Annotated in this window: 51 protein-coding genes and 1 pseudogene (1 of these 52 running past the window's edge); 31 read left to right on the forward strand and 21 right to left on the reverse strand. The window is 42.3% G+C overall.

What is annotated here, in order from left to right; translation table 11 throughout:
- The 4 genes and pseudogenes from IEV36_RS16850 to IEV36_RS16865 form a co-directional block, all read left to right on the forward strand.
- Positions 1–5,356, forward strand: a 5,356-nt coding sequence (locus IEV36_RS16850) for a YadA-like family protein (protein WP_188393555.1), incomplete at its 5' end; no start/stop codon positions are given.
- Positions 5,357–5,428: 72 nt separating this feature from the next.
- Positions 5,429–5,821, forward strand: a pseudogene (locus tag IEV36_RS16855) (outer membrane protein assembly factor BamE); the annotation flags it as partial.
- 296 nt (positions 5,822–6,117) lie between these two features.
- On the forward strand, positions 6,118–6,843 hold the full coding sequence (locus IEV36_RS16860) for a helix-turn-helix domain-containing protein (RefSeq protein WP_004774577.1): 726 nt from the start codon (positions 6,118–6,120) through the stop codon (positions 6,841–6,843).
- A 20-nt stretch (positions 6,844–6,863) separates the two neighbouring features.
- Positions 6,864–7,757 carry a LysR family transcriptional regulator gene (locus tag IEV36_RS16865; RefSeq protein ID WP_005255172.1) on the forward strand — a complete coding sequence of 298 codons (894 nt, stop codon included), beginning with the start codon at positions 6,864–6,866 and terminating at the stop codon, positions 7,755–7,757.
- Positions 7,758–7,937: 180 nt separating this feature from the next.
- On the opposite strand, the gene IEV36_RS16870 is transcribed toward IEV36_RS16865, so the two are convergent.
- The 4 genes from IEV36_RS16870 to IEV36_RS16885 form a co-directional block, all read right to left on the reverse strand.
- Complete coding sequence (locus IEV36_RS16870) at positions 7,938–8,324, reverse strand: carboxymuconolactone decarboxylase family protein (protein ID WP_005255170.1); 387 nt, start codon at positions 8,322–8,324, stop codon at positions 7,938–7,940.
- A gap of 266 nt (positions 8,325–8,590) precedes the next feature.
- Complete coding sequence (locus tag IEV36_RS16875) at positions 8,591–9,082, reverse strand: flavin reductase (protein WP_005255168.1); 492 nt, start codon at positions 9,080–9,082, stop codon at positions 8,591–8,593.
- 86 nt (positions 9,083–9,168) lie between these two features.
- The gene (locus tag IEV36_RS16880) at positions 9,169–10,197 is read right to left on the reverse strand and encodes a methionine synthase (RefSeq protein WP_005255165.1); all 1,029 of its coding nucleotides are present in this window, start codon (positions 10,195–10,197) and stop codon (positions 9,169–9,171) included.
- 36 nt (positions 10,198–10,233) lie between these two features.
- Positions 10,234–11,202: a DUF1852 domain-containing protein gene (locus IEV36_RS16885; RefSeq protein WP_005255163.1), complete on the reverse strand. Its 969-nt coding sequence runs from the start codon at positions 11,200–11,202 to the stop codon at positions 10,234–10,236.
- 407 nt (positions 11,203–11,609) lie between these two features.
- Here IEV36_RS16885 and IEV36_RS16890 point away from each other — a divergent pair, with 407 nt between their 5' ends.
- A complete protein-coding gene (locus tag IEV36_RS16890; RefSeq protein ID WP_005255161.1) occupies positions 11,610–13,019 on the forward strand; it encodes a methylenetetrahydrofolate reductase C-terminal domain-containing protein in 1,410 nt (469 codons plus the stop codon).
- 16 nt (positions 13,020–13,035) lie between these two features.
- Here the strand turns inward: IEV36_RS16890 and IEV36_RS16895 are convergent, their stop codons facing one another.
- Positions 13,036–13,728: an alpha/beta fold hydrolase gene (locus tag IEV36_RS16895; protein WP_005255159.1), complete on the reverse strand. Its 693-nt coding sequence runs from the start codon at positions 13,726–13,728 to the stop codon at positions 13,036–13,038.
- Between the two features lie 122 nt (positions 13,729–13,850).
- Positions 13,851–14,084, reverse strand: coding sequence for a hypothetical protein (locus IEV36_RS16900; protein WP_005255156.1), 234 nt, complete (start codon positions 14,082–14,084; stop codon positions 13,851–13,853).
- Between the two features lie 273 nt (positions 14,085–14,357).
- Between IEV36_RS16900 and IEV36_RS16905 the strand changes: the two genes are divergently transcribed.
- From IEV36_RS16905 to acnA, 5 genes are all read left to right on the forward strand, one after another.
- A complete protein-coding gene (locus tag IEV36_RS16905; protein WP_005255155.1) occupies positions 14,358–15,947 on the forward strand; it encodes a peptide chain release factor 3 in 1,590 nt (529 codons plus the stop codon).
- Between the two features lie 69 nt (positions 15,948–16,016).
- Positions 16,017–16,841 (forward strand): hypothetical protein, encoded by an 825-nt coding sequence (locus tag IEV36_RS16910; RefSeq protein WP_171067960.1) that lies wholly within the window; start codon positions 16,017–16,019, stop codon positions 16,839–16,841.
- A gap of 119 nt (positions 16,842–16,960) precedes the next feature.
- Positions 16,961–17,869: an RsiV family protein gene (locus tag IEV36_RS16915; RefSeq protein WP_005255152.1), complete on the forward strand. Its 909-nt coding sequence runs from the start codon at positions 16,961–16,963 to the stop codon at positions 17,867–17,869.
- 6 nt (positions 17,870–17,875) lie between these two features.
- Positions 17,876–18,694 (forward strand): TatD family hydrolase, encoded by an 819-nt coding sequence (locus IEV36_RS16920; RefSeq protein ID WP_005255151.1) that lies wholly within the window; start codon positions 17,876–17,878, stop codon positions 18,692–18,694.
- A 113-nt stretch (positions 18,695–18,807) separates the two neighbouring features.
- Positions 18,808–21,564: an aconitate hydratase AcnA gene (gene acnA / locus IEV36_RS16925; protein WP_005255150.1), complete on the forward strand. Its 2,757-nt coding sequence runs from the start codon at positions 18,808–18,810 to the stop codon at positions 21,562–21,564.
- Positions 21,565–21,612: 48 nt separating this feature from the next.
- On the opposite strand, the gene IEV36_RS16930 is transcribed toward acnA, so the two are convergent.
- Entirely contained in the window at positions 21,613–22,374 is a 762-nt protein-coding gene (locus tag IEV36_RS16930; protein ID WP_005255147.1) for a DUF4261 domain-containing protein, read from the reverse strand.
- Between the two features lie 275 nt (positions 22,375–22,649).
- Here IEV36_RS16930 and IEV36_RS16935 point away from each other — a divergent pair, with 275 nt between their 5' ends.
- Both IEV36_RS16935 and IEV36_RS16940 read left to right on the forward strand, forming a co-directional pair.
- A complete protein-coding gene (locus IEV36_RS16935; protein ID WP_032863721.1) occupies positions 22,650–23,843 on the forward strand; it encodes an MFS transporter in 1,194 nt (397 codons plus the stop codon).
- Positions 23,844–23,904: 61 nt separating this feature from the next.
- Positions 23,905–24,669 (forward strand): tRNA threonylcarbamoyladenosine dehydratase, encoded by a 765-nt coding sequence (locus IEV36_RS16940; protein ID WP_004774601.1) that lies wholly within the window; start codon positions 23,905–23,907, stop codon positions 24,667–24,669.
- A gap of 13 nt (positions 24,670–24,682) precedes the next feature.
- Here IEV36_RS16940 and IEV36_RS16945 read toward each other — a convergent pair whose 3' ends face one another.
- From IEV36_RS16945 to IEV36_RS16960, 4 genes are all read right to left on the reverse strand, one after another.
- A complete protein-coding gene (locus IEV36_RS16945; RefSeq protein WP_004774602.1) occupies positions 24,683–25,162 on the reverse strand; it encodes a CHAP domain-containing protein in 480 nt (159 codons plus the stop codon).
- Between the two features lie 261 nt (positions 25,163–25,423).
- Complete coding sequence (gene dusA, locus IEV36_RS16950; RefSeq protein WP_005255142.1) at positions 25,424–26,428, reverse strand: tRNA dihydrouridine(20/20a) synthase DusA; 1,005 nt, start codon at positions 26,426–26,428, stop codon at positions 25,424–25,426.
- A 113-nt stretch (positions 26,429–26,541) separates the two neighbouring features.
- Positions 26,542–27,738, reverse strand: coding sequence for an MFS transporter (locus IEV36_RS16955; protein ID WP_005255140.1), 1,197 nt, complete (start codon positions 27,736–27,738; stop codon positions 26,542–26,544).
- An 18-nt stretch (positions 27,739–27,756) separates the two neighbouring features.
- Positions 27,757–28,176 carry a RidA family protein gene (locus IEV36_RS16960; protein ID WP_005255139.1) on the reverse strand — a complete coding sequence of 140 codons (420 nt, stop codon included), beginning with the start codon at positions 28,174–28,176 and terminating at the stop codon, positions 27,757–27,759.
- 68 nt (positions 28,177–28,244) lie between these two features.
- Here IEV36_RS16960 and soxR point away from each other — a divergent pair, with 68 nt between their 5' ends.
- The 4 genes from soxR to IEV36_RS16980 all read left to right on the forward strand — a co-directional run bounded on the left by soxR (position 28,245) and on the right by IEV36_RS16980 (position 32,358).
- Positions 28,245–28,739, forward strand: a complete 495-nt coding sequence (gene soxR, locus IEV36_RS16965; RefSeq protein WP_155757674.1) for a redox-sensitive transcriptional activator SoxR — start codon at positions 28,245–28,247, stop codon at positions 28,737–28,739.
- Positions 28,740–29,437: 698 nt separating this feature from the next.
- Positions 29,438–30,565, forward strand: coding sequence for a Re/Si-specific NAD(P)(+) transhydrogenase subunit alpha (locus IEV36_RS16970; protein WP_004774655.1), 1,128 nt, complete (start codon positions 29,438–29,440; stop codon positions 30,563–30,565).
- A gap of 11 nt (positions 30,566–30,576) precedes the next feature.
- Positions 30,577–30,900, forward strand: coding sequence for a proton-translocating transhydrogenase family protein (locus IEV36_RS16975; protein WP_004774657.1), 324 nt, complete (start codon positions 30,577–30,579; stop codon positions 30,898–30,900).
- A 3-nt stretch (positions 30,901–30,903) separates the two neighbouring features.
- The gene (locus tag IEV36_RS16980; protein WP_004774659.1) at positions 30,904–32,358 is read left to right on the forward strand and encodes an NAD(P)(+) transhydrogenase (Re/Si-specific) subunit beta; all 1,455 of its coding nucleotides are present in this window, start codon (positions 30,904–30,906) and stop codon (positions 32,356–32,358) included.
- A gap of 64 nt (positions 32,359–32,422) precedes the next feature.
- On the opposite strand, the gene IEV36_RS16985 is transcribed toward IEV36_RS16980, so the two are convergent.
- Together IEV36_RS16985 and IEV36_RS16990 are read right to left on the reverse strand one after the other, a co-directional pair.
- A complete protein-coding gene (locus tag IEV36_RS16985; RefSeq protein WP_005255137.1) occupies positions 32,423–33,244 on the reverse strand; it encodes an SDR family NAD(P)-dependent oxidoreductase in 822 nt (273 codons plus the stop codon).
- A 181-nt stretch (positions 33,245–33,425) separates the two neighbouring features.
- Positions 33,426–34,046 carry an NUDIX hydrolase gene (locus IEV36_RS16990; protein ID WP_005255134.1) on the reverse strand — a complete coding sequence of 207 codons (621 nt, stop codon included), beginning with the start codon at positions 34,044–34,046 and terminating at the stop codon, positions 33,426–33,428.
- A 348-nt stretch (positions 34,047–34,394) separates the two neighbouring features.
- Between IEV36_RS16990 and IEV36_RS16995 the strand changes: the two genes are divergently transcribed.
- Positions 34,395–35,666 (forward strand): hypothetical protein, encoded by a 1,272-nt coding sequence (locus tag IEV36_RS16995; RefSeq protein ID WP_005255133.1) that lies wholly within the window; start codon positions 34,395–34,397, stop codon positions 35,664–35,666.
- A gap of 41 nt (positions 35,667–35,707) precedes the next feature.
- On the opposite strand, the gene rsfS is transcribed toward IEV36_RS16995, so the two are convergent.
- The 5 genes from rsfS to IEV36_RS17020 all read right to left on the reverse strand — a co-directional run bounded on the left by rsfS (position 35,708) and on the right by IEV36_RS17020 (position 41,575).
- Entirely contained in the window at positions 35,708–36,106 is a 399-nt protein-coding gene (gene rsfS, locus IEV36_RS17000) for a ribosome silencing factor (RefSeq protein ID WP_004774663.1), read from the reverse strand.
- Between the two features lie 81 nt (positions 36,107–36,187).
- Positions 36,188–36,982 (reverse strand): hydroxypyruvate isomerase family protein, encoded by a 795-nt coding sequence (locus IEV36_RS17005; RefSeq protein WP_004774665.1) that lies wholly within the window; start codon positions 36,980–36,982, stop codon positions 36,188–36,190.
- A 30-nt stretch (positions 36,983–37,012) separates the two neighbouring features.
- Complete coding sequence (locus IEV36_RS17010; protein WP_005255130.1) at positions 37,013–37,879, reverse strand: NAD(P)-dependent oxidoreductase; 867 nt, start codon at positions 37,877–37,879, stop codon at positions 37,013–37,015.
- 21 nt (positions 37,880–37,900) lie between these two features.
- Entirely contained in the window at positions 37,901–38,689 is a 789-nt protein-coding gene (locus tag IEV36_RS17015; protein WP_005255129.1) for a crotonase/enoyl-CoA hydratase family protein, read from the reverse strand.
- A 75-nt stretch (positions 38,690–38,764) separates the two neighbouring features.
- Positions 38,765–41,575 (reverse strand): GacS-like sensor histidine kinase, encoded by a 2,811-nt coding sequence (locus tag IEV36_RS17020; protein ID WP_005255127.1) that lies wholly within the window; start codon positions 41,573–41,575, stop codon positions 38,765–38,767.
- Between the two features lie 149 nt (positions 41,576–41,724).
- Here IEV36_RS17020 and cysM point away from each other — a divergent pair, with 149 nt between their 5' ends.
- From cysM to IEV36_RS17040, 4 genes are all read left to right on the forward strand, one after another.
- Positions 41,725–42,654: a cysteine synthase CysM gene (gene cysM / locus IEV36_RS17025; RefSeq protein WP_004774672.1), complete on the forward strand. Its 930-nt coding sequence runs from the start codon at positions 41,725–41,727 to the stop codon at positions 42,652–42,654.
- A gap of 78 nt (positions 42,655–42,732) precedes the next feature.
- On the forward strand, positions 42,733–43,554 hold the full coding sequence (locus tag IEV36_RS17030; RefSeq protein ID WP_004774674.1) for a 3'-5' exonuclease: 822 nt from the start codon (positions 42,733–42,735) through the stop codon (positions 43,552–43,554).
- A 9-nt stretch (positions 43,555–43,563) separates the two neighbouring features.
- Entirely contained in the window at positions 43,564–44,973 is a 1,410-nt protein-coding gene (rlmD, locus tag IEV36_RS17035; RefSeq protein WP_005255125.1) for a 23S rRNA (uracil(1939)-C(5))-methyltransferase RlmD, read from the forward strand.
- Positions 44,974–45,004: 31 nt separating this feature from the next.
- On the forward strand, positions 45,005–47,308 hold the full coding sequence (locus tag IEV36_RS17040; RefSeq protein ID WP_004774676.1) for a RelA/SpoT family protein: 2,304 nt from the start codon (positions 45,005–45,007) through the stop codon (positions 47,306–47,308).
- A gap of 98 nt (positions 47,309–47,406) precedes the next feature.
- Here the strand turns inward: IEV36_RS17040 and IEV36_RS17045 are convergent, their stop codons facing one another.
- Positions 47,407–47,841, reverse strand: a complete 435-nt coding sequence (locus tag IEV36_RS17045; RefSeq protein ID WP_005255118.1) for a hypothetical protein — start codon at positions 47,839–47,841, stop codon at positions 47,407–47,409.
- A 241-nt stretch (positions 47,842–48,082) separates the two neighbouring features.
- Positions 48,083–48,859, reverse strand: coding sequence for an SDR family oxidoreductase (locus IEV36_RS17050; RefSeq protein WP_005255115.1), 777 nt, complete (start codon positions 48,857–48,859; stop codon positions 48,083–48,085).
- 100 nt (positions 48,860–48,959) lie between these two features.
- Between IEV36_RS17050 and mazG the strand changes: the two genes are divergently transcribed.
- The 9 genes from mazG to yjgA all read left to right on the forward strand — a co-directional run bounded on the left by mazG (position 48,960) and on the right by yjgA (position 55,615).
- Entirely contained in the window at positions 48,960–49,766 is an 807-nt protein-coding gene (gene mazG, locus IEV36_RS17055) for a nucleoside triphosphate pyrophosphohydrolase (protein WP_005255113.1), read from the forward strand.
- Complete coding sequence (locus IEV36_RS17060) at positions 49,735–50,163, forward strand: ComEA family DNA-binding protein (protein ID WP_005255111.1); 429 nt, start codon at positions 49,735–49,737, stop codon at positions 50,161–50,163. The genes mazG and IEV36_RS17060 overlap by 32 nt, the downstream gene beginning before the upstream one ends.
- A gap of 140 nt (positions 50,164–50,303) precedes the next feature.
- A complete protein-coding gene (pcnB, locus tag IEV36_RS17065; RefSeq protein ID WP_005255102.1) occupies positions 50,304–51,758 on the forward strand; it encodes a polynucleotide adenylyltransferase PcnB in 1,455 nt (484 codons plus the stop codon).
- A complete protein-coding gene (gene folK, locus IEV36_RS17070) occupies positions 51,755–52,243 on the forward strand; it encodes a 2-amino-4-hydroxy-6-hydroxymethyldihydropteridine diphosphokinase (RefSeq protein WP_005255100.1) in 489 nt (162 codons plus the stop codon). The genes pcnB and folK overlap by 4 nt, the downstream gene beginning before the upstream one ends.
- Before the next feature lie 39 nt (positions 52,244–52,282).
- Positions 52,283–53,092 (forward strand): 3-methyl-2-oxobutanoate hydroxymethyltransferase, encoded by an 810-nt coding sequence (gene panB / locus IEV36_RS17075; protein WP_004774685.1) that lies wholly within the window; start codon positions 52,283–52,285, stop codon positions 53,090–53,092.
- A 3-nt stretch (positions 53,093–53,095) separates the two neighbouring features.
- The gene (gene panC / locus IEV36_RS17080) at positions 53,096–53,941 is read left to right on the forward strand and encodes a pantoate--beta-alanine ligase (RefSeq protein WP_005255098.1); all 846 of its coding nucleotides are present in this window, start codon (positions 53,096–53,098) and stop codon (positions 53,939–53,941) included.
- 20 nt (positions 53,942–53,961) lie between these two features.
- Complete coding sequence (rapZ, locus tag IEV36_RS17085) at positions 53,962–54,813, forward strand: RNase adapter RapZ (protein ID WP_004774690.1); 852 nt, start codon at positions 53,962–53,964, stop codon at positions 54,811–54,813.
- A complete protein-coding gene (locus IEV36_RS17090; RefSeq protein WP_004774692.1) occupies positions 54,810–55,079 on the forward strand; it encodes an HPr family phosphocarrier protein in 270 nt (89 codons plus the stop codon). Before rapZ ends, IEV36_RS17090 begins: the two co-directional genes overlap by 4 nt.
- Positions 55,080–55,081: 2 nt before the next feature.
- Positions 55,082–55,615: a ribosome biogenesis factor YjgA gene (yjgA, locus tag IEV36_RS17095; protein ID WP_004774694.1), complete on the forward strand. Its 534-nt coding sequence runs from the start codon at positions 55,082–55,084 to the stop codon at positions 55,613–55,615.
- Between the two features lie 55 nt (positions 55,616–55,670).
- On the opposite strand, the gene IEV36_RS17100 is transcribed toward yjgA, so the two are convergent.
- The gene (locus IEV36_RS17100; RefSeq protein WP_005255095.1) at positions 55,671–57,314 is read right to left on the reverse strand and encodes an acyl-CoA synthetase; all 1,644 of its coding nucleotides are present in this window, start codon (positions 57,312–57,314) and stop codon (positions 55,671–55,673) included.
- A 264-nt stretch (positions 57,315–57,578) separates the two neighbouring features.
- On the opposite strand from IEV36_RS17100, the gene thrS reads away from it, so the two are divergent.
- Positions 57,579–57,671, forward strand: the 5' end (the start) of a protein-coding gene (gene thrS, locus IEV36_RS17105) for a threonine--tRNA ligase (protein ID WP_004774698.1). It continues 1,830 nt past the right edge of the window; 93 of the gene's 1,923 nt are visible here — the first part of the coding sequence; its start codon is at positions 57,579–57,581; its stop codon lies off the right edge, out of view.

Consider the following 57,671-nt stretch of genomic DNA (forward strand, 5'->3'; position numbering starts at 1 on the left):
TGACATTGGCACAGCAGATGGCGAAGAAAATCTACAGGTTGCGAAAGAAGGCAATGACATCAAGTACAGCCTGAACCGTGACCTAAAAGTGGATAGCGTGACTGCTGGCGATACGGTCATCAATAACGAAGGACTAACCATTGCGGGTGGTCCAAGTGTCACTAAGTCTGGTATCGATGCAGGCGGTAATAAAATTACCAATGTTGCAGAAGGAACTGAAGGCACAGATGCGGTTAATAAAGACCAGTTAGACCAAGTTGTCGCAGATAATGATGCTCGTAATAGTAAGTTAGGTGAAAGTACTGCGAATGCATTAGGTGGCGGCTCAACTTATGATCCAGAAACTGGCGCTATTTCAAATCCGAATTACAGCGTAAATGGCAATGATGTCAACAATGTAGGTGATGCCATTGCTGAACTGGATAAAGGTTGGACCTTACAGACCAATGGTGAAAATGCAGCAGCAGTCAAAGCTGGCGATACCGTTGATATTGGTACAGTCGACGGTGAAGAAAATCTACAAGTCGCGAAAGATGGTAATGACATTAAATACAGCCTGAACCGTGACTTGAAAGTGGATAGTGTGACTGCTGGCGATACTGTCATTAACAATGAAGGACTGACCATTGTAGGTGGTCCAAGTATCACCAAAGATGGCATTGATGCAGCTGGCAATAAAATTACCAATGTTGCGGCAGGAACAGAGGGCACAGATGCGGTTAATAAAGATCAGCTTGATCAGGTAGTCGCTGGTAATGATAACCGTACCAGTAAATTGGGCGAAAGTACGGCCAGCGGTTTAGGCGGAGGTTCAACCTATGATCCAGTTACTGGCGCCATTTCGAGTCCGACCTATACGGTGAATGGTAGTGATGTCAATAATGTGGGGGATGCGATCACCGCATTAGACAAAGGCTGGACATTACAAAGCAATGGTGAAAATGCTGGTGCAGTGAAAGCAGGAGATCCTGTTGACATTGGTACAGTAGATGGCGAAGAAAACTTACAAGTCGCGAAAGACGGTAATGATATTAAATACAGTCTGAACCGTGATTTGAAAGTAGATAGCGTCACTGCAGGCGATACCCGTCTGGATAATAGTGGTGTCGAGGTTAAAGATGCTGTTGGCAACTCAACCACAATGGTGGCTGGTGGAACCATTGTTAAAGATGCTCAAGGCAATAGCACGGCAACGACAGCTGCGGGTACGACTATCAAAGATGTTCAAGGCAATAGTACGATTCTGAATGGTACAGGTCTGGCATTTACAGATGCATCAGGTGCACCAGTTGGGCCAAGTGTGAGCCGTACAGGTATTGATGCGGGTGGTGAGAAAATTACCAATGTCGCTGAGGGCGAAGTCGCTGCCGACTCGAAAGAGGCGATCAACGGTAGTCAGTTACACGCGCAAGGCGAAGGTGTGAAAGACATTATCGGTGGTGACACTGCTTATGATCCAGAGACTGGTCGCTATACCAATCCAAACATTGGTGGCACAGGCAAAGATAACCTGAATGATGCCATCGGTGCGGTTGGCGAAGCTGCAACCAAGGCGAAAACTACAGTGACTGAAGGTGACAACATGGTTGTCACTGAATCAACCAATGCCGATGGCAGTACCAACTATGAAGTTGCAACTGCACGTGATGTGAACTTTGACTCGGTGCAAGTTGGTGACGTGAACATTGATGGTGCGACAGGTAAAATCAGTGGTGTGACTGCGGGTACGGTGAGTGCCGATTCAACTGAAGCGATCAACGGCAGTCAGCTCCATGCCCAAGGCGAAGGTGTGAAGAACATCATTGGTGGTGACACTGCCTATGATCCAGAAACTGGTCGCTATACCAATCCAAACATTGGTGGTACGGGCAAGGACAACCTGAATGATGCCATTGGCGCTGTTGGCGAAGCTGCAACCAAGGCAAAAACTACGGTGACTGAAGGTGACAATATTGTTGTGACTGAATCAACTAATGCTGATGGTAGTACCAACTATGAGGTTGCAACAGCACGTGATGTGAACTTTGACTCGGTGCAAGTTGGTGACGTGAACATTGATAGTGCAACAGGTAAAATCAGTGGTGTGACTGCGGGTACGGTGAGTTCAGATTCAACTGAAGCGATTAACGGTAGTCAGTTATACGCTCAAGGCGAAGGCGTGAAGAACATTATCGGTGGTGACACTGCCTATGATCCAGAAACTGGTCGTTATACCAACCCGAATATCGGTGGCACGGGCAAAGACAATCTGAATGATGCGATTGGTGCTGTTGGCGAAGCTGCGAAAGCTGCCAAAACCACAGTGACTGAAGGCGATAACATCGTTGTCAGCGAAACGAAGAATGCTGATGGCAGTACCAATTATGAAGTTGCGACTGCACGCGATGTGAACTTTGATTCGGTGAAAGTCGGTGGCGTGAGCATTGATGGCACAACAGGCAAAATCAGTGGTGTTGCAGCAGGTGATGTGAATCCTGATTCAACGGATGCCATCAATGGTAGCCAATTGGCAGGTACAGCACAAAGCGTATCAGATGCCTTGGGTGGTGGTTCAACTGTCAATCCAGACGGTACAGTTAGTGCGCCAAATTACAATGTGAATGGTAATAACGTCAATAATGTCGGTGATGCATTAGCTGAGCTGGATAAAGGTTGGACATTGCAAACCAATGGTGCCAATGCAGGTGCTGTGAAAGCGGGCGATACCGTTGATATCGGTACAGCAGATGGCGAAGAAAACTTACAGGTCAGCAAAGAAGGCAATGACATCAAGTACAGCCTGAACCGTGATCTGAAAGTAGACAGCGTCACTGCTGGTGATACGGTCATCAACAACGAAGGACTAACCATTGCGGGTGGTCCTAGTGTTACTCGGTCTGGTATTGATGCGGGTAATAACAAAATTACCAATGTTGCCGAAGGCACAGATGGTACAGATGCCGTTAATAAAGGTCAATTAGATCAAGTTGCTCAAGCATCTGATGATAAGTTGAATCATTTAGGTGAAAGCACAGCTGATGGTTTAGGGGGAGGTGCAACCTTCGATCCAAGAACTGGTGCAATTTCAAATCCGACTTATACCGTGAATGGCACTGATGTGAACAATGTCGGCGATGCGATTACCGCATTAGACAAAGGCTGGACACTACAAAGCAATGGTGAAAATGCAGCTGCGGTGAAAGCGGGTGACACCGTTGATATCGGTACAGCAGATGGCGAGGAAAACCTACAGGTCAGCAAAGAAGGCAATGACATCAAGTACAGCCTGAACCGTGACCTGAAAGTGGACAGCGTGACTGCGGGCGATACCGTCATCAACACAGATGGATTGACCATTGCAGGTGGTCCAAGCGTGACCAAAGAGGGCATTGATGCAGGCGGTAAAAAACTCACCAATGTTGCCCCAGGTACGGTGAGCCCAGACTCAACCGATGCCATCAACGGCAGCCAGCTTCATGCTCAAGGCGAAGGTGTGAAAAACATCATTGGTGGTAACACCACCTATGATCCGAACACCGGCAAATACACCAATCCAAATCTTGGTGGTACAGGCAAAGACAACATCAATGATGCCATTGGCGCAGTGGGCGATGCAGCGAAAGCGGCGAAAACCACAGTGACCGAAGGTGACAACATCGTTGTCAGCGAAACCAAAAATGCCGATGGCAGCACCAACTATGAAGTTGCTACTGCCAAAGACGTGAAGTTCGACAGCGTGACCTCAACCGATGACGAAGGCAACGAAACCGTACTCACTGCCAAAGGCACCCAAGTCAAAGATGGCGAAGGTAATGAAGCAGAATACGGAGCGAAAGGCATCACCCTGCAAGACAAAGACGGTAATGGTACTGTTCTGAACCAAGGTGGCCTCAGCTTCGTTGATCCAATGGGCAACAACATCGGACCAAGCATTACCGCAGGCGGCATTAATGCAGGCAATACCGTAATTGGTGGCGTCGCAGCAGGACGAGTTGCCGCGGATTCCCAAGACGCGATTAACGGTAGTCAGCTCAGAGGCGTATCGGACAGCGTTGCAAACTCAATTGGTGGCAATACCACAGTCAATGATGACGGTACGATCAACACCAGCAATGTGGGTAACACAGGCAAAGACAACGTCCATGATGCGATTGACTCAGTCCGCGATGCAGCAGAAAAAGCCAAATCAACGGTGAGTGAAGGCAAAAACATTGTGGTGAAAGAAAGCAAGAATGCGGATGGCAGTACGGACTACGAAGTATCAACCTCACCAGATATGGAAGTGGACAGTGTGACTGCTGGCGATACCCGAGTAGATGGAGATGGCTTACACATCGAAGGTGGCCCAAGTGTGACCAAAGACGGCATCGATGCAGGTGACAAGAAAATCACAGGTGTTGAAGACGGAACGATTGCAGAAGGCTCGAAAGATGCCATCAACGGCGGTCAGGTCAAAGACATCACGGATAGCGTTCGCGATGCGATTGGAGGCAACACCACCGTCAATGAAGACGGCACGATCAACACCAAAGATGTCGGTGGAACAGGTCATGACAACATCAACGATGCAATCGCTTCTGTTAAGAACGAGGCCAAAGGTGCGAAATCAACGGTGAGCAAAGGTGATGATAACGTCAAGGTGACAGCACGTAAGAACGATGATGGCAGCACAGACTACGAAGTTGGTTTAGAAGACAAGATCAAGGTGAAAGAAGTTGAAGCTGATCAAGTCAATGCTGGACAGGTTAATGTCAAAGGAGACAACGGTTCAACGACGATCACAGGAGACGGTGTGAGCGTTACAGGTCCGAACGGAGAAAAAGGCCCGAGCATGACAACCGATGGCATTAATGCTGGCGGTAAGAAAGTGAAAGGTGTTGCAGACGGACGGATTGAGAAAGGCTCACAAGAAGCGATCAATGGTGGCCAGTTACATCAATCCTATGAAGATGTTGGTGCTGCGTTGGGAGGTGGAGCAGGTTATGACCCAGAGAAAGGCTGGAAAGGACCGAGCTACAACGTTGCAGGTGGCAGTTATAACAATGTTGGTGATGCGTTGGGTGCGATTGATGACCGTGTGACGAACTTGAGTGATCAAATGCAACAGGCTTTCTACGATACCAACCAACGTATTGATGATGTTAAAAAGCATGCCAATGCTGGTATTGCGGCAGCAATGGCGTTGGAAGCAGCACCTTATCTTGCGGGTAAATATACCTATGCAGTGGGCGCGGCTTATCACGGTGGAGAAAATGCAGTTGGTGTCACGCTGCGTAAGACAGCCGATAATGGACGTTGGTCTCTTTCAGGTGGTGTTGCAGCCGCATCGCAAGGTGATCCAAGTTTCCGTGTTGGCTTAAGTGGTTCATTTGATTAATCCTAAATTTATCTATGAAGGAGAGCCGTCAGGTTCTCCTTTCTTCCCAACAATAAAGAAGTGAGAACAGATATGAATAAGATTCAAACTTTAATGATGATTGCACTTGCGGGCATTGCATTTAATAGTCAGGCAAATACGGAAGCTCAAGCAGGATTAGAACAATCTCAGGAAATCACTTTCCCAGAAATAAACAAGAGTTATCTGAAACAGGTAAAACGTTATGAATATAACGACGTTGCCCGTTTAGATGTCGGACTGAATAAGGATCAGCTTCGCCATCTGCTTGGAAATCCGCATTTTAATGAAGGATTGTTTGCTGTTAAAACATGGAATTACGTGCTGGATATTCGTGTACCGAATACACAGGATTATAAACGGTGTGAATTACGTATTGATTTTAATAAAGAATATATTGCTGAACGTCTATCTTGGAAAGAAGATGGGTGTCAGGGATTGATAAGTTAGAATTTTTAATTCAGTTGAATACATTGCTTATGGTTTATTGAAACAAGACAGGCCAATAAGATTGCGCTTTTATATCAATAAGCCATAAGTGTTGAGGATTTATTTTAATAAGAATCTGAATTATATAAATTAAATATATTTATCATCGTTTTGTTCTACATGAAAGTGAATGTACAGTTCATTATATTTTTATTTAATTTTCCTAAAATGTTTGTTCTGTTGTTCTAAACTGTTTAAGATCGATTTTAAAAGTCTGTTACGCTTTAGTAAGAGATGAAAATGAGATAAATAATATGTTTCATACTTTTTCACATAGTGAAAAAAATATAAAGCTGCATATTATTGAAATTGGAAATAAAGAGCTAAAACATGCAGTTATCTTTTTTCTGTTAGAGGTAGAGACCTTTTTTTCTATAATTAATAAATTATCTTTAGATTATTTTAGAGTGGTATTGATCTATCGATGTGATGTATTAAGTCGGGAGTTTTTACTTAAGGAATTTGAAAAAAGCATTAAATATTTACTTGATCATCTCAATATGGAAAGTACGCATTGTATTCTAGAGTCAGGTCTTGATGATATTTATAAAACTTCATTGTGCTCAAGGCAGATATTTGATTTTACTACGGTTTGTAAAACCTTTGATGAGTTCAGTATCGAGGATTTTTTTAGATTATATCCACGAGGACACAAAGACTCTGTTGGTTTTATTGAAAAGGTAAATGAACAAATCAATGAGACATTGTCAGAAGGAGAGCCTTATCTTTTCAAAGTTGCAAAAAAAATGAGATTAACACCACGAGTGTTATCTAAAAAAATAATCACTGAAGGCGAGGAATTTAAAGCGCTCGTCAAACAAAAAAGATATGAAAAAGCATTAATTTTACTGCAAGATAAAGATGTGAGCCTATCTGATATCGCGTATACGTTAGGTTACACAGAGCACAGCGCATTTACACGTGCTTTTAGGGGTTGGACAGGGTGCTCACCTGGCCAATTTAGAAAGTATTTCAGGTAACTATTGTGAGGTGTATAAATTTGGATATTAGGGATCTAAAAGCTTTTATATACGTTGTTGATAATCAATCAATAACGATTGCTTCAGAGAAGTTAGGCGTGAAGCAATCAACAGTCACCAAGCGCATTTATAATGTTGAAGGAAAAGTAAAAGGTGCGCTACTAAATAGAAAAACGCGCCCCCTGCAGTTGACACGGTTAGGGGAAAAAGTTTACTTCAAAGGATGCTTTATCTTAAAGCAATTAGAATTACTCAAAAGTTTTCACTATGAAAACAATGAAATTTTTGAAAAAGTAGTAAAGATTGGAATACCACAAACACTGATTGATGATTTATTGGATACCGTTATCTATGAATCGAAACAGGTGACTCATCTTTCTGAAATTGATATTTCGAGTGGTTGGGGACGTAGTCTGGTTCAACAAATTCACGAGGGTGAAATTGATCTGGCTGCATTGATGATTCCATCAAACCTCGAGCTTCCGGAAAATATAAATTTCTCAAAGATTGGAACACTTCCTTTTGTGATTGTGGGTAAAAAAGGAGAAGCTTATAAATATAATAGTTTGGAAAAATGTAGTAAAAAAGGTTGGATTTTACATCCAGAAGGATGTTGCTTCAGAGAAAGTTTGGCTAAAGTTTTATACGATAAGCAGTTAGGATTTTATATCAACAAAGAAATCTTTGGCGTTGAATTTCAATTACAAAGTATTTTGAAAGGTGAAGGCTTAGGTGTCTTTCCTAAACCTTTTTTCGATAAATTCTCATTAGAAAATAGTGATTTAGAAGTTATTGAGTTAGATGATTTTTCTCTACATTTAAATGTTGGTGTCGTGATCTCTCAGTATATAGGCATTGATCAAGCCGATTCTTTTATTAAAATCATTAAAAAACATTATTTTAATGATAATTAAGTAAACGGTATAAAAGTATACCTAAGAGACTGATTACGTTATCCATCGCTAAAACAAGCCATTATTCTGGAATAGCATCATCTTTTAAAGTTTACACAACATATTTAAAAAGCCCTTAATGTATAAGGGCTTTTTTAGAAAATAAATTTATATTTTATTGAAAAGATAATAAAAAACTCCTTATAGATCATTTTGATATTCATTAATCACTTCAAGTGCTGCTCTAAAGGCTTCCTGAGTTGCAGGTGCGCCGCAATATGGCAGGCTATGTAATAAGACTTCCTGAATTTCCTCTACACTGGCGCCATTGTTTAAAGCTCCACGAATATGTCCTTTGAGTTCAGTTGGACTTTTCAGTGCGGTTAAGAAAGCGATTGTCACTAGAGAGCGATATTTACGTGGTAATACACCTTCGCGTTGCCAAGTTGATCCCCAAGCATGTTCATTAATCCAGTCTTGTAACGGTTGTGTGAAAGGCACGGTATTGTCTTGTGCACGCTTTACAAATGATTCGCCCATAACTTCAGTACGAACTTTTAATCCATTTTCAAAATCTTGTTGTGACATATTTTTTACTCTTTTAAGAATGCAACAGAAGAGATGATGTTTCGAAACCTACTTCATCCTAACTGAATCAGGCAATAAGCTAAAGTCATCGCGTTTGACTGGCGGTTCTCAAGTTGGATGATAGATATTCTGCAAAGAAGATGATGAGCCATTGAAGATCAGCAGGGGTGCACTTGTGGATAAATGAAGACATATCCACATTAGGTGGAGTGCTAAACAGAAGATTTTAATTTAAGGCGGAAATAGGATTGATACAAAAGCTGAAGTTAAGCGATTTCCGTCAGCCCCACTTGATGATAAGCACGATTAAAATAAACCAGACTTTGATCATGATGGCTTTTCTTAATCGCCACAATACGACAAATAAAGATGGTATGGGTTCCGACTTCTTGAATCTGCTCGATTTCACAATCAAAATTGACCAGCGCATCTTCTAAGACTGGTGCACCTGTTTCTAATTCTGTCCAGATACCATGTTTGAATCTTTCTTCTGGGCTTAATCGGGATGAAAACGCTTTAGAAATATGTTCATGCTGAGCGCTTAACACATTTACGGTGAGGTTTTTATTTTCCACAAAATGTGTATGGGAACTCGATGCTTTATTCATGCAGACCAATAATGTCGGAGGCGTGTCGGTAACGCTACACACAGCAGAGGCCGTGAATCCATAACGACCAGACAGGCCAGCCGTGGTAATGACATTGACGGCACTGGTTAACAAAGACATTGCATTTCTAAAGTCTGTCGCTTCAATCATCACTTTATTCCCAAATTGAACCTGATCTTTTGAGGAGGTTAAGGGCTAGTTTATGTAACCCTTAACCCTCAAGAGATTGGTAAATATTAAGCTGATAGCTCTTTTCGAACGATTTCTGCACCAGTGCTTAAGGCATGCAGTTTACCTGTCGCGACGCGACGTGATAAAGGCGCCATACCACAGTTGGTTGACGGGTAAAGCTTGTCGGCATCAACAAACTGAAGTGCTTTACGGAGCGTATTGGCAACTTCTTCAGGTGTTTCAATCTGATTGGTTGCAACATCAATCGCACCGACCATTACTTTTTTGCCGCGAATTAGTTCAATCAGATCCATTGGCACACGCGAGTTCTGACACTCGAGTGAGATGATATCGATTTTAGATTGTTGTAACTTCGGAAAGGCTTCTTCGTATTGGCGCCATTCTGAACCGAGTGTTTTTTTCCAGTCGGTATTGGCTTTGATGCCGTAACCGTAGCAAATGTGTACGGCCGTTTCACATTTCAGCCCTTCCAGTGCACGCTCTAGAGTCGCTACACCCCAGTCATTTACTTCATCAAAGAATACATTAAATGCAGGCTCATCAAATTGAATAATATCGACGCCAGCAGCTTCTAGTTCTCTTGCTTCCTGATTCAGGATTTTGGCAAATTCCCAAGCCAGTTTTTCACGGCTTTTATAGTGACCATCATAAAGTGTATCAATCATGGTCATTGGGCCAGGCAGTGCCCATTTGATTGGTTGATTGGTTTGCTGGCGTAAAAACTTGGCATCTTCAACAAATACTGGTTTTTGGCGAGATACGGCACCGACGACCGAAGGCACGCTTGCATCATAGCGGTTACGGATTCGGACCGTTTCGCGTTTTTCAAAGTCGACCCCATCAAGATGTTCAATGAAGGTGGTGACAAAGTGTTGGCGGGTTTGCTCGCCATCGCTGACAATATCAATCCCTGCATGGCGTTGTTCTTGTAAGGACAGACGCAATGCATCCTGTTTGCCTTCAATTAATTGCTCATCTTGCAACTTCCAAGGTGACCAAAGTTTTTCTGGCTCTGCCAGCCAAGAAGGTTTCGGTAAGCTGCCAGCAGTTGAAGTTGGTAATAATATTTTCATAATCAATAATCTTGTTTATCTAGGTGAATAAAGTAATTAGTTTGCAGCCCATTGCTGAAGAATCGTTTGATAAGGCTTGATGAACTGTTCTTCAGTAAATTTGCCTTGTTTAATCGCCAACTGGCTGCGTTCTTCCCGGTCATAAACAATACGTGTTAATGAATAGTCCTGATGCTTTAAGCTTGGCTGGTAGGTTTTTCCTGCTGCCGAATTCGCGTTATAGATTTCTGGACGATAGATTTTCTGGAAAGTTTCCATCGTGCTAATGGTGCCGATCAGTTCAAGATCAGTGTAATCATCAAGTAGATCCCCGCGATGATAAAACGCTAACGGTGCAACGCTATTTGGCGGCATGAAATAGCGAACCTTCAAGCCCATTTTCTCGAAATATTGATCCGTTAAAGAATATTCATCTTGTTGATATTCAACCCCCAAGACCGGATGCTGATTTGCAGTTTGATGATAAGTCTTACTGCTCGAAACACTCAGGCAAATTACAGGAGATTTCTGGAAATTACTGCTATACGTTTTTGAGTCCAAGAATGATTTAAAGATTTTCCCATGTAGCTCGCCATAGTTTTCTGGAAGGCTAAATTTCGGTTTATCTTTATTATGTTCTAGCAGTAATACGCTAAAATCATAATCACGGACATATGAAGAAAAATTGTTTCCTACAATGCCATCAATGCGTTGATTGTTTTTATGATCAACAATATTTGTTTTCAGGATTTCAATGGTAGGGAAGGTTTCACCTTTGCCTTCAACATCAATATCAACTGAAATAATTTCAAGCTCAACAGAATAACGGTCTGCTGTCGGGTTATCCCAATGCGCCAGACTATTAAAACGATTGTTAATCATCTTTAAGGTATTGCGCAGATTCTCTTGACGACTTTCACCTCTCGCCAGATTGGCAAAGTTGGTGGTGATACGCGTATTGTCTGAGGGCTGATAGTTTTCATCGAAACTAATGCGCTTAATCGTAAATGTAAACTCTTTGCTCATGATGATCTGATACCCTAATTTCTGAGATAAAACCTTATTTCTGTGTTGCCCTTTCTGGATGTTCCAATTTTTTGGATCTTCCCAGTCAATCGGATTTCAGTCTGTTCTGATGTTTGCCGAAGCAGTTCCATCAGAATCAACCCTCAGATTGTCTCGTATGAAGAGCATGAGCTAATTTATACTTGAAACATGACATGAATAAAAATGATTTTGTTTCAATGGAAAGTGAGTAAAATTCATGTTTGTGTGTTTCATTAAGCGTAGCGGGCATTTCACGACGATAGCGTGCCTATAATTTGAAGCCACTGAACCTGAAATTATTCTGAGGTTTACTTTCAAAGCGTATCACTTATAATTTCAGGCCAGCAGTATTTGCCTGACTTCTTCCTTTTTAAATCTCTTTCATTATGTCTTTATTTTCTCAGTGTTTAGAGCAGAAACGATTCTGTATTCTGGTGGAATATCTTTGCTCTAAGCGTGATACCTTGGCTGTAACAAAAAGTCTGGCTGGCTTTCCGGCAATGATGACTTTGGCCGATCGCGTGCACAGTGACGAAGATCCAGCGCCATTAGAATTGGCACAAAGATATTCTTCTGAAATTGAAAAACTTCTACATTTTTCAGGTAAAGGGCGGGATATTAAAGAATTTGAACACTTTCTCGATCAGGCAGAGCAGCAGAGATATCACAATCTTCTTTTATTAACTGGAGATAAGCTGAAGAACCATAATTTTGGGCGGGAAATTCCTGCACAACGCTCTCGTTATTTAGAGTCTGTGAGTGCTGTGATGGCAGCTAAACAACGGAATGTGTTTAATATTGGAGTGGCTTTTAATCCATTTAAATATACTGAGGCTGAGCAGGATGCCCAATATCTAAAATTGCATAAAAAGATAAAAGCGGGTGCGGATTTTCTCATTACTCAGCTTGGATTTGATCTGGATTGTCTTCAGCACAGCCAATCCTTTATCTCTCAGAATTATAAACAATTTCCTTTAATTGCCTGCGTGATGCCACTAACCTTAAAACGCGCGCAATTTATGGTGAAAAATCAGATCGCTGGACTGGTGATTGCTCCACATATTGTGGATGTTCTTGAGCGTGAGTATGCGGCGGATCCTGTTCAGGCGGAAGCAAATGTCTACGCGCGTTGTGCATTGCAGATCCTGATCTGTAAACATCTCGGTTATGTTGGTGTGCATTTATCGGCTTGTCATAAGCCACAAGAGCAACAGAAACTGGAGCGGTTTTTAAATCAATTTGAAAATTGGTCTTTAGCGGCTTGTGAAAAAGCATGGAAAGACCTGTGGAAAATGGATTCAGGCCTTGAGCTTAAACCTGAGCTGTCCACTTTTTCAAAACCTGTTTCCCAGATTCAAATTCTTAAATATAAGAAAATGCATTTAATGCACCACATTTTTTTTGCTTCTCACGCTGCCTTAGGCGTTGGACGTTTTATTTTTAAAGCTAATTTCTGGAATAAACCGCGACCGCAGCATCTTTTATTGAAAATGGAACATTGGAGCAAACAACAGTTGGTGGGTTGCGAAAGCTGTGGTCACTGCCGACTGGATGATACGCTTTATATCTGCCCTGAAACCTGCCCCAAAGGTCTTGCCAATGGTCCATGTGGCGGCACAACCCTAGATCGATGTGAATTTGGGGATCGTGAATGTATCCATTCAGTCAAAGCCCGATTGGCAAAAAGCATAGATCAAACCGAGGTTTTAAGAAGCAAATTGATCCCAGCGATTTCAATTGAAACCCGCTATACCAGTTCATGGAAAAACTGGTTTAGAAATTCAGACCTCAATTGATTGGAGTCATTCGTACTTATTGGTTGATCCATTCTGAAATGATCTGAGCCAATTGTTCAGGCTGTTCAAGGGGGATCATATGTCCAGAATTTTCGATTACTGCTAATTTTGAATCACGAATTTTATGAGTAAGCTCCAGTGCTTCTTCTTTTGAGCGGAGTTGATCTTGGGCAGCGGAGATAATAAGTGTTGGGCAGCTTATTTTATTAATATCTCCACATTTTCTATTTAATAGAGATTGCCTTACGAAAGCCTCATAACCAAGGTTGATCCCCATTTTTTGAATGCGTTTAATGAGCAGCTTATTTTGTGCATCCGATGGATGGAGGGTTTTGGCGATAGAAATTGAACTCAAACCATGAAATTTTTCTTTGGTGCTGAGTCGAATCGCGGTGAGCTTTTGTTGTTTTTGTTCTTCTGTGTCAGGTCGTAAAGATGAGGCAATAAGAATTAAGCTAGAAACTTTCTCTGGAAATTGTTCAGTTAAAGATCGGGCAATATAACCGCCTAATGAAAACCCGACGAGTATAAATTCCTTAGGCGCATCTTTTGCAATGTTCTGAGCAATTTCAGCAATTGTCTCACCCTGTAATAAATTGGCTCTCCTGATATTCCATGTTTCTGGGAGCAGTGGAATAAGTTCATCCCAAAGTGATTCGTCTAACATAAAGCCGGGAATGAGCACAATGGATATGCTTTTTTGATTCATTGGATTGAGAGGTCTTACTCATTTTATTCAGTATTACCTAAATCAATAGAGTGGGCAAATTGGAGAATGTTAGCTCAGGATTGGGTTGATTAGATGCTCCGCTTGGAGCGGTAGGTATCGGGTTACTCGAGTTCCAGTTGATGATCGTCTTTGGTCACTTTAATTTTTAGTTTTTTATACTTACGTTTATTGGGATCAAGGGCTGAGTTTGTGATTTCATTTGCAAAACTTTGATCTTGCATCAGCTCTGTATAGGCTTTATAGCCAAGTAGGATTTGAGTCGGTTGAGAGCCATTTCTTATAAAATAATGGTCAATCATCGCATTTAGCTCAGCTAAAAGTACTGATTTACTCACTCTTATGTCCTTAACGATTTTTAGGCAAAGGGAGTATATGGCTAAAAAATTCTGCTGAATATAAAGTGAGCTTTTGATGATGAGATTGTCATAAAAGGTTAATAAATAAGGTGGATTTTAACTGTGATGTGGATAACTCAAGATCTACCAACAATCAATCAATATCTTCTCTAAATCTGCTACAATTGCGCCAATTTTGAATTACCACTTTTTCAGTTCAAGTACATATTTATAAATGTGTACATAACTGTGTACATATTGAAGATTTTCCCTATGTTTAAAGAGCAATTAGCTAAAGAAGTCGCAAGTCGCAGGACTTTTGCGATCATTTCCCACCCCGATGCTGGTAAGACCACCATGACAGAAAAACTGTTGTTATGGGGTAAGGCAATTCAGGTTGCTGGGATGGTAAAAAGCCGTAAGTCTGACCGTTCTGCCACATCTGACTGGATGGAAATGGAAAAAGAGCGTGGCATCTCGATTACCACGTCAGTGATGCAGTTTCCTTATAAAAAGCACACGATCAACTTGCTGGATACGCCGGGACATGAAGACTTCTCGGAAGATACATACCGTACCTTAACGGCGGTTGACTCTGCATTGATGGTGATCGACGGTGCAAAAGGTGTCGAAGAACGTACCATTAAATTGATGGAAGTGTGTCGTATGCGCGACACGCCAATCATTTCATTCGTGAACAAAATGGACCGTGAAATCCGTGAGCCATTAGAGTTACTGGATGAAATTGAAAATGTTCTAAACATCCGTTGTGTACCAATCACATGGCCTTTGGGTATGGGACGTGACTTTGCAGGTGTATATAACCTGCTTGAAGACAAGCTTTATGTCTATAAGGCTGGTTTTGGTTCAACCATTACCGATATCGATGTTCGTGATGGTTATGATCATCCAGATATCCGTGAAAAAGTGGGTGAGTTGGCATGGGCTTCTTTTGAAGAATCTCTTGAGCTGGTTCAAATGGCCAATGAACCACTAGATCGTGAATTATTCTTACAAGGCAAGCAAACGCCTGTGCTTTTTGGTACCGCATTGGGTAACTTCGCGGTTGACCATGTTTTGGATACCTTTATTAACTGGGCACCAGAACCTAAAGCGCATCCAACCCAAGAACGTGTAGTTGAAGCGAAAGAAGAAGGTTTCACAGGCTTTGTCTTTAAGATTCAGGCCAATATGGACCCGAAACACCGTGACCGTATTGCCTTCATGCGTATTTGCTCAGGTAAATATGAAAAAGGCTTGAAAATGAATCATGTACGTATCGGTAAAGACGTGCGTATTAGTGATGCATTGACCTTCCTTGCGGGTGAGCGTGAGCATCTGGAAGAAGCTTGGCCTGGTGATATCATTGGTTTGCACAACCACGGTACGATTCAGATTGGTGATACCTTTACCAGCGGTGAAAACTTACACTTTACCGGTATTCCACACTTCGCACCTGAAATGTTCCGCCGTGTACGTTTGAAAGATCCTTTGAAATCGAAGCAATTGCAAAAAGGTTTGAAAGAGTTATCTGAAGAAGGTGCAACACAGGTGTTTATGCCACAAATTAGTAATGACCTGATTGTTGGTGCAGTCGGTGTGTTACAGTTTGATGTGGTCGCATATCGCTTAAAAGAAGAATATAAAGTGGACTGTATTTATGAGCCTGTGAGTGTTCATACGGTACGCTGGATTCACTGTGATGATGACAAAATCCTGAATGAGTTTAAGAAAAAGGCGCATGATCAGCTTTCTGTTGATGGTGGCGGTCACTTAACTTATTTGGCGCCAAGCCGTGTAAACTTGCAGTTGATGCAAGAACGTTGGCCTGATATCCAGTTCCGTAACACACGAGAACACTAAATTGCATAAAAACAGCTTCTAATTAGAGGCTGTTTTTAATTGAACGATCTAAAAATAAAGGATGATGAGATGAATGCTTTAAAACCACTTTTTGCTGTCAGTGTCTTGATTGGAATGATGGCTTTAACCGCATGTGATCATCCAGATAAAAATAAAGCTGATACCGCCGAAAGAAAACAGGCTACGGCACCTGTCGAAAAAGCAGAAGTCCTGCCTTACTTAAATATGAAAGAGGCCAAGGCAGACTATGCTTTGCCATTTTGTGAAAAGAAAAACTGTATTGATGTCGATATCCAGACGGTAAAGACTCAGGATGAATGGCTAAATGCATGGATTGCAAAAAATCAGTCCAAAGTGATCCAGCAACAGATTGAACTGGATAAAAATCTGACCTTGCAACAAGCCATTAATGCCTATGTGAAAAAGTCAGATGAGTGGCAGGACAAGTATTCAAAAAATAAGGCCTATGAACTGCATCTGAATACCCGAATCGCTTCACAGCGCAATCAATATGTACTGTTACAAGTTGGAGTTAATGCCCAGCAAGAAGATATGGCAGTGAAAGATCGCTTCTATTTCTTTGTTGCTGATCGTAAGCTACAAAAGAGTCTCAGCGTACTGGATGTGATCCAGAAAGACCAGCAAAATGCATTAAACGAAATTGTTCAGGCGCATTATCAACAATGGATTGCAAAACAATCTGCAGAAGTAAAAAAACAGGTACCGAAAAAACTGTATTGGGGGCAAGCAGACTGGTTCTTTGACGGGGAAGGCATTGGCTTACATTATCGTGCCAATGAAATCAGTAAAGATGCCCCACAACTGGATATTTATTTAACCACTGAACAGACTCAAAAAATGCTGCAAGCTGAAATTTATCAACGCATGTTTTGATTCCGTTTAGAACAGCTTTTTTGAGTTTCGTATAGAAATTGCATGTGCTTCTAGCAGTTTTGCACTAACTTCGATAGCATTTAAAAATCTTGTGTAATAACAATGCTTATAGGTCTCAGATGAAAACATTTTATAAATATAGTGTTCTTGCATGTGCTGTTTTGCTTGCAGCATGCCAGCCGAAATCAGAGCCAAAAGAATCACAGGATAAGCCGCAAAATCCACCTGCGGTACAGCAACAGGCTGAACCTGTTTTACAAGGGGAAACGGTTAAGATTCAGGTGAAATTACCTGAATGCAAAGGCAATACCTGCCCAGACTTTACTGTTGAACGCTTGCAAAGTAATTTCCCATTTATCGATCAATTACTGGATCAACAAATTCTTAACCAGCTTGGTCGGATGCTAGAGGTAGTTGATGCAGATACACCTGCGGCTTCAACACCCAAAAACACTGAATCTAAATCAGATCTGGACAGTCAGGCGCAGTTATATGCAGATTCATTTGTCAAAATTGATGAAGAGCTGAAAGCCTTAAGTAGTAGCCATCAAATCAGCTTAATGATCAAGCCGAAGATCCTACAGCCGAAAGGTAAGCTAGCAACAGTGGTGCTCAATAGCAGCAGTTATTTAGGCGGAGCGCATGGCGCAACCTCACAACGTTATTACAACTTTGATTTGGCAAATCAGAAACAGGTTCAGTTGCATGATCTGTTATTGCCAAAACAAAAAGCGACTTTAGAGAAGCTGGCACATGAAGCATTTAAAACATGGATTGTGGATTCAAAGCTAGCTACTGATCCTAAAGAATATGAGCAGGCTTGGCCATTTCAGCTGACAGATAATTTCTTATTGGGCGAACAGGGCTTGATCCTGCAATATGGTGAATATGACATTGGCCCTTATGTGGTGGGTTTACCGCGTTTGGTGATTCCATTTAGTGAATTACAAGGAGTATTAAAACCTGAATATTTACCAAAAGTGGACGCGCCAGCTGCATCTACACCTGTCGCAAATGAGAAAAAGTAAGCCCTAATGCAACTGTTCGATACCCATACCCATTTTGATGTTGCCGATTTCGATCATGATCGGCAACATCTGGCTGAGCAGGCCAAGCGGGTTGGGGTCGATGCATTGGTATTAATCGGATTTCTACAATCAAGATTTAATGACCTGATCCAGACGCATCAGCAATTACAAAGCTGGGAGAATGTGCCGCAGTCTTATCTTGCGCCTGGATTACATCCATTTTATATCGAACAACATCAGCCAGAACATTTACAAGATTTAGAACAGATTTTGCAGCAGCATGATTGTGTGGCGGTGGGTGAAATTGGTCTGGATACTTTTTTAAAAGAACATAAACAGCCAGAATTATTTAGCAAACAACAGCATTATTTTATTGAGCAATTGCAACTCGCCAAGCAATATCAGAAACCGGTGTTATTACATATCCGTAAAGCGCATGCTGATACGATTGCAATTTTAAAAACTCAAAAATTCAAATTGGGTGGGATTGCGCATGCCTTCAGCGGCGGTGTTGAAGAAGCCAAAGCCATGATCAAGCTGGGTTTTAAAATCGGCATCACAGGGCAAATTACCAATCCAAATGCCAAAAAACTACATCAGGTGGTTCATGCCATTGGTTCGGAACATCTGGTCATTGAAACCGATTGTCCAGATATGACGCCGTTGTGCTGCCAGACTTCAACTGAACATCGAACCCGCAATACACCTGTTAATTTACCTTATGTTTTAGACAGTCTGGCGCAAATACTTGAGCGACCTCAAGCACAACTTGCCCAGCAACTTTGGCAAAACTCATGTGCCGCCTTACATCTCGGATCACAATAATAATCCCGTTAAAAATAAGGTAACTAAAAGGGAACACATCCTTTTTCAAACAGGGGTACATTAAAGAAAGAACTTCATAATAAACAATCAGCCAATACTGGGAGGGTAACCTTATGGCCAGATATAGCAAAATCAATAGTTTCAATGCATTACAAACACTAACAGTCGGTTCGAAATCCTATCAAATTTTTAACCTCACCCGAGCCGCGCAGACACTGGGTAACATTGACCGTTTACCCAAATCACTCAAGGTTTTGCTAGAAAATTTACTGCGCTTTGAAGATGGAAAAAGTGTAAAAGTTGAGCATATTCAGGCGCTGGTAGACTGGCAGAAAAGCAAACGCTCCGATCAGGAAATTCAATATCGTCCTGCCCGTGTATTGATGCAGGATTTCACTGGTGTTCCCGCCGTCGTTGATCTGGCTGCCATGCGTGCAGCAATGGCGCAAGCAGGAGGGGATCCGAACCGTATTAACCCACTTTCGCCAGTGGATCTGGTCATTGACCATTCGGTGATGGTGGATTATTTCGCCAATGATCAGGCCTTTGCCGAGAACGTTGAAATTGAAATGCAGCGTAATGGTGAGCGCTATCAATTCCTGCGTTGGGGACAGTCTGCATTTAATAACTTTAGTGTTGTTCCCCCAGGTACAGGGATTTGCCATCAGGTCAATCTGGAGTATCTGGCGCAAGCGGTGTGGCTGGGAGAAGATGAAGGGCAAAACTTTGCTTTTCCAGATACTTTGGTCGGCACAGACTCACATACCACCATGATTAATGGATTGGGTGTACTTGGTTGGGGTGTGGGTGGGATTGAAGCTGAAGCGGCAATGCTGGGACAGCCTGTATCGATGTTGATTCCAGAAGTGATTGGTTTCAAATTGACGGGTAAATTGAATGAAGGCATTACTGCAACCGATCTGGTATTGACCATTACCCAGATGCTACGTCAAAAAGGTGTAGTGGGTAAATTTGTTGAATTCTATGGCGATGGTCTGGCTGATTTACCGTTGGCAGACCGTGCCACGATTGCCAATATGGCACCAGAGTATGGTGCGACCTGTGGTTTCTTCCCAATCGATGAAGTCACACTCGGTTATTTAGCTCTGACAGGCCGCCAGCAAGAACGTATTGATTTGGTGGAAGCATATAGTAAAGCTCAGGGGCTGTGGCGTAATGCAGGCGATGAGCCTGTTTTTACCGACACTTTGAGTCTGGATATGGGCACGGTGCAAGCCAGTCTGGCAGGGCCGAAACGTCCCCAAGATCGGGTGTTGTTGTCTGATGTACCAAAAACCTTTAATGCCTTAATGGAGCTGAACCTGAAACCTGCCAAAGAAGCCAAAGAGCGTTTGGAAAATGAAGGTGGTGGCGGTACGGCAGTAGAGGCCAAGAAAGCCAATCTTGCGCATGAAGAACCATCTTGTACCATTGATGGAAAATCTTATCCTTTAAACGATGGTGATGTCGTCATTTCTGCGATCACCTCTTGTACCAATACCTCAAACCCAAGTGTGATGCTGGCTGCGGGTCTACTGGCTAAAAAAGCGATTGAAAAAGGCTTGCAGCGTAAACCTTGGGTCAAAAGCTCACTTGCGCCGGGCTCTAAAGTGGTGACGGATTATCTGGCAGCAGCAGGTTTAACGCCTTATCTGGATCAATTGGGCTATAACTTAGTGGGATATGGGTGTACAACCTGTATCGGCAACTCGGGGCCGCTACCTGAACCGATTGAAGCAGCTATTCAATGTCATGACTTAAATGTGGCATCGGTACTTTCAGGAAACCGTAACTTTGAAGGACGTGTGCATCCATTGGTGAAAACCAACTGGTTAGCATCACCACCATTAGTCGTTGCTTATGGCCTAACAGGCAATATCCGTACCGATTTAACCACGCAACCAATTGGACAAGGCAAAGATGGGAAAGATGTTTATCTAAAAGATATTTGGCCGAGTCAGTCTGAAATTGATGCCGTATTACAGAAAGTGAATACCGACATGTTCCATAAGGAATATGCCGCGGTTTTTGACGGAGATGCGACATGGCAAGCGATCCAGATTCCAGAGAGCCAGACTTACGCTTGGCAAAACAACTCAACCTATATCCGCCATCCTCCATTTTTTGAGGAAATTAACCAGCCACCGAAAGCCATCCGCAATATTGAACAGGCGAATATTCTGGCTGTGCTGGGAGATTCGGTTACAACGGACCATATCTCACCTGCGGGTAATATCAAGAAAGATAGTCCTGCTGGACGTTATTTACAGGATCAGGGCGTTGAGCCGAAAGACTTTAACTCTTATGGATCGCGACGTGGTAACCATGAAGTGATGATGCGCGGTACCTTTGCCAATATCCGGATTAAAAATGAGATGCTCGGGGGTGAAGAGGGCGGTAATACGCTTTATATCCCAACAGGCGAAAAGATGGCGATTTATGATGCCGCCATGCGTTATCAGCAGCAGCAAACACCATTGATCATTATTGCCGGTAAGGAATATGGTACAGGTTCTTCACGGGACTGGGCTGCCAAAGGAACCAACTTACTTGGCGTTAAAGCCGTTATCGCAGAAAGTTTTGAACGAATCCACCGCTCGAATCTGGTGGGAATGGGCGTGTTGCCATTGCAATTTGTAGATGGACAAACTCGTCAATCCTTGAACTTAACTGGGCATGAAGTCATTTCTATTCATGGCTTGTCCGATGATATCCAACCGCATCAGACACTCGATGTTGAAGTGGTTCGGGAAGATGGCAGTCAGGCCAAATTTAAAGTGCTCTGTCGAATAGACACCTTGAATGAGGTAGAATACTTTAAGGCAGGCGGTATCTTACATTATGTATTACGCAATTTGATTGCTGCTTAGTTTGATAAGGCCCTGTAAATTTACAGGGCTTTTTTTTCACATCAAAATTTAGCTAAATCTGAATAACTTCTTCAAGCTAAAGTTCTGCTTCAATGACCAAACACCCCATCGATTAAAATACAGTGATTCCTTCTCGAAGAAATCACTCGATTCTTTTCTGTGAAGTTTTAATACTTCAGCGCCTTCTTCTACAGAAAAAGTTTGTTTCTCTAAAAGTGTTGGGTTTTCTATAAGGAGATAGAGTAAAAACTGATTCAAAATATATGAGGCATGTTCTACTTTTAAATCTATACATCCATCAGATTTCCCAAATTGATGCATGCCACAAGAATAAAGGGAGTCCTGATCATAAACAGTTGCAATAAATGCCTTATATAAATCAAATAGATTCTCTGCATCGAACTTTAGCCAATCAGATCGAGGATGAGTCATTCCAGATGTTTCAATTTTAATGGCTAAGCCACCCGCTTTGAGTAGAGCCTGACCCAATAATAAAGCTTGTTGTGCTAACGCTATTGATCCAGCTTCGCAAATCACATAAATGACCATATGATGTTGTTCGATTTCTTGTAATTCTCGCTCTGAAAAACGATTCATACTCTGTTGCCTAAATACCTGACTGACGTTAGGATCATTTTTATATTCTTCAATTTCAGCAAAATAATCACTGGTTAAAGATTTAATAATTACGCCTGCGTAAATATATCCTGTGTCATGAGTAAGGAGAGCATGTAATAAGTCTTGATGATTTTTCCAGATACCAGGAATACATAGGATAATATTTTGTTGATCTTGTTTATTCATAATCATATTTTCGAATGAATTATTTTTTTAATCATACAATAATACTTGCTAGTTTCTTTTTTATTTACGATGCAATGGATTCTAATAACTTGAGTTAGGTTGTTGGGCTAGTTACTTTTTTAATAAAATCTCTTTTGTATTAAGTTCTTATACCAAGATATAGCTAGGAGAGGATTAATCTCTAAAATAAGAGTTAAAAAATGAAAGGTTAATTTCCTTATTTTTTTGTTTAAATTTTAGTGGTTCAGAGTTAAGGTGTTTTTAATTAATCATTAAGGATGATGGCTTTGAATCAGCTGCCACGATATGTTTATTATTTATTGGTTGCACAAGCATTTAATTTAATTGCAGCAGTATTATCGGTAACGGTTTCCGCAATTGTGGGGTTAAAACTTGCACCCACGCAGGCCTTGGCGACAGTGCCCTATGGTTTACAGTTTTTAGCGATATTAATGACCACCTTTATCTTTTCATTTTTAATGAAAAAGCTAGGGCGATATCTGGTGTTCCAGTTGGGATGCATTTGTCTGTTTCTGGCAGGTGTGTTTGGTTATCTTGCCTTACAGACTGAACAGTTTTATTTATTGTGTCTCAGTCACTTTTCACTCGGTTTATTCATTTCTACAGCTAACTTTTACCGCTTTGCTGCTTCGGATCGTCTGGCATCGGATTTAATCCCGAAAGCGACGGCGATGGTCATTTCTGGTGGTGTTGTTGCTGCTGTGATTGCACCGATGTTAGCGATTCAGTTTCAACAGGTACAAGGCTTACCTGATTTTACTGCGATCTATTTAATTTTCAGTGTACTGGCTGTGTTGTTATCGCCAATTTTGTATTTATGGAATCAGAAATTTAAATTACAGCAGGCACAGCACGTTGTGGCAGATACCATACAGCGTGCTAAATTGCCAATTAATCTGATTGTCGCGGCTGTGATCAGTGGGGCATTTGCCTATTATGTGATGAATGTCATGATGATTATGTCCTCCTTGCATTTAAAGGAGCATCATTCATTTCATTACGCTTCGATCTCTATCCAGCTCCATGTCTTGGCCATGTTTATTCCTTCTTTCTTTGTGTCTAAGCTGATTCAACGTTGGGGAACGCATCGTACGATTTATGCGGGTTTTATTTTACTGATGCTATCCTCTTTGATTCCAATGCTTGGACAAGAGGGGCTTTATATTAATGCGGCCCTGATTGTGTTGGGTGTGGGCTGGAACTTTGCATATTCTGGTGCCTCTACCTTACTGGCTGGATTAAATGAACAGCAAAAGCATCGTGTACAAGGTATGAATGAAACAATCATTGCCTTATGCGCAACTTTAGGTGCTTTCCTGCCAGCACCGATTTTGACTCAGTTGGGCTGGGTGAATGCCAATCTACTGGCGCTATTGTTGAGTGCTGCTATTTTTGTAGTTTTGCTGATGTTAAGCCGACGCCACCAATTCACGGGCAAAGTCTCATCTTCCTAACCCAAACAGCGTGAAACACGTTAAAATAGTGCTTTGCTGAATTGTATAGATCACCATTGTTATGACCGATGTACCTGTAAATGATGAATATGACCGCCGTTTTGCTGGTGTTGCCAAAATTTATGGAGAAAGTGCATTTGCTCATTATGAGCAAAGCCATGTCATGGTCATCGGAATTGGTGGTGTAGGAAGTTGGGCCGTCGAAGCACTGGCACGTACGGGAATTGGCGAGCTCACTTTGGTGGATATGGATGTCGTGGCAGCATCGAATATTAACCGTCAATTACCAGCAATGAGTTCAACACTGGGACAAGAGAAAATTGAGGTGATGGCAGAGCGTTGCCGTCAGATTAATCCACGCATGAAAGTGAATGTGATTGATGACTATCTCACACCAGAAAATGTCAAAGAAATATTAGATCCAGTTCCGACGATCATTTTAGATTGTATTGATGACGTCAAAGCCAAGCTTGCCTTGATGTTGCATTGTCGCTTTAACAAGATTCCCTTGATTGTTTCGGGCGGTGCAGGCGGTAAGCTGGATCCACTGAAAATTCGTGTCGCAGATTTGTCGAAGACCGAGCAAGATCCGATGTTGGCAAAGTTGCGTACTCAACTTCGTTCAATGGGGATTTGTAAAAAGCCAAAAGAGAAATTTGGTATCACTTGCGTTTATTCGATCGATAATCCATTTTCGAGCGCAGAGGTGTGCCCAAGTGCGGGTCTACGTTGTGGAGGCTATGGTTCTGCAGTGGTGGTAACATCAAGCTTTGCGATGGTTGCCGTTGCGGAAGTCCTGAAAAAACTGGATAAACTCAGGACTTAAATCTTCTGAACGATTAAGCTTGTGGGTATTGCGGTGCTAAGCGGTAATAGCTGTAAGTGACATTTGGATCTTTATAAACATCATAGCTGCGTTGCTTATAGTCAGACACCCATTGTGAACCTGTGAAGCCTGCAATATGGCCGTAACGATGTTTTTTGGTGCGGTGAATAATATAAATATCACCTGGCTGAGGGTTATTAAAATCAGGCGTAATTTGTTGATAGCCGATTTGTTTTAAGGTACCACCCCAGTCTGAAGCTGCGACAGGGTGTTGTACGATTTTAGCCCCTGCGGATTGTAAAGCGATTCTGACGAATTTGGCACATTGAGATGAGCTGCGATACGATGCTCTTTTAGCGAGCTTTTGAGAGAATTTATCTACATCAATCCCTGCTACTGATGGAGGCTTCGGCATTTCTCGATAAGGAATAACCACCTGTTGCGAGGGTGGGTGAATCATACTGTGATCAACTGAAGGTACATCATAAATCATTGTGAATCTCTACCGCATTTTCAAAACAACTGAACGTGTGCCAGAATCTATTACGCGGCACATAGTAAGCGATAAAATTCAAAAAAACCAAAATGTAATGTAATAATATAACAATTTTTGCGATTTATAATGAAATCTTAATGAAGATTTTTTGAAGATTACCTTAATTATAAGGAAGTTAAGGTCGACCCTGGAAAAAATTTCAGATTTGTAAAATCATATTTCACAGTGTGATTAAGTTGGCATTTTTTGAAGCATCAATCAGGATTGATGCTCTTTTAGGTAGTCTTCGGTACGTTGCATGGCGGCCTGAATATTTTGAATGGCATTTTCAATATCACTTATGGTTTTTGCATTACCGCCACTGAGCGCCTGACGCCATTTTCTTGCACCAGGCAAGTTCTGGAATAGACCTAAAATATGGCGTGTGATAATGGATAATGGTGCACCCTCTGCAACACGTTGATGAATATACGGCATCATCTGTTGCATGATTTCGAAACGATCAGGCGCTTCCAGATTCCAGAGTTGTCCCATTTCTGCAAGCAGGTAAGGGTTGTGATAGGCTTCACGGCCAATCATTACCCCATCAACATGCTGTAAATGTTGCTGGGTTTCGTCAAAGGTTTTAATGCCACCATTGATTTCAATGGTCAGGTGAGGACGTTCCAGTTTCAGGCGATACACATCTTCATAACGTAAAGGGGGTACATCACGGTTTTCTTTCGGTGAGAGACCCTGCAAAATCGCAATACGCGCATGCACGATAAAATGGCGACAACCCGTTGCCGCTACAGTATCGACAAAATGCAGCATTTCTTCATAAGACTGCATATCATCAATCCCGATACGATGTTTGACCGTCACAGGAATTGATACTGCTTTTTGCATGCTATGAATACATTCGGCGACCAGATTAGGTTCCGCCATTAAGCATGCACCAATTTTATTATTCTGAACGCGATCACTTGGACAGCCGACATTTAAGTTGACTTCATCATAACCCCAGTCCTCTGCCATTTTGGTACAGGTTGCGAGTTCTTGTGGATTTGAGCCACCCAGCTGTAACACGATCGGGTGTTCTTCTTTGTTGAAGTCAAGATGACGATTGGCACCGCCGTAAATAATCGCACCCGTTGTCACCATTTCGGTATAGAGCACTACATTGGGATTAAACAGGCGTGCAAAGAAACGATAGTCTTTAGTTGTCCAATCCATCATCGGTGCTACGGAAATACGTGGCTTTAATGATTCTAGTGATTGCATAAAGGGCTCTCGGATGTGGACAAGAAAAGAAAGGGCAGCATTATACGAGTTTTAAGAAAATTTCACCAATGCTCATCCCGATCACTTCAATTTTTAAGTATCAATATGCAAATTCAAGACGCTACAATCTTGTTTTGCTTGGTCGCAAGATAATCTATAAAACTAAATAGCATGCAGGCAAAGACCAGACTGAAGCCTGCCAGACAGGTTGCACTCCAGCCGCCATGATTCCATGCAAAAATCCCTAATGCTGAACCGCCAGCACCGCCAGTGAAGTAGGCCGTCATATAAATGGCATTAATCCGTGATTTGGCATCGGGTCGTAAACGGAAAATAATACTCTGGTTACTGGTATGGACTAATGCTAAAGCTAACTGGATCAATGCAAAACCAAGAATATAGCTCACTAAAGCCGTTTGACCGAAATAGAAAAATATCCAGCTGAGAATGAATAAGGCACAACCGATCCAAGTCAGTCGGCTGGTATAGCCCTGATCTGCATATTTACCAATATATTGGGTAGAAAGCGCCCCAAAAATACCGACCAGCGGCACCATACCAATCAGCAGATCTTGTAGATGATGGGCTGACGTCAATAATAGGGCGATGGTTGAATATAAAATACTGACTGCTGCAAAGGCAAAACCACCCGCAAGTGCGCGTAACACCAAGCGCTTTTCCTGTTTAAGCAGTTGTGCCATGGAGACAAAAACTTGACCATAATTCAGCTTCATACGCATGACATACGGCAGACGGCTTTTTAAGGCATAGGCCAGAATCAGCATTAAAATGCCACTCACCACATAGATGACTTTCCAGTGAAACAGGTTGGAAAACAAGCCTGCGAGACTGGTTGAAAGCAAGATGCCGACCAGTAAACCACTCATTAAAAAGCCAATCACTTCTCCTGTTTTTTCAGGTTTTACCGTCATGGTCGCAAGTGGAATCAGCACTTGAGCTGCTACTGAAAATAGCCCAGCCATCACGGTGCCAAGCCATAACATTGGTAAGTTTACTGAAAATGCACTGATGAATAAGCCAACAGCACATAACCCCATGAGTAAAGGAATAAATCGGGTTTTATTGACCACATCGCCCATTGGAACAATGAACAAAAGACCGAGTGCATACGACACTTGAGCAAATGTTACGGTCAGGGCAGCTTGACCTTCGGTAACAGAAAAGTATTGCTGAATCGAATGAATTAAAGGCTGACTATAATAGTTGGCACCCGCACATAAACCGCACGCTGCCGCCATAAACCAAAGTAAAGTTTTATTTTGACTGATATCTTCTTGAGGGATAGACATAGGATTCTCTATTCTGATTTATGCGGTATAAGCGGTGGCTTCGATTTCGACTTGCATGTTTTCTAGGGCTAGCGCAGGTACAGGAATCAGGGTGCAGGCAGGAAATGCTTGATCTCTCCATAAGCTTTGCATGATAGCTACCAGCGCCTGAAGCTTATCAGCATCATGATCGACGACCAGAATACGTAGCACGGCAATATCTGACAGTTGCGCTTGGGCTGAAGCTAATGCCTGCTGAATATTATAGAAGACTTGTTGTACCTGTTGGTCAAAATATTCAGAAAGCTCGCCATTTTTATTTTCGCCACCCTGACCTGCAATATGAATAATACGCATATTGGGTTTTACAATCGCAACATGACTATAGCCATTGCTACGCGGGTCATAGAGCGCATCGGGATTGATCAGTTGAAATGCATCTGTATGGAGCTGATTCATGGCTAAAACTCATTCTGGTTGCTGTGGTATGTTAGTATCAAAGCTCAAGTTAACTAGAGGTCAAGCAAATTTTGAAAGAACAATTACAGACTTGGCTGAGTATTGGCGAACTGGCGAAAAGAAGTGGCGTTTCAGTGCCAACCATTCGTTTTTATGAAGAAAAAGAATTGATATGGGGCACGCGAACAGCAGGCAATCAACGCCGTTATCAACGGGCCATGTTGAGAAGGATTGCAATTATTAAAGCAGCCCAGCAAGTCGGGATTAGTTTGCAACAAATTAAAGAGACCTTTGCGACCTTACCTAAGCAGCAAGTTGCCACAAAAAAAGATTGGCAAATCATGTCACAACAATGGCAGGGACAACTCGATCAGCAAATTATGATGTTGCTACAGCTACGTCAACAACTGGATCAATGTATTGGCTGTGGCTGCCTGTCTTTGGAGCAATGTCCGTTACGAAACCCAGAAGATTGTCTCGCAGAAGAGGCGATGGGGGCACATTTTCAGGAAATTTTACTGTTGCTAAACCAGAATGATGAAGTAGATCATTTAACTGTTTAATTTTTGCACCAATACTGTGCAAAAATGCGGCTTTTGCTAGACAAAACGATACAAATATCACTTGAAAAAATGCCTACTCAAGTTTTTACATTTCTTTTTGGTTTTTCTTAGGGTTCATATCAATTCAATTCAGATTTATTGATAAAGGAATTTGTCATTTCATCATAAGTCATCCAGCAAGTATTGTTGATACATTCATAAAGAAGTCGCCGAAACGACCAATAGAAAACGGAGATAAGCCAATCCCACTCTCTACCGGCATGTCTATGATGCTGATTCAATCCATTATTTTTGAACAACTAGAATAAAGAGCAAAGCGCTATAAACGGAACTTGGTTCAAGGCTGTTCAAGATAAGGATGATGTGTGGATTTGTTGAATAAATACAGCGTAGACATACCTTTTAATAGGGAATACTGCGCTTAAAACTGAACAGATGATGATTAATACTGATCAAAATTTCATATTGAGAATATATGAATGGAGAGGTTTGCTTTACAAAAAGTCAAACATGCTGAGCATACAAGTTTTCAATATAAATGTGAATCATCAGTTCAAAATATGGGTATTTATTAAATAAATATTGGGTGGAAATTTAAAAAACTTCCATTAGAATCCAAATTTCTACAAAGAATACTCCTGGGGGAAACATTGCAATTTGCGATGTTTACTTAAGAAAAACTAGCTTGAGGGACGCTCATGCAGATCGGAATCCCAACCGAAACTGTCGCTGGTGAAAGTCGTGTAGCGGCTACACCGGAAACAGTAAAGAAGTTGATTAACGCAGGTCATAGCGTTGTCATTGAACGTGGTGCTGGTGTTAAAGCTGCGTATATTGACAGTGCTTATGAACAAGTTGGCGCAACCATTACGGACGATGCATATACAGGCAGCCAAATTATTTTGAAGGTACGTGCCCCTAAAGGCGATGAAATTCAAAAACTTGCGGCGAATACGACTGTGGTTGCAATGTTTGACCCTTACCGCAATCCAGAATTAGACCAGTTTGCTACTCAGCAAGTGTCTGCTTTTGCTTTAGAACTGCTTCCACGTACGCTGTCACGCGCACAAAACATGGATGTACTTTCTTCTCAGGCAAACTTGGCAGGCTATAAGTCTGTATTGTTAGCAGCGGCTGAATATCAACGTATGTTCCCAATGTTAATGACGGCAGCAGGTACAGTAAAACCTGCACGTGTTGTGATTATGGGTGTTGGTGTTGCTGGTCTTCAGGCGATTGCAACTGCGAAACGTTTGGGTGCTGTTGTGGAAGCAACAGACTTACGTCCGACCGCAAAAGAGCAAGTTGAATCTTTAGGCGGCAAATGGCTAGACGTGCCAATGTCCGATGAAGAAAAACAACGTGCTGCTGAAGCTGCGAAAAGCGGTTATGGTTGGCAGCCGGGTGAGCAATACATCAAAGATCAAGCTGCGATTGTAGATAAAGCGGTATCAAATGCTGACATCGTAATCACCACTGCATTGATTCCAGGTCGTAATGCTCCGCGTTTAATTAAAGCTGAAACCGTTGCCAAAATGAAACCGGGTTCTGTCATTTTAGATATGGCAGTTGAGACGGGTGGTAACGTTGAAGGTTCTAAAGAAGGCGAAACTGTAACAACTGAAAATGGCGTGAAAATTTTGGGTATTCCAAACATTCCTGGCACGGTTGCAACAGAAGCATCGGCATTGTATGCGCGTAACGTTTTTAACTTCCTTGAGACATTATTCGACAAAGAGAAAGGCTTTGCGATTAATCAGGAAGATGAAATCCAGAAAGCGTTACTTGTGGCACATGGCGGTCAAGTACTGCTCAAGCGCGGTTAAGGAGAGTTCTCATGGTTGAAACGATTACAATTTTCGTCCTTGCCATCTTCGTAGGTTATTACGTGGTGTGGGGCGTAACACCTGCATTGCATACCCCTTTAATGGCGGTAACCAACGCGTTGTCTTCAATTATTGTAGTTGGCGCGATGATCCAGACAGTGGGTATGCCTGCGATTGGTGTTGATGCAAATGTTGCATTCCAAAGTGTCAATGTGGTGAGTGTGCTTGGTGCGATTGCTGTGTTCTTGGCGAGCATTAACATCTTCGGTGGCTTTGCTGTAACTGCTCGTATGCTTGAAATGTTCAAGCCGAAGCAAAAGAAAAAAGAGGGCTAAGCGATGGAATTCATTCGAGACTATGCGGATTGGTTCTACCTGATTGGTGCTGTCCTCTTTATCTTAACCTTACGTGGTTTGTCTGGCCCTAAGACTGCAATTGCGGGTAACCGTTACGGTATGATCGCAATGGCGATTGCTGTTGTGACGACTTTCTTTGTTGCTGAACATCCAGTGGTTTGGATGATTGGCGGTGCAATGGTGTTAGGTGCTGTTGTTGGTATCGCACGTGCGAAAACTGTTCCAATGACACAAATGCCTGAAACTGTAGCATTGATGCACTCTTTGGTCGGTTTGGCTGCGGTATTGATTGCGATTGCTGCGATCTTGCATAACAATCAGCTCACTGCATTGTTTGCACAAAATGAAGCTGCTTTAACGACTGCGGGTGTTCAACATGCACATATGAGTTCAGTTCATTTGTTTGAATTGTTCGTCGGCTGCTTCGTTGGTGCGATTACATTTACTGCATCTGTATTTGCTTACGGTAAATTGGCTGCAAAGAAATGGGCAAAAACAATCTCTGGTGCATGGGTTAAACCTGTTCAGGCCATCATCTTTATTGCAATGCTGGCGTGTGGTTTCTACTTCTTTACCACAGGAAACATGACTGCGTTCTGGGCAATGACAGCACTTGCACTTGCATTTGGCTGGGTATGGATTGCACCAGTGGGCGGTGGTGATATGCCAGTTGTGGTATCACTGTTGAACTCATTCTCTGGTTGGGCTGCGGCAGGTATTGGTTTCACACTTGAAAACAATATGTTGATCGTTGCAGGTTCACTGGTTGGTTCTTCTGGTGCGATTCTTTCTTACATCATGTGTAAGGCGATGAACCGTTCAATCATCAACGTATTGTTTGGTGGTGCAATGGGTGGTGCAGCAGTTGCGTCAGCAGACAAAGGTGAGCAAGTTCAACGTAACCACCGTTCTGGCTCAGCAGATGATGCAGGCTTCCTGATGTCAAATGCAGACAGCGTTGTGATTGTACCGGGTTACGGTATGGCACAAGGTCGTGCACAGAATGCAGTTAAAGAATTATGTGAAATCTTGAAAGAGCAGGGTGTAAAAGTTCGCTTTGCGATTCACCCAGTTGCGGGCCGTATGCCTGGTCACATGAACGTATTGTTGGCAGAAGCAGATGTTGCGTATGAAGACATCTTGGAAATGGATGAGATCAACTCAGACTTCCCTGCAACAGACGTGGTACTTGTGATTGGAGCGAACGACGTTGTTAACCCAGCAGCGAAAGATGATCCAAGTTCACCAATTTATGGTATGCCGATCCTTGAAGCGCATAAAGCACGTACCATCATGGTGATCAAACGCTCTATGGCGACAGGTTATGCTGGCCTAGACAATGACTTGTTCTACAATGAAAAAACCATGATGATCTTTGGTGATGCCAAGAAAGTTGTGGAAGATATGACGAAAGCAATTAATGGTGGCGGGCACTAATCCGCTTCACTCAAGATTGTAAAAGCCACCTTAGGGTGGCTTTTTTATTTGAAGTTATTTTTGTTTAAATAAACTTTTCAACAAGATTCATGGACTGTTGATAGAGGTCACATGCCAGTTGCTGATTTTTGGCATGTGAAGATTTCCAGTCAGGCATATGCGCACTGACATATTCTCCATTGCGTTTTGCCCATTCATCTCCAATCGCCATTTGAGTAATCAGTTTTGCAGGAACAGAGGCGGGTACTAAGCCGAGTTTCATTGCAGCATAAACAGGTTTAGGTAGGTCGCGATAAATATTGGAAGCGACACCCCCGGGGTGTAGCGCATTATTGGTGATTGAGCTATCTGCCAGTTGTTCTGCGAGGGCATTACTCAGCAGTAAATTCGCGAGTTTGGATTGTCCATAATAAAACAAGGGGTTGTAAAAACCTTCTGCGCGGAATTTATTCGGTTTGATTGAGCCTGCCCAATGTGCAATCGAGGCTAAGTGGACAATCCGTGCTTGAGGAGATTGTTTTAAAACAGGAAGCAGTTTTTGCGTCAATAAAAAATGACCCAGATAGTTGACGCCAAATTGTTGCTCGAAGCCATCGGCTGTCAGCTGTTTAGTCTTGGCAAATAAGCCCGCATTATTGATCAACACATCCAGCTTGCCGTAACGATCTGCGATTTCATCGGCTGCTTTTCTGGTAAGTTCAAGGCTGTTGAGGTCGAGGGGGATAAGATCGACTTGTCCTTGGTCGAGTGCGCGTAACTTGCTTTGTGCTTCTTGCGCCTTTTGTGGGTTTCTGCATGCGAGAATCACGTGTTGCCCTTGTTTAACCAACTGTTCTGCCGTGGCAAAACCAATGCCAGTATTGGCGCCTGTAATCAGTATTTTCACTTCCTGTACTCCAGTTATGCTATTTCTTAGTGGGATTGCAAGAATCTGTATAGTGCTAGAATTTTGACAATTTGTCATGTCAAAATTAGTTGTGGGTGATAACTGGTATTTGCTGGTCCTTAAGATGGCAAAGATATTGTTTTTTGGGATTATATTTTTTGATGAGTTTCAGAATTGAACGTTAATCGAAATAAGTGCTCTCAGGTAGTTCTTGTAGTAACTCAAAAAATTGGTGGATTTGTGTTTCTGTAACACGAGCTGTCGAAATAGGAGGTAATTCATTTCTACCAAAGAATCCAACTTCAGATGTTTCAATACTTGGTTTTAACTCACCTCCAATGAGTTCACACCAAAAGAAAGCCTTATACACATGTAAAAACATGGCTGGATGAGGATGTTTTCTTCGATCTGTGAGTGCCAGTAATCTAGTTGCTTTTACTTCTAAACCAGTTTCTTCTAAGACTTCTTTTTCAGCATTCTCGGCTGCTGAATAGCCAATATCAGCCCAGCCGCCTGGAATAGACCATAAGCCATCTTGTGTTTCTTTGGCTAATAAGAGTTTATTGTCTTTAAATACAACTGCACGTACATCTATTTTAGGTGTTGCATATCCGACATCTTGAAGCACATCTGCAATAAAGTCTTGAGTGTCAATTTCTTTTAAATCAATTAACGTGCAGACATAACTGATAATTTGGTCATAACGTTCTTTGTCATAGACATCTTTTGAGTAGTACAAACCTGTTTGTGCGAGTCCAGTAATTTTGTTGAGTGTTTCAATCCATTCAGTTGAATCTTTCATATTGTTTTAGATTTAATGGGTGATGGGTGTATTTATACTAGCATTGTTGTGTTGATTGGCAATCAGAAGAAAGATTTGTGAAGCTGGAGAAGGGAATAATAAAGACTGTGTGAAAGAGATTCTCGTGGGGGATCTAAATATAAAAAAAGCGACCGATTCGGTCGCTTTTTTGGAGAGCTTTACGCTACAGATCTGGGTGCGCGCCATAAGCTTTCTAGGCCAGAAGCTAAACATGATTATTACTATGCGGGTTAAAATTGATGAAATTCGTTTTCATTAACTTTCTATTTATTTATAAAACAGCTTTAATATCTTGCAGTGATAATTTTATAAAATGTTTTGAATATAATGACTCCAGATAAGTTACAGAAGTATATTAACCAGCTTTATTGGTATGATGGATACGAGCGTGAAGCTGCCTTGAAACACTTAAAGGGGTGTTTTGAACCAATCTTATTTCCGCATTTGTTGCGCAAATTAAGCGATTATGTACCTATTAACCGAAAACTAGCAGCTCAACATTTATTGAGATGGGTTGACCGGCCTGAATGTATAGATCTTTGTCTTGATTACTTTCTTGATATTTATGCGATTCAAAAAAGAATTCGTATCGTGGGTGAGATTGAAGATATATTGATGAGGAAAATATCCCAGAATTTGGATAAGGTAAAACCTGTATTACGTTTTAAGCAAGGAAAACTCAGTCGAACGCTTTATCACTATCTTTTAGATAAAAAATTACTTTCGGAGCTTGAGCTGGTAGAGATAGCACAATTCGCCAATGATCAAGGAATTCGTAAATACTGGATTTCTTTTGTTGTGAAGCAAGATGTTGCATTCATAAAGCAGCAGCTAATAAAAACGCAATACGCTGATGTTAAAAAAGCAATTTTATATGAATTGCAACAACGGGGTGAGTTGGATGAAGTTATTCTACTTCAAGCACTGAATAGTCAGTATTTATCAATCATCGATATTGCTATTTTTGAGTTAAAACAACGGAATTTTGATTTTTCTAAATACTTTGAAAAGTTCTTAATCCCTTCTTCTTTAACTGAACAAAAAGTTAGACTCGGGTTGATGCAAATGTTGTTATTAAAATGGGATAAGCAGGACTTTTATTCTTTGATTAAGTTTTTAAATCAACCTTCTGTTTTATTTGTTGTTTTATATAAGACGATGAAGTTGGAATATTTTGATTTAAATGAAGTTGTGAAAGTGCTGGAAGAAAAACAACTAAGATTACCTTTTTATTTGTTGAGAAAATTTATTTTACTTGAACGTATTCAACCTAGACAGCTTGATAATCTTTATCAATTCAGTAATGAGCAGCTTGGTATAGCTCAACGTTTAGAGGCTTACGATCATTTTTCTTTTTGGAATAAGTTTGATTGGCTTATCTGCCTATGGAAATATGGTCATACCAACAGAGAAAAACAGATTCTAGTAGAAAAGGTTAAGGAATTATTAAGTGAGGTCCAGTATCAGTACTATAAGCCAATTTGGACGAATGAAGAGAAATCGGAGCGGGCTGCTTTATTTGCTACCTTTTGTCAGGTTTTTAATCTCACAGAACAATATCAAGTGGAATGTGAAAAAGTTCAGGAGTTACTTACTTAAATATAAAAAAGCGACCGATTCGGTCGCTTTTTTGGAGAGCTTTACGCTACAGATTCGGGTGCACGCCATAAGCTTTCTAGGTCATAGAACTTACGCGCGGTTGGTAACATCACATGTACCACAACGAAACCGAGATCGATTAAGATCCATTCAGCATCGCGTTCACCTTCGACACCGATTGGGCGGAAACCTGCTTTACGTGCTTCATCAGCAACATTATCTGCAAGGGCTTTAACATGACGAGTCGATGTACCGCTTGCAATTACAATTGCATCGGCAACATTGCTGATCGTACTTACGTCAAGTTCAAGAATATCTTTGGCTTTTACATCAGTGAGAGCTTCATGTACAACTTTAAGGCAAGCCTGTACATCTTTGTTCGCTGTTTTGATTTTTAGGTCGTGAGAATTAGAAGCGCTGGGCGATGGTTCTAAATTCATAGAGGGTATATTTTCCTGACAATTGCTCATTGTCAAATATACCGTTTTTCTCTAAAAAGTTCAAATTTTAGCAGTAACAGTTTATGTATTCACATCATTGGAAAAGTACTTCTTTTTCCATGCAAAAGATTGATCTGACTGGGTTTTTGGTCGATATTCTGCCGCAATGAGACCTCGATAGTCACTTTGTAGCAACCAATCAAAGATCTGTTTATACGGGATATTTCCTGTATCTGGCTCATGGCGGCCAGGGCAGTCGGCAAATTGGATATGTCCAATCTGGTGTAGATTTTCTTGTAGCCCAGCTAAAACATCTTCACCCATCATCGCCATATGGTAGCAGTCATATTGCATTTTTAAGGCAGGGTGGTGGACGGCCTCCAGCATTTCCTGACCTTGTGCAATGTTCTGGATCAAAAAGCGTGGCATATCGGTACCATTAATCATCTCAAAAACAGGCTCAATTCCTTGCTCGGTCAGCATGTGGCAAGCAAGCTTCAAGTTGCTGGCCAGTGTATTCAGGCAAGGCAACAGATCTGCATCCAGCGGTTGTTTTCCTGCCAGAATATTGACCCGCGGGACATTGAGTGCATTGGCATAACGAATTGCCAGTTCAAGTGCTTGATGGAATTCAATTTCACGGCCGGGAATCCCAGCTAGACCATTACCGCCTTGCATCAGGTCGCCAGCAGGAACATTGATCAGGCATAAAGAAAGATTATATTGTTCGAGTTGGGTGCGGATATCAATAATGTCTAATTCATAAGGAAATTGAATTTCAACCTGTTGAAATCCGTGTGCATGGGCTAAAGCAAAACGCTCAATTAAAGGGACTTCCGTAAAAATCATTGATAAATTGACTGCGAGATGGCTCATATTCTGACTCCCTGAATCAATAGACCCTGTTTATTGTTCTATAACTTTGATAATAGTAGCTAAATCCTTCTCGGCAAAGCCATTTTCTTGGTGGGCTTGTAACTGTAGTAGAGCTTTTTGTGCCACAGGTATCTTTAAGTTAAAACTTTGTGCGAGTTGTAGTGCATTGTTGAGGTCTTTTGACAAAGTTTGCACTTTCCATTGCACAGGTTCAAAGGTATCAGTCGCCATACGAGGGGCAAGAATCTGGAACGGTTTTGAGTCGGCAAAGCCGCCTGCAAGGGCGGGCGCCAGTAGGGTGGTATCTACACCTGCCTGATCTGCCAGTGCCACCGCTTCAGCAATTAAAGTGCTGTTGGCAGCCACAATCAGTTGATTGCAAATCTTGGTGGCCTGACCTGTACCAGATTCACCCATACGGGTCACCCGCTGAGAAAGAACTTGATAAATTGGAGCAAGTTGCTGGATGGTTGCTGCATCTCCCCCTGCAAAAATGACTAAGCTTCCTTGTTCAGCGCCCATGGTTCCGCCTGATACGGGAGAGTCAATCCATGTCACTCCCTGTTGCTGTGCTGCTTGTGCGAGGTTTAGCGTAGCGGCAACGGACAAACTGGAAAAATCAACAATGATTTGCTGCGCTTTTAAGTTAGGTTGAATCTGAGAAAAGACATTTTGAACTGCCTGATCATCTGCCAGACAAGTCAAAATGACGGGATAATTTTCAATTTCTTTCAATTCTAGACTTTGAGCACCTTGTTGGATCAGTGCTTCACATGCATGTGGGCTACGGTTCCAGACTGCCACGCGATAACCTGCTTGCAGCAGCCTGCTCGCCATACGTGTCCCCATTAAACCCATACCTAGAAATGCGATTGGTGTTTGTTGATTAACATGCATGTGAATGTACTCTGGTTGTGCTTATTTATATTGACGAGGCAGGAACTCAACCTCTGGATTTTTGTCTTTCTTACGCGCAAGACTGCTATTTTTACCTAATAGTAGTTTAAGTTGCCAAAGCTTTTCTAGGCGTAATGCTTTTTCTGGCTGGTGTTCCATTGCATCCAGAACGCGTTTTGCTGCCATAATGGCATCTGGTGAACGCTGTAAAATCTCTTCTGCAATGAGATTTGCCTTTGCCAATGGATCATTGTCTAAATGTGTCACTAGACCAATTTCCTTGGCGTATTCAGCATCAAAGATACGCGCAGTCAAGGTAAGTTCTTTGGCAAGATCAACGCCAATCAGACCTTTGAGCGAACGGGTCAGTCCCATATCTGGGACGAGGCCCCAGCGACTTTCCATAATCGACATTTGAGTGGTTGGTGTTGCAATGCGAATGTCCGCTGCAAGTGCCAGTTGCATGCCCGCGCCAAAGCAATAGCCTTCAATAGCTGCAATCACAGGGATCGGCAGGTTCTGCCAGATTAAAAATGCTTTTTGAAACAGGCTTTGTCCTGGCTTGATCAATTCCCATGCTGCAAATGCTGTATTCTTCGGATTATTTAGATCAGACAGGTCGATGCCAGCACTAAATACATTGGCTTCACCCGTTAAGATGACACAACGGATTGAACGGTCTTTTTCAATTTTTTTTGCGGTTGCGACCAGTTCTTTTAGCAGGGCAAAGCTCATTGCATTGCGTTTGTCTGGTCGGTTTAAAGAAACGGTCGCAATTCCATTGTTCTTTTCAACGCGTAAAAGTGCCATCTGTCTTACTCTTATTGTGTTCGATGAGGCAGCATAGCATGAGTGTCAGAGTTGAAACATGACACCCCAGTCACGTTAACTGTCGTGTGCATGCAAGATTAAATTTGCTGCCTGTCTGACTTGTTCAATTGCAGTATTTAGCTCACTGAAACGATGATTGGTTTCACGGATAAATTGATCATCTGCTTTGCGACGCTCTTTACGTAAGGTTGAGACAAACTGTTCAAATTCACCTGAAACCTGTTGCAGGTTTGGCGTGCCGACATAACGTGTTGCGCCATATAAACGATGCAGCACATGCTCAAGTTGTGGAAAGTCTTCCATTTCAATCAATTGCTGCATTTCAGCAAGTTCAGTGTCAAAACTATCGACCAGCATGCCTAACAGGTCTTGCGCCAGATCTTCTTTATTGGCAGCCAGCTGAATACTTTGTTGCCAGTTAAGGATGTTTGGATCAATCGATTCGATTGGGCGTTTTTGTTCAATATTGACTGGCTGGGCACTAAAGTTATTCTTGGTCCAATGTGTCAGGATTTGAATGATCTGTTCCATCTGAATCGGTTTGGTTACGTAATCGTTCATGCCGACTTTGAGTAACTTCTGCTTTTCGTCTGCCAGTGCATGTGCGGTGAGGGCAATGATTGGCAGTTGCATGCCATTATCTAGAGTTGATTCTAAAGAGCGAATCGCACGGGTGGTATCAATACCTGACATCACAGGCATTTGAATATCCATAAACACCAGATCAAATGGTGGTGATTTTTGTTCAATACGTTCCTGAATAATGTCGATGGCTTTTTGCCCACTTAATGCTTTGGTGGTGGTGACATTGAGTTCACCCAGTAAAGCTTCAAGCACAATCAGGTTGGGTAGATGATCATCAACCGCTAGGACGTGTAGACCTTGACCATTAAAGTCTTCAGGTTCCTGTTCAAAAATAGGCTGGTTGCCGAGTAACTGAACCAGTTCGCGACGACTGAGCGGTTGATAGAGTGGACGTGCGCGATATTCATTAAGCATATTCGGATCAAGGCTCATCTGGTAGCCATAAACCGCAAGATTGCCGTGATAACGCTGACGGATTTCTTTTAGTAATGCTTCGGTATCGCCGCTGTGATCAACAATCAGCCAAGTGCTTTCTTGTTGATTGAGATGATTTAAACGACTGAACAGATCCAGAATAGATTGGGTTTCGATATGTGAAACACGATAATTTTCCAGATATGAGCGCAGAACGCTGGCTGTTGCAGGATGGGCCAGATAAGACACTACTTGCAAATAGTCAAAATGAGGATGTTCCACAAACTCATTTTGTTCTTCCACTTTAAAGGATGCTGTAAACCAGAAGGTCGAGCCTTTTTCTGTTGGCGCGCGTTCCTGATTATCCTCAAAGCCAATCTGACCATGCATCAAATGTACAAGCTGCTTGGAAATAGCCAGACCGAGTCCAGTACCGCCAAATTGACGGGTAACCGAGGCATCCCCTTGAGAAAAGGATTCAAATAATTTTTTACGATCAGTACCGCTTAAGCCAATACCACTGTCCTGTACGCTGAAATGCAATAGACATTGTCCAATCTCATCATCTTCCATACGCACCCGTACGATAATTTCACCATCAGGGGTAAATTTGATCGCATTGGAAATTAGGTTGGTCAGAATCTGTTTAAAGCGTAGCGCATCACCGACTACATGCTGTGGAATATTTTCAGCATAATAGAAGGCCATATTGATATGCTTTTGTGCCGCCAGCGGCGAGAGCATATCCATTACATCGAAGATAGCTTCTTCAAGGTCAAACGGGGCGGTTTCGAGTTCTAATTTGCCCGCATCAATTTTAGAAAAGTCCAGTACATCATTAATCAGTGCCAATAGGTGCGCAGAGGATTTTCGAATGGTTTGCAGATAGAGATTTTGTTCATTGCTCAGGTTTTGCTGACGCAGCAACAAATGAATAAAGCCATCAATACTGTTCAGTGGTGTTCTGAGCTCATGACTGATATTGGCCAAGAAAACAGACTTGGACTGATTCGATGAAATCGCTTGGTCACGCGCCTGACGATAGGTAATGTTCTGAACTTCTAAGGTATCTAAGGTTCTGCGTAAATCTTCTTCTGTCTGTTCGGTATGTTCTTTTAATTCGAGAAAGCTAAAGTGCAAGCGTTTCACCACGTTGGCAATGTCACGCTGGAGTAAACGCAGTTCACCAGTACTGTTTACGACAATGTGCTGATCAAGCGTATCCGCGTTGAGACGTTGCATCTGCATACGAATCTCATAGATGGGTGCGAGCCAGCGGCGGGAGAACACATTCAGGCAGAACAGTAAAATCAGAATGGTCAATAAGCCTGTGACCACCAATGAAAGTAAAACTTTATAGCGAGCTAGTTCCAGTGGTTGATTATCCAGCTCAATCATCAGCCAGACAGAGTCAGGATTACCGCTCTCCAGTTTTGCGCCATAAATATTGTTGTGATTATGCGAAATAGGGCCAAAAAAATTACTGTTATTGGGGAAGTTAGGCCAGAAGCGGTTGTTTTGATAACCGACACTTAAATAGGTCTGTCCTTTGTTATCAATCAGCACCGCACGTTGTAAATTCTTTTCATCAAACATTTTTTGCATGATGTTTTGCGCACGATCATATTGATCTGGTTGCTCTTGAACCAGCTTTAATAAATCATTCGCCGTTTGATGATAGCGTGCCAAAATCGCAGAAGCATCTGAGCGCTGTTGTTGCTTGGCTGAGTTGGTCGTTTCGGCTAAAACCCAAAGAATTCCTACACTTGTCAAAATCGCAATTGGCACAAGAATAAGTGCAATCAACTGCCCATAAGCATGATTGAGGCGTAAACGTTTCGATATGGTCTTATTGAAATTTGACATAGTTCGGTCAGATTTATCATTCTGCGCAATATCTTAGCATGCTTTCTGATAAGCGCAGACATCTGCTTGCCAATAAAAAGCAGAGTGAAATGGTGCAGTATTTCTGTTTTTTTCATACAATAGTCGCCACCTTAATATCGGTGTCGATCATGACGAATACGCAAACTGATTTTTTAGCAGATGAATTTTTACTTGATTATTATGTCGGTAAAACCCCTTTAGTACGTTTGCAGCGTTTAGCGTGTCATACCCAGGCCACGGTATTAGCCAAATTAGAAGGTAACAATCCAGCAGGTTCAGTCAAGGATCGTCCTGCTTATAACATGATTGTACAGGCAGAAAAACGTGGGCAGATTCAGCCAGGTGATACCTTGATTGAAGCCACTAGTGGCAATACAGGTATTGCTTTGGCAATGGTTGCGGCAATGCGCGGTTATAAAATGAAGCTGATCATGCCGAACAACATGAGTCAGGAACGTAAAGATGCCATGCTGGCCTATGGTGCAGAGTTGATTGAAGTGACTCAGCAGCAAGGGATGGAAGGCGCACGTGACCTCGCTATGCAAATGCAGGCAGAAGGTAAGGGCTTTGTTCTGAACCAGTTTGGTAACCCTGATAATGTTGAAGCGCATTACCTGACTACAGGGCCTGAAATCTGGAAGCAAACAGGTGGCAAAATTACCCATTTTGTCAGCTCGATGGGCACCACAGGCACTATCATGGGTGTTTCTAAATATTTGAAAGAACAAAACCCTGATATTCAAATTGTTGGTTTACAACCTTCAGATGGTTCAAGCATCGCGGGGATTCGCCGCTGGCCTGAAGAATATCTGCCAACTATTTTTGACCGTCGTCGTGTCGACCGTATTATTGATATTCCCCAGATTGAAGCTGAAAAAACCATGCGTAAACTGGCGCGTACTGAAGGCATCAGTGCAGGTACATCTTCAGGTGGTGCAGTTTGGGCATCGATTAAAATTGCCGAAGAAACACCTGATGCCGTGATTGTCTGCATTATCTGTGACCGCGGTGACCGTTATTTATCAACAGGTTTATTTTCAGTCCAAGATGAAGACTAATCTCCCGTCGGGCGCTGTTATAATGACAGCTCACCCTTGGTTCAAGGGAGCTGTTTCGCTCCGTAAGGGAATTCTGAAATGAATTTACGCTTTCCGATTTTAGTTTTTGATATTGAAACGCTGACCGATATAAAGGCAGGGGCTCATCTCTATGATCTGGACTTGCCAGAAGCGGATGTGGAACAGGCACTGACCAAGATTCGCCGTCAAGAATCAGGTGTAGATTTTCAACGTCTACCGTTGCATGAGATTGTCTGTATTTCTGGTTTATGGATTGATGAAAAAGGTTTCCGCTTGTTTTCATTCAGTCAGGAACAGAACAGCGAAGCAGAAATGCTGGCTAAGTTCTTGTCTATTTTTGATAAGAAACAGCCGACACTGGTGAGCTGGAATGGTTCGCAATTTGACTTGCCAGTGATTTTGTTTCGCGCCATGTATCATGGGCTTTCTGCGCCAAGCCTGTTTGATCAGGGTGAAATTGATCAGCAGAAGCGTTACAACAATTATCAGAACCGTTATCACCATCGTCATGTTGACCTGATGGATGTGATGGCTATGTTTAATGGTCGTAATTTCCAGAAGCTGGATGATATTGCCTGTTTGCTGGGTTTCCCAGGTAAACGTGGTGAGACGGGCTATCATGTACCAGACTATGTACGCACTGAACAATGGTTAAAATTGACCAGTTATTGTGAAGGCGATGTGCTGAATACATGGCTGGTCTATATCCGCTGGTTGCTGCTAAAAGGTCAGTTGAATCAAAAAGATCATCAACAGTTGATTCAAGCGACGATTGATTATTTACAAACTCAAACGCAACAAACAGAATTTTTACAGGTATGGCAACAAACATCGCAATATACTGTATTTACCGCACCCACTTTTGCGCCAAAAAATTAGGTTCATCTTTTGAAACACAAAGCGAAACATCGCCCAGCCCAATATCCAACATATACCTTTCAAATCGAAGCATTTTCTCATGAAGGGCGCGGCATCGCGCATTATGGAACGCATCCTGACCATCCTAAAGAAAAGCATGGCAAGAAGGTATTTATTCGCTATGGCCTCGTTGGTGAAACGGTGCAGGCAAAGATTACCAACCAGACTTCTCGTCTTGAAGAAGCTGACATGATCAAGCTGGAAGGCGAGGCAGCTGAAGGTCGTGTTGATCCGATCTGCCCTCATTTTGGGGTATGTGGTGGCTGTAGCCTGCAACATATTCATCCTGACGAACAGATTTTGTTGAAACAGAATGTGTTGAAGTCACATTTACAACATTTTGCGGGTTTAGCGCCTGAGCAATGGTTGGCACCGATCCGTTCGGTCAAAACAGATTATCGTCGTCGTGCCCGTATCGGTGTGCGCTACATTGCCAAGCAGAACCGTTTGGTGATGGGTTTCCGTGAGCATCATAGTAATCATCTCACTGCAATCCAGCAGTGCAATGTATTGGATCAAACTTTATCCGCAACCTTGCCTGAACTTAAGAAGTTACTCGAAAGTCTTACAGGCAAAGCCCATATTGGTCATATAGAATTGGCCATGGGCGATACCGAGGTAGCATTGCTGATTCGTCATCTGGATGAATTAAATGCGTCGGATGTCAACCAATTACGTCAGTTTACGTTACTCAAAGGATGGCAGTTGTATTTGCAGCCCAAAGGGGGCGATAGTTTACATCGCGTGGATGATTCACAGGCACCGATGCGTTTGCATTACAGTCTGGATGATTTTGCAGTCAAATTTGCATTTTCACCTTTAGACTTTACCCAAGTGAATAGTGGTGTAAATGCACAAATGATTCACTTGGCATGTGAATTGCTTCAATTACAGGAAGGGGAAAGAGTGCTTGACCTATTCTGTGGATTAGGCAATTTCTCTCTCCCGATTGCACGTCGTGTGGGTGAGACTGGTCAGGTGGTCGGTGTTGAAGCGAGTGATGAGATGGTGCAAAGGGCAACTGAAAATGCGAAAGCAAATCAATTGTCACAGGCAGCATTCTTTTCACAAGATTTAACAAAAGACTTTTCGCATCATTCTTGGGCGAAACAGGGATTTGATGCATTATTAATTGATCCTCCACGATCAGGTGCGTTTGAGGTTATGCAATATGTACCTAATTTTGGAGCGAAAAGAATCGTTTATGTATCATGTAACCCATCAACACTGGCAAGGGATGCAGGTGTACTGGCACAATATGGCTATCAGTTGAAAAAAGCTGCGGTGATGGACATGTTTACGCATACTGAACATGTTGAATCGATTGCCCTGTTTGAAAAGATTGAGAAGCTTGAAAAAATCGAAGAGATAAACGATTAAAAAATGAGTTACATATCCAGAGGAGAAAGGTATGGTCACAGTACGTGAACAGTTACCTGGACGACTCCAAGAGTTGTCTGAGGAAGCGACTGTAGAACATGCCGCTGAAGCGCAAAGTAGTCTAGTCTCTTGGCTAGATCGAGTGCGTGGTATTTTGGATGGGGCTGAGCTAAAACAACTTCAGAAAGTTGCCGAGCTTACCTTAGCAAAAGAGTTACAAGCGACGGATCATCGTATCAATACCTTTAGTACAGGGATTGGTATGGCAGATATTTTGGCCCATTTGCATGTCGACGAAGACACGCTTTCAGCGGCAGTGTTATATCGTAGTGTACGTGAAGGTCTGATTACTTTAGAGGACATTCAACAACAGTTTGGCGAGCAGGTTCTAGCTTTGGTTCAAGGCACCCTTGCAATGGGTAAACTGTCGGAGTTGATTGAAAAGAATAAGCGTTTAGAAGACCATTTTAATAATAATCAACGCGAGCATCTAAATGGCATTTATAAAATGCTGATTTCAGTGACGGAAGATGTTCGGGTTGTACTGATCAAGCTGGCAGAACGTACTTATGCCTTGCGTGAACTGGCAACGGCAAGTAAAGAACGTCAAGAGCGTGTGGCACGTGAAATTCTCACCATTTACTCGCCGTTGGCACATCGTCTCGGTATTGCGCAGCTCAAGTGGGAACTGGAAGATCTTGCCTTTCGTTATTTGGCTCCAGAGCGTTATAAAGAAATTGCGTCTTTATTGAATGAAAAGCGTCTGGAGCGAGAGCAGTATATTCAGTTTGTGATTGATAAACTGAAAACTGAATTGGCTGCATATGATATCCATGCGGAAATTACTGGGCGTGTGAAGCACATTTATTCGATTTATCGAAAAATGAAAAGCAAGAACCTTAGTTTTGATCAGCTTTATGACATCCGTGCAGTGCGTGTGTTAGTGAAAAATGTGCCTGATTGCTACCATGCTTTGGGCATTGTTCATCAAATCTGGCGTCATATTCCGAACCAGTTCGATGACTATGTCACCAATCCAAAAGCCAACGGCTATCGTTCATTGCATACAGCGGTGATTGCAGAGAACAAATCACTGGAAGTACAAATTCGTACTTTTGAAATGCATAACGAAGCTGAGCTTGGGGTGTGTTCGCACTTTAACTACAAAGAAGGCGCCAAGAACACCGATCATTCCTTTAATGATCGTTTGCATTCTTTACGTGCGGTACTTGAACACTATCAGGAACGTACCGAAACCACGCCACATGGTGAAGATGAAGAATCGAATGGCATTGATCAGATTCAGGATTTTGAAAATTTTGAAAAGATCTATGTGTTTAGTCGTGATGGTGACATCAAAGAGTTACCTCGTGGTTCAACCGTTCTGGATTTTGCTTACCATGTGCATACCGAGGTCGGGAACAAGTGCTATGCCGCACGTGTAAACCAGCGTTATGTGCCTTTAACCTATATGTTAAAGACGGGTGAGCAGGTTGAGATTTTAACCAAAAAAGATCGTGAACCGAACCGTGACTGGTTGGTGAATTCGCTTGGTTATATCAAGACTGCACGTGCGCGTGATAAGTTACGCCACTGGTTTAGACAGCAAGATCGTAGTAAGAATGTCGAAGTTGGACGCGAGTTACTCAATAAAGAGCTGGCGCGTTTAGCGATCCATCCAAAGAGTATCGACCTTAAGGATTATTCATCGCATTTCAATCTGAAGGCAGGTGATGATATCTTGGTTGCATTGGTGAGTGGCGATATCAGTCTGCATGCCTTGATGAATCAGGTGAATCGTCAAATGCATCTGGATCAGGATGAGCCTGAACTGGTGTTGAAACCTGCATTGAATCCGCGTGCTAGTCATACTTTATCTGCACACGGTATCCTGATTGATGGTCTGGATAACGTTGAGCTGCATATTGCACAGTGTTGTCAGCCTGTACATGGTGAATCGATTGGTGGTTATATCACGTTGAATCGTGGTGTGAGTATTCATAAAGTTGCATGTCCAGACTATATCCGCATGACGACACAAGAACCTGAACGTGCTGTTGAAGCCGATTGGGAAATGCAGCCAACACGTGGTCAGAGTGTTCAGATCGTGGTGGAAGCCTATGATCGCCGTGGTCTGCTCAAAGATCTGACACAGGTTATTTTCTCGGATCAAATTAATATTCGTCAGGTCAATACAATTTCTGAGGCAGATGGTATTGCCAATATGAAGTTGTTGATTGAAGTAAAAGGATTGGCTCAATTATCTCGTTTGCTGGCACGTTTAGAGCAGCAGCCCGGAATTATTAGCGCAAGACGTTTAGTTCAAGGAAGTTAATTGATCTAAGTTGAGAAATAAAACCTGCAATATTGCAGGTTTTATTTTTTATTATTAAAACGTATGTTGGGTTTTAATAATAATGTCTAATTTAGAAATTACATTTTGCACTTCTTACTTTTTTGATAAACAGTCATGTTATCAATATTGGTTTGTGCCTTTGTTTTAATCGCTTGTTGTAAGGTTAAATTAGTCGCATCAGAAGTATCTTCTTCACCCGCAAGATTATTGGCAATTTGACCTACTTTAGCCGCTTTCTCCGAATTTCCAGCAAAAGCACTAATAGCACCACTTGCAAGACCAGCCCATTTACTCACTGCTTTACCCGGCGCTTGTGCATTTGCATTGATGTTTGCAATGTTCTTGTCTGCTTCAGCAAGTTCGCGTTTGGCATTTGCTTGTTCAACAGAAAAATCAGCACAGCTCATTGCTTTTAATTCAGTGGTTGAAAATGGTTTATCTGTATTTTCGCTTGCAGCAAACGCTGAAAATGAAAATGTTGCCGCTAAAGTTAAAACTAGTAATTTTTTCATTATTAAATCCCTCGAAAAGAAGGGTCGCATAATAATAAAAAAATACGATTAAGTTTTACCATTAAAAACCTTAATAATTGACAATCTGAATGTTTTTTAAGTTTTTTGGCGTTTTGTTGTGATTTTTAGGTGTTTTCTTGTTTTAAATGTGTGTTTAAAGTTAGATTTTAATGTTGGCCCGTTTATTTTAGTGTTTTTAAAAATGCCTTTGATGTTTTTATAATATCAAAGGCGTTAAAAATTATTTTTTTCTTGATAATAATATATTGGTTATTCGATTTAAAAATTGTGGACTCAAATGAGAGAGCTGATACATGAGTTTAGTTTTCATCCCTACAGGGGTATGGGTTGCAAGCAGGGCATGATCTTTTTGTTGTGCCAGTTGCAAGACCTGTTGAGCAACATCTGAAGCTGTGAGGTTTACACCCATATGTTGAATACTACCCGCATCCATGTCTTTCACCATATTGGTTTGCACAAAGAGTGGCATGACATCTAGAACACGAATCTTGTATTTTTTCCACTCCACATCTAAGGCTTCAGTTAAACCTCGTACAGCAAACTTACTGGCAGAATAGGAAGCTAAATCCGCCTGCCCATAAATCGCAGAGGCCGAAGATAAATTAATGACACGGGCAAAATGGGCCTGTTGTAGATGTGCTAAAGCGGCATGGCAGCCATTGAGTACACCTTTGACATTAATATCAATGATGCGATGGTGTGATTGGATCTCGGTGTTTTCGAATGCGCCCGAGTAAAGAATGCCTGCATTGTTAACCAGAATATTCAGTTGGCCAGCCCAAAGCGTAAATTCCTGTAGCGCAGTTTGCCATTGCTGATAGTCGCAGACATCCAGATAACCCGCTTTGGCATTCACACCCAGTTGTTGTGCCAAATGTTGAGCCTGTTCGGTATTGATGTCGTAGATTCCAACTTTAAAACCATGTTGGTAGAAGAGGCGAGCGATTTCAGCACCAATCCCTTGTGCAGCCCCGCTAATAAAAACACTATTTTGCATTGCTTTCCCTTGCTTTATATTGATATTTTGCGTGCCTGTATATTACGCATAAGCGTGTTTAAGCTGCAACAATTTGGCTGCATCTGGTTTGGAGATCATCATGGAAAAATTATTGGCAATCATGCAAGAGTTAAGAAAAAAATGTCCGTGGGATCAACAACAAACACCTGATAGTTTAACCCGTTATGCCATTGAAGAAGCGTATGAAGTTGAGGATGCAATTCGTTCGGGTGATATCGATGAGATTCGTAATGAACTCGGTGATTTATTGCTGCAAGTGGTTTTTCAATCGCAAATGTTTGATGAAAAAGGATTATTTAATTTTCAGGATGTTGTGAATGCGATCAGTGAGAAGTTAGTTCGCCGTCATCCGCATGTTTTTGAGGCAGAAAAATATCAAAATTTAACGCCTGAGCAAGTGAGTGAGTTATGGAAACAAATCAAACTGCAAGAAAAACAAGGTAAAGTACAATCGCGTCTTGATGAGGTGAAGCATGCACCTGCTTTAGTACAAGCGCATGAAATTCAAAAAAAAGCGGCACAACTGGGTTTCGATTTTGAAACGGTAGACGATGCTTATGCGAAGCTGGACGAAGAATTAGGGGAGTTACAGTACGCAATCAAGCATCAAAGCGCGGATGAGATTGAGGAAGAGTTTGGGGATTGTCTATTTTCATTAATTAATGTGGGACGAAAGCTGGGGGTATCGAGTGAAGCATCGCTATTGGCGACCATTCATAAGTTTAGAAGCCGCTTTGCTTATATAGAACAACAGGCGCAACAACAACACAAAGACTTGCAAAAAATGAGTTTGGCAGAAATGGATGAACTCTGGGAGCAAGCCAAAATTCAATTAAAATCTGGGGAGGGGAACCATGATTTTTCGACAAGCGAGCAGCAAACATAGACTTTTTTTATTGATGATCTTGTGCGTGGGATGTATTTCACATCTCAACGCCCAACAGTTTGATCAGTCCTATCAACAATGGAAAGCTCAGCAGCAAGCACGTGACCAGCAGTTGGCGAATCAGGCAAACAATAATTATTATTTATCCCGACCCGCTTCCCAACAAAATATAAAACAGGTTTCATCTTCTCTTAATATTCAAGGCGATAAAATCAGTTTAAATCAGGCAAATTTACAGCAATTGCAGACGCTGAATGGTGTTGGCGAGAAAAAAGCCCAGACGATTATGGAATATCGTCAAAAGAATGGTGGTTTTAAAAGTATAGATGAGCTGATGAATATCAAGGGAATCGGGCCAAAATTGTTTGAAAAAAACAAAGCAAGGCTGATGTTATAAGCTCAGAATTGTAATAATGTGATGGAATAGGCAGACTGATCTGTTGAAACTTCCAACAGAATAAATTGCCCTTTGTGTGTGTTAGAGCTATGATTAGCGACAAATTGTTATTTACGTCCTGACGTAGGAGACAGTGTCTTTTGCAAACTTTGCGTGCGTCAAAATGTGGTTTGTCCACAACTCAACTTCCTTCCTCAATTCTAGATGTGATTGATAGTCTGACTAAAGCAGGCTACGAGGCATATATTGTGGGCGGTGGTGTTCGAGATATGATGTTAGGTCTTAATCCAAAGGATTTTGACGCGGTTACTAATGCTACACCAGCTCAGGTGAAAGAAGTTTTTGGTCGACGTTGCCGAATTATCGGACGACGTTTTGAGTTAGCACATGTGTATTCTGGTCGTGAACTGATTGAAGTCGCGACATTCCGTGCCCCGCCGAAAAAAGCCGTCACCAGTGCCTCTGGTATGATTCTTCGTGATAATAACTGGGGAACGATTGAGCAAGACTTTGCTCGTCGAGATTTTTCCATCAATACCTTGTATTACCAGCCACGGAAAGGCATCGTACTTGATTTCTGCCATGCGGTAGATGACATCAAGACGCGCACTTTACGTTTTCTTGGTGAGCCTGCACAGCGTTTTGAAGAAGATCCTGTACGTATGTTACGTGCATTGCGTTTTGCTGCAAAATTAAACTTCCAGATTGATCAATCCATTCTCGATGTTTTTAGTGCTGAAATGACGCAATTATTGCGTGATGTTTCGCCACATCGTTTATATGATGAATCACAAAAACTGTTCACCATGGGGCATTTGACGCGTGTCTTGCCAATGTTGATCGAGTTTGGTGTATGGAAACAGCTTTTCGCCGAAATCCCGCCGAATATTACCGCTTTTATTGAGCGTGCCGCACGAAATACCGATCAGCGTATTCAAGTGGGTAAAACCATCAATCCTGCATTTTTCTATGCGGTATTGTTATGGAAACCATTTTTAGAACGTTGTGACTACTATTTGAATAAAGGTGTTGTACCTGCAGAAGCGCGTGCACAAGCTGGACTTGATGTGTTGAAACGTCAGGCCACTCGTACCATTATTCCTCGTTTTGCTGAAACCTTTATTCGTGAAGTTTGGGAAATGCAGACTCGCTTGCTGAATCCAAAACCACAACAGATTGAGGCTTTGGCAGGCCATGCCCGTTTCCGTGCAGGCTTTGACTTCTTGCTGTTACGTGAAAAATCAGGCGACAGTAGTACAGAAGGCATGGGTACTTGGTGGGAAACCTATCAGGAAATGACCACTGACCAAAAAGAAGCGGCAATTCGTCAGTACAATCGTCAGCGCAGCAAGACACGTCGTAAGGCGGTTGAAGCAGATGAGCCGAAAACGACTGAAATTGAGCCTTTGGTCAATGTACCTGAGCCAAGAAGTCGTCGCGGTAAAAAAGAACGTGTCAGAGCTGATGAGTCAGCGAGTCGTTTTATTGAAAAAGCGGCTGGCAATTCAGGACAGGTTCATGCGGATCATCCGATTCTTAAGCGTAAACGTGTACAACGTGACTTAAGCCAAGTGGTTTTTGGGCCAACACAATGACGATTTGTACCTATATCGGTCTTGGCAGTAATCTAGGCGATTCGCAGCAGATTCTGAGTGAAGCTGTTGCGAAGCTGGCAACGCTCGGCGCTGTACAGGTTTCTCGACTTTATCAAAGTCCACCGATGGGGCCACAAGATCAGCCCAATTATCTCAATGCAGTTGTTCAACTGGATACCGACCTTGCACCGCTTGCTCTGTTAGATCAATTACAACAATTTGAGCAAGAAGCAGGACGTATCCGTTTACGACGCTGGGGTGAGCGAACGCTTGATCTGGATTTGCTGATCTATGGTCAGGAACAGATCCAAAATGAACGTTTAACGGTGCCACACATTGGTATTTTAGAGCGTGATTTCGTCGTTATTCCCTTATTAGATTTAGATGCTCATTTACAATTAAATGGTCATTCTTTAAAAGATTTAGAACTGGTACAGCAAGCAAACTTGACTGTAATAGCAGACCAGTCTTGGGCAACCGTCTAAGACTGTTTCGTTCTGGAAACGCCTGTAGAGGACATCATCATGATTAGTCTAAGTGACTTAAGAAAGTTTAAAGCCGAAGGACGCAAGTTCTCATGTCTTACTTGTTACGATGCAAGTATGGCTAAAGGGATGGAGTTGGCTGAAATTGATACGATTTTAATCGGTGACTCTCTTGGAATGGCGATTCAAGGCAGAGATTCTACACTTCCTGTCACAGTGGAAGACATGGCTTACCATACTGCTGCTGTACGTCGTGGTAATGCACATGCCCTCATTATGACGGATCTGCCATTTATGAGCTATGCAACGCTTGAAGATGGTTTGAAAAATGCAAAAACTGTCATGCAAGCTGGCGCACAAATGGTCAAGATCGAAGGCGGTGCTTGGCTTAGCGAACTGGTTACTGTATTGACTCGTAATGGTATTCCTGTGTGTGTACATTTAGGCTTAACGCCACAATCTGTACATGTATTAGGTGGCTATAAGTTGCAAGCAAAAACACGCGAAGCAGCGGATCAGTTGATTGCAGATTGTCAGGCCGTGGTTGATGCGGGTGCAGCGGTGTTATTACTTGAATGTGTTCCTGCACAATTGGGTAAAGAAATTGCAGAATTGTTCCCGAATACACCAGTGATCGGGATTGGTGCGGGTAATGAAACGGATGGTCAGGTGCTGGTCGTTCAGGACATGCTTGGCCTGACCTTTGGCCGTGTTGCGCGTTTCGTACGTAACTTCATGAAAGAGCAAGCGGGTGAAACTGCAATCGTAGATGCATTTAAATCGTATCATGCTGCCGTTCAGGATCAGTCTTTCCCAGCCAAAGAACATACTTTTCAGGTTGAGCTTTAATTCATGAAAACTGAAACAACGATACAAGGCTTAACTGCGTCACTTTCTCCTGCACGTAGTTCAAAAAAATTGATTGGTTTTGTACCGACCATGGGCAATCTGCATGAAGGTCATTTGACTTTGGTGCGTGCTGCCAAAAAAATCTGTGATGTGGTGGTGGTGAGTATTTTCGTTAATCCGATCCAATTTGGTGCTGGTGAAGATTTCGAAAGTTATCCGCGTACGCTGGAACAAGATAGTCGTTTATTGGCAGATGCGGATTGCGACATTATTTTTGCGCCTACAGTAGAGCAAATGTATGGCACTCATCCACGTCTGACCAATATCAGTGTGGGCGAGATTACCGATGATCTATGTGGAAAATCACGTCCGGGTCATTTCGACGGTGTCGCAGTTGTGGTGACCAAGCTGTTCAATATTGTACAGCCTGATTTCGCATTCTTTGGTCAAAAGGACTACCAGCAATTGGCGGTGATTCGCCAGTTAGTCCAAGACTTGAATATGCCACTTGAAGTGATTGGCGTGCCGATTGTACGGGCCGAAGATGGTTTGGCTTTAAGTTCTCGTAATGGTTATTTAACTGAAGAGCAACGGGCAATTGCACCAACCATTTATCAATCGCTCAAACAGGCTGAACAGCAGTTGCATGAAGGGCAGACGCTTAACCAAGTGTTAGCAAATATCTCTGCTCAATTGACACAAGCTGGTTTTGTTGTGGATTATGTGGAAGCTCGTCAGACCAACCTGCAACCGATTGCGCAATTTGATCAGAATCTTGTTCTTTTTGTTGCTGCAAAACTGGGTGCAACCCGTTTGATTGATAACCTACAAGTTGATTTTAAAACATAAAAAATGAAGGGCAAAATGCCATGAAGCGTATTCTTATCGTGACAGGACAATCAGGCTCAGGCAAATCATCTGCATTACAAGTGCTTGAAGACTTGGGCTATTATTGTATAGATAACTTACCTTTGGCATTATTGCCTGAAATTGTGGCAAAACTGGATCATGAGAATAATCTTGAACAGTTGGCACTGGGTGTAGACATCCGTAGTACCCGTGCTGATATGCAAGAGTTTGATCATGTGTTTGAGCAATTACAACGCCATGGTTCGGTTGATATTATTTATCTGACCACGCAGGATCAGGATTTGATTGCACGTTTTAGTGCATCACGTCGTCCACATCCGTTGGCCAGTCGCTTCAATAGCCTGTTGCAATGTATTCAGGAAGAGAAACAATTACTCATCCCGATCCAGTTCCGTTCCACAGTGCATATTGATACCACGGATAAAAGTGTCCATGATTTAAAACATATCCTATTGTCTAAACTGGGACAGTCGGATAACTTAATTGTAATTTTACAGTCTTTTGGCTATAAGCACGGTATTCCACTCGATGCGGATTATGTATTTGACGTACGACATTTACCAAATCCACATTGGGACTTAGAATTACGCCGTTTTTCAGGTTTAGATGAACCTGTGCGCCGCTTTTTGGAAGGCAGTCAACAAACCAATGAAATGTTTGAAGATATTTATGGCTTTCTAAATAAGTGGTTACCTGCTTTTGCCGAAGGACATCGCCATTACATGACCATTTCTGTGGGATGTACGGGCGGGCAGCATCGTTCGGTTTATATCGTGGATAGACTCAAACAGGCCCTTGAGGCAAAATGGGCTGTCCAAATCTTACATAGAGAAATGAAGCACTGGTCATGATAGACACAACAATTGATGTAATTAATAAACTCGGCTTACACGCTCGCGCATCTGGTAAACTGATTGAAGTGACGACAAAATTTCGTTCTTCTATTCAGATTGGTAAGGGCGATAAGTTAGTTGATGCAAAAAATATTATGTCATTGTTGATGTTGGGTGCAGGTAAAGGCACCACATTAAGACTGGTGATTGATGGTGCTGATGAAGAAAAGGCACTGGAAGAAATTCAAACGCTGTTCGCAGCAAAATTTTACGAGGCAGAGTAATAGTGGCACGTGGTCCCCAACGTTATACAGATGAAGATTTTGAGTCATTAGAAGGGCGTGCGAGTCGAACTGAGCAAAAAAAAGCAGTCCAGCGCATGGCCGCTTTGGGTGAGCAGTTGGCTCAACTCAATCCAAAGCAGATTCAAAAACTTCCTGTCGATGAGCGTTTAATTGATGCTTTGCTTGAAGTGCAGAGAATTAGCTCATTTGAAGCGCGTCGTCGTCAGTTCCAACGCGTTGGTAAGTTATTGCGTAATGAAGATGAGAGCACGATTTTATCTTATCTCACACCGCAACAAGGCGCTAAAAAACAAATGCAGTTGATGCGTTGGGTTGATCGTATGATTGATCAAGGCGACCCAATCATTAATGAGTTTAGTAAAGTATTTAACGCTTCTGAACGCCATACTTTGCGTCAGCATGTATTACGTATTCATCGTGATATGAAGCAGCAAGTGAGTGAGGAAGAGCTGGAAGCCTCGAAACGTAAGTTCGTCAATTATGTTCAGCAGGTTGCGCTGTTATCTGAGCAATAAGGCTTAAAAATAAAAAAAGAAGTTTCCTCGGAAACTTCTTTTTTTATCTCTTGTATTAATTTCCGAACTCGCCATTGGCTCTTTGTTTTGCCCATTCTCTTAAAATAAATTTCTGTAATTTTCCTGTCGAGGTTTTTGGAATCTCTGCGATCACCACATCTTTCGGAACTTTAAAACGCGCCAGTTCTTGCTGACAATGCGCAATGATGTCTTCCGGTGAGGCAGTTGCTCCTTGTTTAAGTTCAATAAATGCACAAGGAACTTCTTGCCAGCGTTGATCTGGTTTCGCCACAACCGCGGCAGTCAGGACAGCAGGATGACGATACAGTACATCTTCAACTTCTAGGGATGAAATATTTTCGCCCCCTGAAATAATAATATCTTTTGAACGATCTGTAATCTTCGCATAACCGTCGGGATGGCTTACCGCCAAATCGCCTGTATGGAACCAGCCACCTTTAAATGCTTCCTGAGTCGCTTCGGGATTTTTTAAATAACCTTTCATGACAATGTTGCCACGGAACATGATCTCGCCCATGGTTTGTCCATCATTGGGTACAGGTTGCATGGTTTCTGGATCAAGTACTCGCATACTGTCCTGTAAGGGATAAGGTACGCCTTGTCGTGAATGCAATTGTGCTTGTTCCTGAATGGATAAATCACTCCAGCCTGCTTGTGAAGCACATAGTGCAGAGGGCCCATAGGTTTCAGTCAGGCCATAAACGTGATTTACATTGATGCTGATATGATGCATGCCTTCAATAATTGCAACTGGCGGAGCAGCACCCGCAACCATGACTTCGACATGATGATCAAATGAAGTTCGCTGTTCCGTTGGGGCATTGATCAGCATGGACAGCACAATCGGTGCGCCACAGAAGTAATCCACCTTATATTCTGCAATATATTTAAAAACCAGTTTGGGATCGACGCGACGCAAGCAAATATTGGTACCGCCACTGGCCGCAATAGACCATGCAAAACACCAGCCATTGCAATGGAACAGCGGAAGTGTCCAGAGATAAACCGCCCGTGGTTTCATTCCGCATGCCAGAATATTGCTGGCTGCATTGAGATAAGCACCACGGTGGTGGTAGACCACGCCTTTAGGATTGCCAGTCGTACCAGAAGTATAGTTGAGACTAATCGCATCCCATTCATCTTGTGGGAGTAACCATTCAAACTCTGGATGACCTTGAGCAATCCATGACTCATATTCATATTGCCCAATGGCAATCTGTTCACCTTCAAACTCGGAATCAAATACGTCAATGATCACGATCTCTTGAGGTACTAGTTTGAGTGCTTCTACTGCGACCTCACGGAATTCGGGATCAACCAGCAGTACTTTGGATTCAGCATGTTCCAGCATAAAAGCAATGGTTTTGGCATCAAGACGCGTATTTAAGGTGTTGAGTACCGCACCTGCCATTGGTACCGCAAAATGTGCTTCGATCATGGCTGGAATATTGGGTAGTAACACTGAAACGGTATCGTTTTTTTGAATACCCAGATTTGTCAGTTGATGAGCGAACTGACGGCAGCGTTGATAGGTTTGTTGCCATGTGATTTGACGTTCGCCATGGATAATTGCAGCTTGATGGGGGTAAATATAAGCTGCACGCTCTAAATAACGTAGCGGGGACAAGGCAACAAAATTTGCGGGTGTTCTTGGTAATTCGTCGTATGCACTCACCATGTGTATTGCTCCATTTCTGTTCTTTTCATTCATTACTAAACTATTCTGTCGTCGAGTCTAAATCATTTAGGCTTTAGTCGGAGGTGAATCGTAAGAGATATCGGGTTTTTCTGGTTCAGAGGTTTCATCCACAGCTAAACCCGTGTAAAATCTTGGATACTTTTTTATCCGCCGTTTTTTATCTTTTGAGGCCTCGCCTCAATACATAATCTCGCGGTGATATGCTCCTTCGTATAGGGCATCACTCCTTAAGGATTTTTTTATATGCCAATCATTACTTTACCAAATGGTGATCAGAAACAGTTTGATCAGCCAATTTCCGTGATGGAACTTGCTCAAAGCATTGGTCCGGGTCTT

It is taken from the genome of Acinetobacter vivianii, from assembly GCF_014635885.1.
GTDB lineage: Bacteria > Pseudomonadota > Gammaproteobacteria > Pseudomonadales > Moraxellaceae > Acinetobacter > Acinetobacter vivianii.

What these genes read in the sequence shown, in the direction of transcription:
- IEV36_RS16945 (WP_004774602.1), bottom strand. Translation starts at nt 25,162, where the DNA reads ATGATTTATGATGTACCTTCAGTTGATCACAGTATGATTCACCCACCC.
- IEV36_RS17020 (WP_005255127.1), bottom strand. Translation starts at nt 41,575, where the DNA reads ATGTCAAATTTCAATAAGACCATATCGAAACGTTTACGCCTCAATCAT.
- IEV36_RS17010 (WP_005255130.1), bottom strand. Translation starts at nt 37,879, where the DNA reads ATGCATGTTAATCAACAAACACCAATCGCATTTCTAGGTATGGGTTTA.
- IEV36_RS16895 (WP_005255159.1), bottom strand. Translation starts at nt 13,728, where the DNA reads ATGAATCAAAAAAGCATATCCATTGTGCTCATTCCCGGCTTTATGTTA.
- mazG (WP_005255113.1), top strand. Translation starts at nt 48,960, where the DNA reads ATGGAAAAATTATTGGCAATCATGCAAGAGTTAAGAAAAAAATGTCCG.
- IEV36_RS17060 (WP_005255111.1), top strand. Translation starts at nt 49,735, where the DNA reads ATGATTTTTCGACAAGCGAGCAGCAAACATAGACTTTTTTTATTGATG.
- IEV36_RS16910 (WP_171067960.1), top strand. Translation starts at nt 16,017, where the DNA reads ATGAATGCTTTAAAACCACTTTTTGCTGTCAGTGTCTTGATTGGAATG.
- IEV36_RS16940 (WP_004774601.1), top strand. Translation starts at nt 23,905, where the DNA reads ATGACCGATGTACCTGTAAATGATGAATATGACCGCCGTTTTGCTGGT.
- dusA (WP_005255142.1), bottom strand. Translation starts at nt 26,428, where the DNA reads ATGCAATCACTAGAATCATTAAAGCCACGTATTTCCGTAGCACCGATG.
- folK (WP_005255100.1), top strand. Translation starts at nt 51,755, where the DNA reads ATGACGATTTGTACCTATATCGGTCTTGGCAGTAATCTAGGCGATTCG.
- IEV36_RS17100 (WP_005255095.1), bottom strand. Translation starts at nt 57,314, where the DNA reads ATGGTGAGTGCATACGACGAATTACCAAGAACACCCGCAAATTTTGTT.
- IEV36_RS16860 (WP_004774577.1), top strand. Translation starts at nt 6,118, where the DNA reads ATGTTTCATACTTTTTCACATAGTGAAAAAAATATAAAGCTGCATATT.
- IEV36_RS16920 (WP_005255151.1), top strand. Translation starts at nt 17,876, where the DNA reads ATGCAACTGTTCGATACCCATACCCATTTTGATGTTGCCGATTTCGAT.
- cysM (WP_004774672.1), top strand. Translation starts at nt 41,725, where the DNA reads ATGACGAATACGCAAACTGATTTTTTAGCAGATGAATTTTTACTTGAT.
- IEV36_RS16880 (WP_005255165.1), bottom strand. Translation starts at nt 10,197, where the DNA reads ATGAAAATATTATTACCAACTTCAACTGCTGGCAGCTTACCGAAACCT.
- IEV36_RS16875 (WP_005255168.1), bottom strand. Translation starts at nt 9,082, where the DNA reads ATGATTGAAGCGACAGACTTTAGAAATGCAATGTCTTTGTTAACCAGT.
- rsfS (WP_004774663.1), bottom strand. Translation starts at nt 36,106, where the DNA reads ATGAATTTAGAACCATCGCCCAGCGCTTCTAATTCTCACGACCTAAAA.
- IEV36_RS17040 (WP_004774676.1), top strand. Translation starts at nt 45,005, where the DNA reads ATGGTCACAGTACGTGAACAGTTACCTGGACGACTCCAAGAGTTGTCT.
- IEV36_RS16915 (WP_005255152.1), top strand. Translation starts at nt 16,961, where the DNA reads ATGAAAACATTTTATAAATATAGTGTTCTTGCATGTGCTGTTTTGCTT.
- acnA (WP_005255150.1), top strand. Translation starts at nt 18,808, where the DNA reads ATGGCCAGATATAGCAAAATCAATAGTTTCAATGCATTACAAACACTA.
- IEV36_RS16870 (WP_005255170.1), bottom strand. Translation starts at nt 8,324, where the DNA reads ATGTCACAACAAGATTTTGAAAATGGATTAAAAGTTCGTACTGAAGTT.
- IEV36_RS16995 (WP_005255133.1), top strand. Translation starts at nt 34,395, where the DNA reads ATGACTCCAGATAAGTTACAGAAGTATATTAACCAGCTTTATTGGTAT.
- IEV36_RS17005 (WP_004774665.1), bottom strand. Translation starts at nt 36,982, where the DNA reads ATGAGCCATCTCGCAGTCAATTTATCAATGATTTTTACGGAAGTCCCT.
- IEV36_RS17090 (WP_004774692.1), top strand. Translation starts at nt 54,810, where the DNA reads ATGATAGACACAACAATTGATGTAATTAATAAACTCGGCTTACACGCT.
- IEV36_RS16980 (WP_004774659.1), top strand. Translation starts at nt 30,904, where the DNA reads ATGGAATTCATTCGAGACTATGCGGATTGGTTCTACCTGATTGGTGCT.
- IEV36_RS16935 (WP_032863721.1), top strand. Translation starts at nt 22,650, where the DNA reads ATGGCTTTGAATCAGCTGCCACGATATGTTTATTATTTATTGGTTGCA.
- IEV36_RS16885 (WP_005255163.1), bottom strand. Translation starts at nt 11,202, where the DNA reads ATGAGCAAAGAGTTTACATTTACGATTAAGCGCATTAGTTTCGATGAA.
- IEV36_RS16930 (WP_005255147.1), bottom strand. Translation starts at nt 22,374, where the DNA reads ATGATTATGAATAAACAAGATCAACAAAATATTATCCTATGTATTCCT.
- IEV36_RS16975 (WP_004774657.1), top strand. Translation starts at nt 30,577, where the DNA reads ATGGTTGAAACGATTACAATTTTCGTCCTTGCCATCTTCGTAGGTTAT.
- panC (WP_005255098.1), top strand. Translation starts at nt 53,096, where the DNA reads ATGAAAACTGAAACAACGATACAAGGCTTAACTGCGTCACTTTCTCCT.
- rapZ (WP_004774690.1), top strand. Translation starts at nt 53,962, where the DNA reads ATGAAGCGTATTCTTATCGTGACAGGACAATCAGGCTCAGGCAAATCA.
- IEV36_RS17030 (WP_004774674.1), top strand. Translation starts at nt 42,733, where the DNA reads ATGAATTTACGCTTTCCGATTTTAGTTTTTGATATTGAAACGCTGACC.
- IEV36_RS17015 (WP_005255129.1), bottom strand. Translation starts at nt 38,689, where the DNA reads ATGGCACTTTTACGCGTTGAAAAGAACAATGGAATTGCGACCGTTTCT.
- IEV36_RS16970 (WP_004774655.1), top strand. Translation starts at nt 29,438, where the DNA reads ATGCAGATCGGAATCCCAACCGAAACTGTCGCTGGTGAAAGTCGTGTA.
- IEV36_RS16960 (WP_005255139.1), bottom strand. Translation starts at nt 28,176, where the DNA reads ATGAATCAGCTCCATACAGATGCATTTCAACTGATCAATCCCGATGCG.
- IEV36_RS16890 (WP_005255161.1), top strand. Translation starts at nt 11,610, where the DNA reads ATGTCTTTATTTTCTCAGTGTTTAGAGCAGAAACGATTCTGTATTCTG.
- panB (WP_004774685.1), top strand. Translation starts at nt 52,283, where the DNA reads ATGATTAGTCTAAGTGACTTAAGAAAGTTTAAAGCCGAAGGACGCAAG.
- IEV36_RS16955 (WP_005255140.1), bottom strand. Translation starts at nt 27,738, where the DNA reads ATGTCTATCCCTCAAGAAGATATCAGTCAAAATAAAACTTTACTTTGG.
- IEV36_RS16905 (WP_005255155.1), top strand. Translation starts at nt 14,358, where the DNA reads ATGTTTAAAGAGCAATTAGCTAAAGAAGTCGCAAGTCGCAGGACTTTT.
- IEV36_RS17050 (WP_005255115.1), bottom strand. Translation starts at nt 48,859, where the DNA reads ATGCAAAATAGTGTTTTTATTAGCGGGGCTGCACAAGGGATTGGTGCT.
- IEV36_RS16990 (WP_005255134.1), bottom strand. Translation starts at nt 34,046, where the DNA reads ATGAAAGATTCAACTGAATGGATTGAAACACTCAACAAAATTACTGGA.
- IEV36_RS17045 (WP_005255118.1), bottom strand. Translation starts at nt 47,841, where the DNA reads ATGAAAAAATTACTAGTTTTAACTTTAGCGGCAACATTTTCATTTTCA.